General features: G+C 75.2%; 42 protein-coding genes, 1 other RNA gene and 1 riboswitch. Of the genes, 25 read left to right on the plus strand and 18 right to left on the minus strand.

All coding sequences use genetic code 11. The annotated features are described in order from the left end of the window. Both ACIQTO_RS07440 and ACIQTO_RS07445 read right to left on the minus strand, forming a co-directional pair. The coding region (locus tag ACIQTO_RS07440) for a trypsin-like peptidase domain-containing protein (protein WP_402384106.1) at nt 1–2,598 on the minus strand (2,598 nt) is incomplete at its 3' end. Further along, nucleotides 2,595–2,927 (minus strand): CU044_2847 family protein, encoded by a 333-nt coding sequence (locus ACIQTO_RS07445; RefSeq protein ID WP_402384108.1) that lies wholly within the window; start codon nt 2,925–2,927, stop codon nt 2,595–2,597. The genes ACIQTO_RS07445 and ACIQTO_RS07440, both read right to left, overlap by 4 nt. A gap of 470 nt (nt 2,928–3,397) precedes the next feature. Here ACIQTO_RS07445 and ACIQTO_RS07450 point away from each other — a divergent pair, with 470 nt between their 5' ends. Further along, a complete protein-coding gene (locus ACIQTO_RS07450; protein ID WP_402384111.1) occupies nt 3,398–4,177 on the plus strand; it encodes a very short patch repair endonuclease in 780 nt (259 codons plus the stop codon). Between the two features lie 5 nt (nt 4,178–4,182). Here the strand turns inward: ACIQTO_RS07450 and ACIQTO_RS07455 are convergent, their stop codons facing one another. The 6 genes from ACIQTO_RS07455 to ACIQTO_RS07480 all read right to left on the minus strand — a co-directional run bounded on the left by ACIQTO_RS07455 (nt 4,183) and on the right by ACIQTO_RS07480 (nt 9,091). Continuing rightward, nucleotides 4,183–4,371, minus strand: coding sequence for an AbrB/MazE/SpoVT family DNA-binding domain-containing protein (locus tag ACIQTO_RS07455; RefSeq protein WP_402384114.1), 189 nt, complete (start codon nt 4,369–4,371; stop codon nt 4,183–4,185). Nucleotides 4,372–4,659: 288 nt separating this feature from the next. Then, nucleotides 4,660–5,059, minus strand: an RNA gene (rnpB, locus tag ACIQTO_RS07460) — RNase P RNA component class A. A gap of 13 nt (nt 5,060–5,072) precedes the next feature. Next, the gene (locus ACIQTO_RS07465) at nt 5,073–6,515 is read right to left on the minus strand and encodes a DHA2 family efflux MFS transporter permease subunit (RefSeq protein WP_402384273.1); all 1,443 of its coding nucleotides are present in this window, start codon (nt 6,513–6,515) and stop codon (nt 5,073–5,075) included. Between the two features lie 234 nt (nt 6,516–6,749). Continuing rightward, a complete protein-coding gene (locus tag ACIQTO_RS07470) occupies nt 6,750–8,204 on the minus strand; it encodes an RNB domain-containing ribonuclease (RefSeq protein ID WP_402384116.1) in 1,455 nt (484 codons plus the stop codon). 159 nt (nt 8,205–8,363) lie between these two features. Next, a complete protein-coding gene (locus tag ACIQTO_RS07475; RefSeq protein WP_402384119.1) occupies nt 8,364–8,759 on the minus strand; it encodes a type II toxin-antitoxin system death-on-curing family toxin in 396 nt (131 codons plus the stop codon). Next, nucleotides 8,756–9,091 (minus strand): hypothetical protein, encoded by a 336-nt coding sequence (locus ACIQTO_RS07480; protein ID WP_402384122.1) that lies wholly within the window; start codon nt 9,089–9,091, stop codon nt 8,756–8,758. The genes ACIQTO_RS07475 and ACIQTO_RS07480 overlap by 4 nt, the downstream gene beginning before the upstream one ends. A gap of 158 nt (nt 9,092–9,249) precedes the next feature. On the opposite strand from ACIQTO_RS07480, the gene ACIQTO_RS07485 reads away from it, so the two are divergent. Both ACIQTO_RS07485 and yaaA read left to right on the plus strand, forming a co-directional pair. After that, complete coding sequence (locus ACIQTO_RS07485; RefSeq protein ID WP_402384123.1) at nt 9,250–9,726, plus strand: DUF3995 domain-containing protein; 477 nt, start codon at nt 9,250–9,252, stop codon at nt 9,724–9,726. Nucleotides 9,727–9,851: 125 nt separating this feature from the next. Continuing rightward, a complete protein-coding gene (gene yaaA / locus ACIQTO_RS07490; protein WP_402384126.1) occupies nt 9,852–10,637 on the plus strand; it encodes a peroxide stress protein YaaA in 786 nt (261 codons plus the stop codon). A 52-nt stretch (nt 10,638–10,689) separates the two neighbouring features. On the opposite strand, the gene ACIQTO_RS07495 is transcribed toward yaaA, so the two are convergent. Genes ACIQTO_RS07495 through ACIQTO_RS07505 form a run of 3 tightly spaced genes read right to left on the minus strand, consistent with a single transcriptional unit; the run spans nt 10,690 to nt 13,446 of the window. Next, entirely contained in the window at nt 10,690–11,838 is a 1,149-nt protein-coding gene (locus tag ACIQTO_RS07495; protein WP_402384129.1) for a bifunctional RNase H/acid phosphatase, read from the minus strand. 4 nt (nt 11,839–11,842) lie between these two features. Next, nucleotides 11,843–12,586, minus strand: a complete 744-nt coding sequence (locus ACIQTO_RS07500) for a zinc ribbon domain-containing protein (RefSeq protein ID WP_402384132.1) — start codon at nt 12,584–12,586, stop codon at nt 11,843–11,845. Between the two features lie 23 nt (nt 12,587–12,609). Next, the gene (locus ACIQTO_RS07505; RefSeq protein ID WP_402384133.1) at nt 12,610–13,446 is read right to left on the minus strand and encodes a Nif3-like dinuclear metal center hexameric protein; all 837 of its coding nucleotides are present in this window, start codon (nt 13,444–13,446) and stop codon (nt 12,610–12,612) included. 532 nt (nt 13,447–13,978) lie between these two features. Here ACIQTO_RS07505 and ACIQTO_RS07510 point away from each other — a divergent pair. The 6 genes from ACIQTO_RS07510 (at nt 13,979) to ACIQTO_RS07535 (ending at nt 23,692) form a co-directional block, all read left to right on the plus strand. Continuing rightward, a complete protein-coding gene (locus tag ACIQTO_RS07510) occupies nt 13,979–17,257 on the plus strand; it encodes a lanthionine synthetase LanC family protein (protein ID WP_402384135.1) in 3,279 nt (1,092 codons plus the stop codon). After that, nucleotides 17,254–19,257 (plus strand): alpha/beta hydrolase family protein, encoded by a 2,004-nt coding sequence (locus ACIQTO_RS07515; protein WP_402384137.1) that lies wholly within the window; start codon nt 17,254–17,256, stop codon nt 19,255–19,257. Before ACIQTO_RS07510 ends, ACIQTO_RS07515 begins: the two co-directional genes overlap by 4 nt. Nucleotides 19,258–19,394: 137 nt before the next feature. Continuing rightward, nucleotides 19,395–19,538 (plus strand): VenA family class IV lanthipeptide, encoded by a 144-nt coding sequence (locus ACIQTO_RS07520; RefSeq protein WP_153882823.1) that lies wholly within the window; start codon nt 19,395–19,397, stop codon nt 19,536–19,538. A gap of 209 nt (nt 19,539–19,747) precedes the next feature. After that, nucleotides 19,748–21,406: an ATP-binding cassette domain-containing protein gene (locus ACIQTO_RS07525; RefSeq protein WP_402384140.1), complete on the plus strand. Its 1,659-nt coding sequence runs from the start codon at nt 19,748–19,750 to the stop codon at nt 21,404–21,406. Beyond that, entirely contained in the window at nt 21,406–23,352 is a 1,947-nt protein-coding gene (locus tag ACIQTO_RS07530) for an ATP-binding cassette domain-containing protein (protein ID WP_402384142.1), read from the plus strand. The genes ACIQTO_RS07525 and ACIQTO_RS07530 overlap by 1 nt, the downstream gene beginning before the upstream one ends. Before the next feature lie 160 nt (nt 23,353–23,512). Continuing rightward, nucleotides 23,513–23,692 carry a hypothetical protein gene (locus tag ACIQTO_RS07535; RefSeq protein ID WP_402384145.1) on the plus strand — a complete coding sequence of 60 codons (180 nt, stop codon included), beginning with the start codon at nt 23,513–23,515 and terminating at the stop codon, nt 23,690–23,692. Nucleotides 23,693–23,803: 111 nt separating this feature from the next. On the opposite strand, the gene ACIQTO_RS07540 is transcribed toward ACIQTO_RS07535, so the two are convergent. After that, a complete protein-coding gene (locus ACIQTO_RS07540; protein ID WP_402384148.1) occupies nt 23,804–24,904 on the minus strand; it encodes an alcohol dehydrogenase catalytic domain-containing protein in 1,101 nt (366 codons plus the stop codon). A gap of 151 nt (nt 24,905–25,055) precedes the next feature. Between ACIQTO_RS07540 and ACIQTO_RS07545 the strand changes: the two genes are divergently transcribed. The 5 genes from ACIQTO_RS07545 to ACIQTO_RS07565 all read left to right on the plus strand — a co-directional run bounded on the left by ACIQTO_RS07545 (nt 25,056) and on the right by ACIQTO_RS07565 (nt 30,957). Then, a complete protein-coding gene (locus ACIQTO_RS07545) occupies nt 25,056–26,435 on the plus strand; it encodes a M48 family metallopeptidase (protein WP_402384151.1) in 1,380 nt (459 codons plus the stop codon). Nucleotides 26,436–26,537: 102 nt separating this feature from the next. Continuing rightward, nucleotides 26,538–27,191, plus strand: a complete 654-nt coding sequence (locus tag ACIQTO_RS07550; RefSeq protein ID WP_402384154.1) for a class I SAM-dependent methyltransferase — start codon at nt 26,538–26,540, stop codon at nt 27,189–27,191. Nucleotides 27,192–27,473: 282 nt separating this feature from the next. Then, nucleotides 27,474–28,790 (plus strand): hypothetical protein, encoded by a 1,317-nt coding sequence (locus tag ACIQTO_RS07555; RefSeq protein WP_402384157.1) that lies wholly within the window; start codon nt 27,474–27,476, stop codon nt 28,788–28,790. 7 nt (nt 28,791–28,797) lie between these two features. After that, nucleotides 28,798–29,817, plus strand: coding sequence for an N-acetylmuramoyl-L-alanine amidase (locus ACIQTO_RS07560; RefSeq protein ID WP_402384159.1), 1,020 nt, complete (start codon nt 28,798–28,800; stop codon nt 29,815–29,817). A 210-nt stretch (nt 29,818–30,027) separates the two neighbouring features. Continuing rightward, nucleotides 30,028–30,957, plus strand: a complete 930-nt coding sequence (locus tag ACIQTO_RS07565) for a hypothetical protein (RefSeq protein ID WP_402384162.1) — start codon at nt 30,028–30,030, stop codon at nt 30,955–30,957. Between the two features lie 98 nt (nt 30,958–31,055). Here ACIQTO_RS07565 and ACIQTO_RS07570 read toward each other — a convergent pair whose 3' ends face one another. The 3 genes from ACIQTO_RS07570 to ACIQTO_RS07580 all read right to left on the minus strand — a co-directional run bounded on the left by ACIQTO_RS07570 (nt 31,056) and on the right by ACIQTO_RS07580 (nt 34,427). After that, a complete protein-coding gene (locus tag ACIQTO_RS07570; RefSeq protein WP_402384165.1) occupies nt 31,056–32,135 on the minus strand; it encodes a prenyltransferase in 1,080 nt (359 codons plus the stop codon). After that, a complete protein-coding gene (locus tag ACIQTO_RS07575; RefSeq protein WP_402384168.1) occupies nt 32,132–33,022 on the minus strand; it encodes a class I SAM-dependent methyltransferase in 891 nt (296 codons plus the stop codon). The genes ACIQTO_RS07570 and ACIQTO_RS07575 overlap by 4 nt, the downstream gene beginning before the upstream one ends. A gap of 94 nt (nt 33,023–33,116) precedes the next feature. After that, nucleotides 33,117–34,427 carry a glycosyltransferase family 4 protein gene (locus ACIQTO_RS07580; RefSeq protein ID WP_402384171.1) on the minus strand — a complete coding sequence of 437 codons (1,311 nt, stop codon included), beginning with the start codon at nt 34,425–34,427 and terminating at the stop codon, nt 33,117–33,119. 236 nt (nt 34,428–34,663) lie between these two features. Between ACIQTO_RS07580 and ACIQTO_RS07585 the strand changes: the two genes are divergently transcribed. The 7 genes from ACIQTO_RS07585 to ACIQTO_RS07615 all read left to right on the plus strand — a co-directional run bounded on the left by ACIQTO_RS07585 (nt 34,664) and on the right by ACIQTO_RS07615 (nt 43,198). Next, nucleotides 34,664–35,305 (plus strand): TetR family transcriptional regulator, encoded by a 642-nt coding sequence (locus ACIQTO_RS07585; protein WP_402384174.1) that lies wholly within the window; start codon nt 34,664–34,666, stop codon nt 35,303–35,305. A gap of 320 nt (nt 35,306–35,625) precedes the next feature. Continuing rightward, nucleotides 35,626–35,702: riboswitch (cobalamin riboswitch) on the plus strand. Nucleotides 35,703–35,811: 109 nt separating this feature from the next. After that, complete coding sequence (locus ACIQTO_RS07590; RefSeq protein ID WP_402384176.1) at nt 35,812–37,074, plus strand: prenyltransferase/squalene oxidase repeat-containing protein; 1,263 nt, start codon at nt 35,812–35,814, stop codon at nt 37,072–37,074. 269 nt (nt 37,075–37,343) lie between these two features. Next, nucleotides 37,344–37,955 (plus strand): SCO2322 family protein, encoded by a 612-nt coding sequence (locus tag ACIQTO_RS07595; RefSeq protein WP_402384179.1) that lies wholly within the window; start codon nt 37,344–37,346, stop codon nt 37,953–37,955. A 354-nt stretch (nt 37,956–38,309) separates the two neighbouring features. Beyond that, nucleotides 38,310–39,458: a CbiQ family ECF transporter T component gene (locus ACIQTO_RS07600; protein WP_402384181.1), complete on the plus strand. Its 1,149-nt coding sequence runs from the start codon at nt 38,310–38,312 to the stop codon at nt 39,456–39,458. Then, nucleotides 39,455–41,104: an ABC transporter ATP-binding protein gene (locus ACIQTO_RS07605; RefSeq protein ID WP_402384183.1), complete on the plus strand. Its 1,650-nt coding sequence runs from the start codon at nt 39,455–39,457 to the stop codon at nt 41,102–41,104. Before ACIQTO_RS07600 ends, ACIQTO_RS07605 begins: the two co-directional genes overlap by 4 nt. After that, entirely contained in the window at nt 41,101–42,018 is a 918-nt protein-coding gene (locus tag ACIQTO_RS07610; protein ID WP_402384186.1) for an ECF transporter S component, read from the plus strand. The genes ACIQTO_RS07605 and ACIQTO_RS07610 overlap by 4 nt, the downstream gene beginning before the upstream one ends. A gap of 184 nt (nt 42,019–42,202) precedes the next feature. Beyond that, a complete protein-coding gene (locus tag ACIQTO_RS07615; protein WP_402384189.1) occupies nt 42,203–43,198 on the plus strand; it encodes an RICIN domain-containing protein in 996 nt (331 codons plus the stop codon). A gap of 130 nt (nt 43,199–43,328) precedes the next feature. On the opposite strand, the gene ACIQTO_RS07620 is transcribed toward ACIQTO_RS07615, so the two are convergent. Then, a complete protein-coding gene (locus ACIQTO_RS07620; protein ID WP_402384192.1) occupies nt 43,329–43,661 on the minus strand; it encodes an antibiotic biosynthesis monooxygenase family protein in 333 nt (110 codons plus the stop codon). 128 nt (nt 43,662–43,789) lie between these two features. On the opposite strand from ACIQTO_RS07620, the gene ACIQTO_RS07625 reads away from it, so the two are divergent. Beyond that, nucleotides 43,790–44,083 carry a hypothetical protein gene (locus tag ACIQTO_RS07625; protein WP_402384195.1) on the plus strand — a complete coding sequence of 98 codons (294 nt, stop codon included), beginning with the start codon at nt 43,790–43,792 and terminating at the stop codon, nt 44,081–44,083. 61 nt (nt 44,084–44,144) lie between these two features. Here ACIQTO_RS07625 and ACIQTO_RS07630 read toward each other — a convergent pair whose 3' ends face one another. Beyond that, on the minus strand, nt 44,145–44,465 hold the full coding sequence (locus tag ACIQTO_RS07630; protein WP_402384198.1) for a cupin domain-containing protein: 321 nt from the start codon (nt 44,463–44,465) through the stop codon (nt 44,145–44,147). 114 nt (nt 44,466–44,579) lie between these two features. Here ACIQTO_RS07630 and ACIQTO_RS07635 point away from each other — a divergent pair, with 114 nt between their 5' ends. Next, a complete protein-coding gene (locus ACIQTO_RS07635; protein ID WP_402384201.1) occupies nt 44,580–45,056 on the plus strand; it encodes a MarR family winged helix-turn-helix transcriptional regulator in 477 nt (158 codons plus the stop codon). A 110-nt stretch (nt 45,057–45,166) separates the two neighbouring features. Then, on the plus strand, nt 45,167–45,409 hold the full coding sequence (locus ACIQTO_RS07640; RefSeq protein ID WP_402384204.1) for a hypothetical protein: 243 nt from the start codon (nt 45,167–45,169) through the stop codon (nt 45,407–45,409). 51 nt (nt 45,410–45,460) lie between these two features. Here ACIQTO_RS07640 and ACIQTO_RS07645 read toward each other — a convergent pair whose 3' ends face one another. After that, nucleotides 45,461–47,554, minus strand: coding sequence for an MFS transporter (locus tag ACIQTO_RS07645; protein WP_402384207.1), 2,094 nt, complete (start codon nt 47,552–47,554; stop codon nt 45,461–45,463). A gap of 321 nt (nt 47,555–47,875) precedes the next feature. On the opposite strand from ACIQTO_RS07645, the gene ACIQTO_RS07650 reads away from it, so the two are divergent. Further along, nucleotides 47,876–48,988: a hypothetical protein gene (locus ACIQTO_RS07650; protein ID WP_402384210.1), complete on the plus strand. Its 1,113-nt coding sequence runs from the start codon at nt 47,876–47,878 to the stop codon at nt 48,986–48,988. The last annotated feature ends 135 nt before the right edge of the window (nt 48,989–49,123 follow it).

Here is a 49,123-nt window from a genome sequence, read left to right on the forward strand (position 1 = left end):
CGAGTCGTTCCCGGCGGTCACGAGAAGCGACCTGCCGGACGTCTCGACCGCGAGCACGGCCCTGACTGCTCCGGTGTGCCCTTCAAGGGCGTGCGACAGCACTCCGGACTCGGGATCCCGGAGGCGAACCACAGAATCGTTCCCGGCGGTCGCGAGAAGTGGCCGGCCCCCCGCCGAGACGGAACACAAGGCCTGAACCGAGTTGTTGTAGCCTTCGAGAACCCGCAGTTGGTCTCCTGTATCGAGGTTCCAGAGACGGACGGTACCGTCGTTCGCGGCGCTGGCGAGAGTGGCGCGGCCCTCCATCGGAAGCACGCACACGGCATTGACCCAGTCACCGTGGCCTTCGAGAACGATCTCTTCCCGGTGAGGTGCCCCTGCGGCCCAGACCCCGCGATACGGCGCGCGAAGCCCGGCGTCGCGATACGTGTGGCCCAGGTGTTCGCGTGTCTCCGTCACACTGAAGAGGGCTACCCGGTCCTCCGGCGCCGCGTCGAGTGCCTGCGGGGTCATTCGCAGCAATCGGCTACGGGTACGTCCCGCAGCCGAGGTCGAAGCCTTGGCGGCCGGCACCAGCCGACGAAGGTCGGCGTGGAGGGGATAGGAGTCGTCCTCGAGCAGGTCGTCGATGACACCGCCCCGGGCGGCATGGTCGGGCAACGCGCGAAGCAGGTAATGGGGAGCGCCTTCCCAGCCCGTGTCGCTACCGAGGCGCTGGAAGGCGAGGGCGATGGCACGTTCGTCGGCGATCGCTATCTCGGCTGCCCGGCTGGCGACGAGCGCTTCGTTCAGCGCTTGGTGGAACAGTCTGAAGGCACTCGCTTGAGCGGCGGTATCACTCGACTCGATCAGGAAGTTCGCCGCAGAGGCTCGGGCGAACGCCCGCAAGTCGTTCAGGGCCGGGGTATGACCGGCTAGGGCACCCACTGCAGTGGCCCAGAGACCGAGCGTCATCCCGGGAGACTCCGCGTAGGCCAGCGCCGTAAGGACGTCACCTGCCGGAATGCCATCCAGCGACGGCAGGAAGGTGAGGTAGTCCCGGAGTACTGCGTCGACGGTCGGCGTGAAGGAGATCGAGGCCGGCTCGATCGCAGTGCGGTCGTGCATGCCGTGGAAACGTGCGACCAGTCCGGCGATCAGGAAGTTGCCCTGCGCGATGACGGCGATCCGTTCGGCCACCGCGTCGGCTGCGAGTCGTACGTTGTACGGGTTGTCCGATCGCTCGTCACCGAACAGTTGAAGTGTCGTCAGCGTGTAGGCGACCAAGTCCTCTTGCGCAAAGAACCTCGGACTGTCGAGGTCCAGGATTTCGACGGCGCCGCCGAACGGCGCGATGAGGTCACCCTCGCCGTCTACACGTCGGCAGCCGACCACCACCGTCACGCCGAGGTCCGCACACGTCTCCGTAAGAGGAATCGCGATCGACCTCATGATCGCCCGCGCGTCGTTGGGCGTCGCGGCTTCGTCGAGGGCGTCGACCACGACGGCGAACGCTCCCGGCGGCCGTCCGCCCAGTGCGGTCCTCATCAAAAGAGGCAAGTCGTCGACGTCCCCCGGAAGTGCGGCGGAGGCGGCGGAGGCGATCTCACAGGCCACATCCAGAGCGGTCTTGCCCTTTGCGTGAACCGCACAGGACACAGATCCCTCTGGCGCTCGAACGGCGTCGTCCTCGGGCGGTAGGGTCACCGCGATCCGCTGATCGGCGGTGGTGACGATGCGGCCCAGCACCGCGGATTTCCCGACTCCGGGGGATCCGGTTACGACCAGGACCTGCCTGCGATCGCCGGCCGATCGGGTGATCCAGTCGACGACCGTGGTCAACGCTGCCGCACGGCCACGGAATCGCATGCCTCGCTCGGCATCCGTACTCACACCGCGGGCCCGGGGACGCCAGTGTCGGCCCGCTTCGACATCTCCCGTGAGCGTCCAGCCCCATTCGGACAGCCCGGCTTCGCCCGCGTCCTCGACCGCCCAGTCGGTAAGCAGCTGCAGCTTCTCATCCGGCAGGTAGTCGGCGATGGCCCACATGGTCAGGGCGCGGGCCTCGCCTCCGTTCGTCCGCGCCTGTCCCACCATTCCGACGACGGCCTGATAGTCGGCAGCCCAAAGCGCAGCGCCACTGTCGCCGGGACGGATCGAACGGCGCTCGGTATCCAGGCGGACCCAGCCGTAGGAGATCGACTCGCCGACCAGGCCGTCCGACGAGTCCCCCAGGTCGTCGGCGAAGCCGAAGGACCACCACGAACTGCCGAGCAGATCATCCGGCCTCGGTCGACGCAACGGCGCGGCGAACTCCTCGGACACCGGCTCCTCGAGGATCAGAACCGCCACATCCCTCACCTTACGGGTGGCTTCGGGCGCCACCACGCGGCGGACCTTGATCCGGCGATGCATCAGCTCATCGGCCTTCGGGAACGCCACCCATAGTTGGCTGCGCAGCTCATCCTGAGAGAAGACGACGTGAGCGCAGGTCAGCACTCGATAGGCATCGACGAGGAATCCCGAGCCGAGCGGTCTGTCGTCGAGTTCGGACTGATGGACGGCTGCCACCCAGCCGTCCACCCGCGGCCGGCGACCGTCCGAGGTTGCGGCGCTCATCCCTGAGGGTCGACCTCGGCTCCGGCCTGGTCGCCGTCGGGCCGCCATATGAGCTTCACGCCGAAGTTGGCCTCCGTCGCAGCCTTGGCGACCACCCAGTTGGCCGAGCCGTTCACCTTGATACCGAACGAGACCTCGACCTCTGCGGGGCGAAGCCTCGCCACCTGGTCCATCACGGTTCGTGCGGCCTCAACGGCCGGACGCACGGCCTCCTGTACCCGGCCGAGAATCTGATCAGCGCCGACTTGCTGGTATTCATCCGTCGGCTCGATCTCGAACTGCACCACCGTGCCCGGATCCAGTTCGTATGACACCACCTGAGACGCCACAGGCCCCCCTTCGCTAGCTCCCTGTCGCGAAGACGGTACCGGCTACTCCGGGCCTACGCAGAACCGATGGTGTGTTGCTCCCGACTCGGCGGGTGATTCGTTCATGAACGTAGTGGTTGGTGACGGTTTCCGACTTGGGTGGTGTAGTGCCGCCCGTCGTCCATGTCTTTCAGAGCCGGGTCGACTCGCGTCTCCCGAGGCGGTCTGGCCGTCGTCCCGGAGCCGGGGTCGGCCCAAACGACATCCGCCGGGATTTCGCGCTACAGTCACCCGCTGGCCTTCGAAAGCCGGCTCGGACTCCCTGAGTGCGCCGAGGCCGTCGGCGGCATCCCAGAGGCCGCAAAGGGGGCGCGACCGCTCCCTGCCGTAGCCGGGCGGGTTCGGATATCGGGCCTGAAGCGTGCAACGGCAGCGCCCAGCCGCCCGTATCGTCGGAATCTAAGCGCATTCTCGAAAGCCGGGGGACGGCAGTGGCAGAGAAGAACACGAGCAGGTCGCTGGAGAAGGCCGCACCCGACCAATCATGGCGTCCAAGGCGGGGGCTCAGCAGAGCGCAGCTATCTCGGGAGCAGGACCGTGCGGCCGGAGGCGCCGGCCGCCGGCTGGTGGACGCCGGTGCGGGGCGTCTCCGGTCGGCAACGGTCGTGCTGAGCCGATCCGGCCGCACCGGACGGGTCAGAGTCGCGCTCCGATGGTCTGTCGACGGCCGTTCGAAGTACGTTCCCCTGGGGGAGGCCGATCGTCCCACTCGCGCGGAGAACCTGCGTCAGGGCTGGCGGTTGGCCGCAGCGTCCGGGCTGCTCTCGTCCGCGCTGGTTGCCGAAGGCTCGTGGGCATCGTCTCCCGGGACGCGGAAGTCGATGCAGGGAAACAAGGGGAAGAACACGAAGCCCGAGCTACGGCTCCGATCACTACTGCACCGGGAGGGTCTCCGGTATCGGGTCTCGATCCGGCCGGTACCGACACTCCGACGTACGGCGGACATCGTGTTCACGAAGGTGAAGGTGGCGGTCTTCGTGGACGGCTGCTATTGGCACGGCTGTGCCGAGCATCGGAGCGTTCCCGAGACGAACAGGGACTTCTGGACCGAGAAGATCGAGGGAAACAAGGCACGGGACGCGGAAACGGACCACCTACTCGAGCAGGCCGGTTGGAAGGTGCTTCGGATCTGGGAGCACGTCCCGGCGGAGGAGGCGGCTCGACTCGTGATCGAGACGGTCGCCGCTGAGCGCCTGCGGTCAATGCGGTGACGCAGTCAGAGCGGACGCCCGTTGAGCAGGTCGTCAGCGGCATCGGCCTCTCGCCGTAGGACGATCCTGCCGTCACCGTCACTGAATGCGATGACCCTCGAACCAACCGCGAGGCCGGCCTCGGCAATGATTCCCATGGGAAGCTCGACGGTCCCGTCCTCACGGATGACGGTCTCGAAAGCTTCTCTGATCACGTCAACAGCATGCCATGGGCGTGCAAGTCACTCCCAATCGTCCCTTCAGTGGCCGGAGGAGTGCTCGGCATCCTCAGGAAGTGGGCAGGCCCGAGGCACGCGGCTTGCGACCACCGGCACCAAATCAAGATCATCTCGTGGGACTTTTTTCTCTTCAGGGACTTTCAGCTCTGTCCGAGGGACTTTCGAAGGACGTTTTGCCGCCTAACACGGTAAGCCCCTGAAAGATCGGAAAGGGCCTCCGACGCAGGTCAGAGGCCCTTCCGGGGGCAAAGCCCCTGGTACGGCGGATGGAGCCGGCCTGTACGCCGGGTTCTGTCTCCCGGGCTGCTCGCGCGGCCCGGGGAGGCGGTCATCCATCTAGGGCTGCCGTTGCCGACAGCCTCGTGCGGTCTACCCGCGGACTCGGGCGAGCAGCCCTCGGTCATCCGCGCACGGTGCCCGGAGGCACCGATCTTGACCTTGCTCCAGGTGGGGTTTACCGAGCCGGCCGAGTCACCCCGGTCGCTGGTGGTCTCTTACACCACCGTTTCACCCTTACCCACCGCCGAAGCGGTGGGCGGTCTGTTTTCTGTGGCACTGTCCCGCGGGTCACCCCGGGTGGGCGTTACCCACCACCCTGCTCTGTGGAGCCCGGACGTTCCTCGGCGGGCCCCGAAGGACCCGTCGCGACCGCCCGGCCGGCTCTTCCGCCGTAGTGGTCATGGTAGCCGCTCGGGCGGGGCCTCCCGTACGACGGGGCGGGCCGGGAGCGGGTCGCCGCCCAGGCGGGCGGCCACCCGGGTGGCGGTGCCGGTGGCCCAGGCGGTGGTGGTGACCAGCCCGAGGACGAGGATCGCGACGCCCAGCCCGGTCACGATCCACCAGCCGGCGTGGCTGGCCGGAGCGAAGCCGGTGGCGACCGGGCCGACCACGGCCGAGGTGACCACGGTGCCGATCACCGCGACACCGAGCGACTGGCCGACCTGCCGGCTGGTCGAGGCGACCGCCGCCGCGACACCCGCCTGGGCGCGTGGCATCCCGGAGACGGCGGCGTTGGTGATCGGCGCGTTGACCATGCCGAAGCCGAAGCCGAACAGCGCGTACGCGGCCAGCAGCAGGCCCGGCGGGGAGTCGGCGGTGAGCGTGGTGAGCAGCACACCGCTGGCGGCCAGGCCGAGGCCGGCCGCGACCAGCGGGCCGCGCGGCCCCCGGCCGCCGACGATCCGGCCGGAGAGCGGCGCGCAGACCAGCATCATCCCGGCCATCGGCAGCGTCCACAGGCCCGCCTCGACCGGGCTGTAGTGCCGGACGTCCTGCAGGTAGAGGGTGTTGAGGAAGAGGAAGCCGCCGAGCGCGGCGAAGGCGCAGACGGCGGTGACGGTGGCACCGGTGAACGGCGCGCTGCGGAAGAAGCGCGGGTCGACCAGGGGCTCGGCGACCCGCAGCTCCCAGAACGGGAAGGCCGCCAGCGCGGCCAGCGCGGCCACGCCGAGCCCGAGGATCAGCGGGGAGGTCCAGCCGTGCTCGGGGCCCTCGATGATCGCGGCGGTGCCGCAGCCGAGCAGCACCACCATCAGCAGCTGGCCGACCGGGTCCAGCCGGCGCGGCCGGGGGGAGCGCGACTCGGGGACGTAACGGGCGGTCAGCAGGCAGGCGGCCAGTCCGACCGGGACGTTGATCAGGAAGATCGCCTGCCAGCCGGCGCCGTCCACCAGGAATCCGCCGAGCAGGGGGCCGAGCGCCATCGAGATCCCGACCACGCCGCCCCAGACACCGATCGCCCGGGCCCGTTCGCGCGGTTCGGTGAAGGTGTTGGTGATGATCGACATCGCCACCGGGTTCAGCATCGAACCGCCGACGGCCTGCACCGCCCGGAACACCACCAGCCACTGCAGGCTGGGCGCCAGGCTGCAGAGCAGCGAACCCAGCACGAAGAGCACCAGACCGGTCTGGAACACCCGGCGACGGCCGAAGCGGTCGGCCACCGAGCCGAACAGCATCAGCAGCGAGGCCAGCACCAGGGTGTAGGCGTCGATGATCCACTGCAGGCCGGAGGCCGGGGCGTCGAAGTCCTTCTGGATCGCCGGGAGGGCGATGTTCACCACCGTGTTGTCGAGTCCGACGATGAACAGGCTCAGACAGCAGATCGCCAGGATCAGCATCCTGCGGCGCCGGTCGGGGTCCGCGGACGGCGTACGGGGGGAGGTCGGTTCGGCCACGGGTCGATCCTCCCACCCGGGCGCCACCGGGCGGCGGCGGAACGGACCGTACGGGTGGCGCCGCGGGGCGGGGGTGGACCGGACGGGCTCCGGCCGGCCGGTGCGGACGCGGGGCCGGGACCCGCGGCAAGGCGACCCCGGACGGACTCGGACGACCCCGGGCGGACTCGGACGGACTCAGACGGCGCTGAAGCGGACCGTACCGGTGGCGGGGTCGGCCCGGGTCAGCCGGGCGGCGATCCGACCGCCGAGCGGGAGCGCCCCGCCGGCCGCCGCCTCGCAGCGGGCCCGGACCGCGGGTTCGCGCAGCTGGACGGTGCCGCGGGCGGGCCGCTGCTCGTCCACGTCGATGACCACCGCGGGGAAGTCCTCGCCCTCCCGGCCGGCCAGCAGCTCCGCCTCCACCAGGTCGACGCAGGCCCGTTCGACCTCGGCCGAGCGGCGGTCCCCGGCCGCCATCAGGGCGGGGACCTCGGGCAGCGCCTCCCGGGCCCAGTCCGGCACGGACTCGCCGGCGGCCACGGCCGCGCAGACCTCCTGGGCGAAGCGGTCCCCGAGCCGGCGCAGCGGCGCGGTGCAGTGCGCGTACGGCGCGGCCAGCGCGGCGTGCGCCGGATCGGCCGGGGCGGGCAGGCCCTGGGTCTCGTCGAAGGCCTGGTAGCCGGCCCCGCGCAGCAGGCCGGTGCACTCGTTCAGGAAGGCCGCGTGCAACGGGGTGTCCGGGTCGAGGGAGCGGATGAGGTCCGGGTACGGGAGGTCCCGCGGCCAGTCGACGTCGAGCGCCCGGGCGGTGCGGCGCAGTCGCTCGAACGCGGCGGCGGGCGCGGCGGGCAGGGTGCGCAGCAGGCCGACCCCGGCGTCCAGCATCAGCTCCGCCGCGGCCATCCCGGTGAGCAGGGAGATCTGGGCGTTCCAGCCGTCGGCGGGGGTGAGCGCGCGGTAGCCGAGGACGTACCCGTGCAGGGTCTCCTCGATCTCCTGTTCGGGGACGGGCAGGCTGACCCCGCCGCGGGCCCGCTCCCGCTCCTCGCGGAGCCGGCCGACGGCCGCGAGCAGGGCGAGCTGCTCGTCGGCGCCGCCGGCGTCCACGGCGCGCTGGACGTCGGTGTAGTCGAGCCGGCGGTGCGAGCGGACCAGCGCGCGGCGCAGGTCGGCGAGGACGACCCCGCCGTCGGCGTCCAGGTCGAGCTGCCAGAGCAGGGCCGGACGGGTCTCGCCGGGCAGCAGGCTGGCGGCGTCCTCGGAGAGCCGGGCCGGGTGCAGCGGGACGCGGTGGTCGGGGAAGTAGAGGGTCTGGACGCGGCGGCGGGCCTCGGCGTCGATCGCGCCGCCGGGACGGACGAAGGCGGCGACGTCGGCGATCGCGTAGTGCACCCGGTAGCCGCCGCCGGGGCGGTGGGCCAGGTGCATGGCCTGGTCGAGGTCGTGGGAGCCGGGCGGGTCGACCGTGAAGAGCGGGAGGTCGGTCGCGTCGTACTCCGGCAGTCGCGGCGACTCGGCGGCCTGCTCGGCCTCCGCGAGGACGGCCTCCGGCCACTCGGTGCGGATCTCCAGGCGGGCGCGCAGCTCGGCCAGTTCGGCGTTGATCCGGGCGGAGTCGGCGGCCTTGACGCGCAGTTTTCGGCGTGGCATGCAGGCAGCGTAGGGCGAATCGGGTGATTCCGGGCGGACGTCGGCGGCGGGCGCGCCGGTGCCCGCCCGGGCCGACCGGGCACCGGCCGAACGGCTCGGCGGGCCGGCGGCTCGGCGACTCGGCGGGCCGGCGGCTCAGCGACTCGGCGGGCCGGCGGCTCAGCGGCCGAGCAGGGACCTGAGGTCCTTGGCGGCGGCGGCGACCGCGTCGTCGTAGCCGCCGGTGGCCAGCCGGAGCATGAAGGCGACGGCGCCGTCCGGGTGCGGGTCGGTGTAGGGCTCGGCGTTGTAGTCGAGGAAGAGCAGCATCGCCTCGAAGGCGGTGCGCTTGTTCCGGTCGATCAGCGGGTGGTTGCGGGCGAGGCTCTGGCCGAGCGCGACGGCCTTGGTCCAGAGGTCGGGGTAGGCGTCCCGGCCGAAGAGGCCCGCCCGCGGGCGGCCGAGGGCGGAGAGCAGGGCGCCGAGGTCACGGATGTTCTCCGGGCCGCCGGCGAGATAGGTGACGTCCGCCAGGTCGAGGTACTCGACGTCGCGGCCGTCCGGCTGCCCGGTCACAGGTCCTTGAGCCTCTCCAGCGTCTCCGCGTTGGCCGCGCGGATCCGGGCGACCAGGGCGACCCGGCGGTCCTCCCGGCTGGGTGCCGGCTTCTCGGCCAGGGCCTCGGGCAGCTCCGACTGCCGCACGTCGAAGGCCAGCTCCGCGCGGTCCGGGCCGGCCGCCTCGGTCACCCGCACCCGGCCGGCCAGCACCGCCCGGGCCGCCGCCGCCACCGCGAACTCCAGGGCCAGCCTGGTCTCCGGCGGGAGGTCGGCGGGCAGCCGGACGGGCAGGGACTCCTCCACGGCGTCGTCGTCGCCGGGCACCAGGTCCAGGGGGCGCAGGGTCATCTCGTCACTCTCCTTCGGTGCCACGGTAGGCCGGGGACGGGCCGGCGGCCCAGCGATTTCCCCGTAAGGGCTCGTAGGGTGGCCCGGAGAGCGGATTCGGAAGGGGGCCACGGCCGATGGGAACGGGAACGGGAACAGTGGGGGACGCGGTGTCGGACGTGGCACGGGCGACGGGGGCGGTACCGGGCGCGGTACGGGTGACGGGCGCGGCGGTGGCCGGCGTCCTGGCGGCGACGGGGGCGCTGCACGCGCTCTGGACGGCGACGCCGTGGCCGGCCCGGTCGCCGCGGGAGTTCGCGGACACGGTGGTCGGCACGGGCGACGGTGTGCCCCCGGCGGCGGCCTGCCTCGCCGTGGCGGGCCTGCTGGGAACGGCGGCGTACCTGGTGGGCGCGGAGGCCGGGGTGCTGCCGGCGGTGGGGCCGCGGCGGGTGCGCCGGGCCGGCGTCCGGGCGGTCGCGGGGGTGCTGCTGGCCCGCGGGGCGGCCGGGCCGGTGGCCTTCGGCGTGCGGAGCGGGCGGACACCGCGGTTCCGGCGGCTGAACACGCGGTACTACTCGCCGCTCTGCCTGGCGCTCGGCGCCGGGGCGGCCGTCGTCGCGGCGGCGGCCCCCGACGCGGACCGGGCCCCGTAGCCACGGCCCGGACCCCGTGGCCGCCGCTGCGGCCCGGCCTCCGCACGCAGCGGGGTTACCCGCGGTCGGGCCCGTTTGCGTAGGGTGGCGGGGTTCGCCCGCCACAAAATGTCGAGGAGTCCGCTGTGCTGGTGCTGTTGCCGCCCTCGGAGGGCAAGGCCGCGTCCGGGGACGGAGTGCCGGTGGCACTCGACGCGCTGTCGCTGCCCGGGCTGACGGCGGCGCGCGCGCGGGTGCTGGAGACCCTGGTCGCCCTCTGCCGCGGCGACGAGGAGGCCGCCGCCGGGGTGCTCGGCCTGAGCCCCGGCCTGCGCGGCGAGGTCGCCCGGAACGCGGGCCTGCCGACGGCCGGCGCGCGGCCCGCCGGCGAGGTGTACACCGGTGTCCTGTTCGACAACCTCGGCCTGGCCACCCTGGACGCGGCCGCGTACGACCGGGCCGGGCGCGCGCTGCTGGTCTTCTCCGGCCTCTGGGGCGCGGTCCGGATCGGCGACCGGATCCCGCCCTACCGCTGCTCGATGGGCGTGAAGCTGCCCGGTCTGGGGGCGCTCGGCCCGTACTGGCGCGCCGCGACGGCGTCCGTGCTGCCGGAGGTGGCGGACGGCCTGGTGCTGGACCTGCGCAGCTCCGCCTACGCGGCGGCGTGGAAGCCGGCCGGTGAGGTGGTGACCCGGACGGCCACCGTGCGGGTGCTGCAGGAGCGCGACGGCAAGCGGTCCGTGGTGAGCCACTTCAACAAGGCCACCAAGGGCCGGCTGGTCCGCGACCTGCTGGTGGCGGGCGCCGAGCCGAAGACGCCCGGCGAGCTGGTGGACGCGCTGCTCGGGCTGGGGCACCGGGTGGAGGTCGCGGCCGAGGGCACCGCCCGCAAGCCGTGGCAGCTGGACGTCGTGGTCACCGAGATCCACTGAACCGGGACCCACCGGCGGTGGCGGCGGGCCCCGGTGGGCCCGCCGCCGGCCGTCAGCGCAGGTGTCCGGTGTCGTTGAGCAACCGCACCGAGGCGTTGCCGTCCGCGTAGTACTGGACGGCGCAGAGCGAGGCGGCGGACAGCTCCATCCGGTAGAGCGAGTCCGGCGGGGCCCCGAGCGCGAGCCGCACCAGGGTCTTGATCGGGCTGACGTGCGACACCACCAGGACGGTCCGGCCGTGGTGGCGGGCCAGGATCTTGTCCCGCGCGACGCCGACCCGGTGGGTGAGCGTGGTGAAGCTCTCGCCGCCGCCGGTCGGCCTGGCCTTGGCGGAGCCGAGCCAGGCGTTGAGGTCCTCCGGGTGGCGCTCCCGCACCTCGGCGAAGGTCAGCCCCTCCCACGCGCCGAAGTCCACCTCGCGCAGCCCGTCCTCGTAGCGGACCTCCAGGCCGAGCCGGGCGGCGACGGTCTCGGCGGTCTGCCGGGTGCGGAGCATCGGGGAGCTGACCACGGCCTGGACGGAGCCGCGCGCGACCAGCGCCTCGGCGGCCCGCTCGGCCTGCCAGCGGCCCTTCTCGGAGAGTTCCGGGTCGCTGCCGCCGCTGCCGGAGAAGCGCTTCTCCGGGGTGAGGTGGGTCTCGCCGTGGCGGAGCAGGACGAAGGTGGTCGGCGTGCCGAGGTCGGCGGCGGCCGCCCAGCCGGCCTTGGGGGCGGTGGTCTCCGGCGGGGGCTCGTCGACGGCCGCGGGCCGCTCGGCCTTCGGCGCCTTCGGCTCCCACTGGCGGCCGGCCTTGCCCGCGTCCATCGCCTCGTTGGCCAGCCGGTCGGCGTCCTTGTTCCGCTCGCGCGGGATCCAGGTGTACTTGACCTGACCGCGCGGCAGCACCGACCGGGCCTCGGCGGCGAGCGGCTGCATGTCGGGGTGCTTGATCTTCCAGCGCCCGGACATCTGCTCGACCACCAGCTTGGAGTCCATCCGGACGTCCACCGAGGCGTCCGGGTCGATCTCCCGGGCCGCCTTCAGGCCGGCGATCAGGCCCTTGTACTCGGCCACGTTGTTGGTGGCGTGGCCGATGAACTCGGCGGCCTCGGCGATGATCAGGCCGGTGTCGCCGTCCCGGACCACCGCGCCGTAGCCGGCCGGCCCCGGGTTGCCCCGGGAGCCGCCGTCGGCCTCGACGACGAACCTGCGCCCCGCCACCGGGTCAGATGCCCGAATCGGCGGTGCGCACCAGGATCCGGCCGCAGTTGTCGCAGCGGACGACGGCGTCCTTGGGCTCGGCCTTGATGGCGTTCAGGTCGGAGACCGCGAACTCGACCCGGCAGCCCTCGCAGCGGCGCTGGTAGAGGCGGGCCGCGCCGACGCCGCCCTGCTGCTCGCGCAGCCGGGTGTAGAGCTTCAGCAGGTCGGCCGGGACGACGGCGACGACGGCCTCGCGGTCGCGCTTGACCTTCTCGGCCTCGGCGTCGATCTCGGCGAAGGCGGCGTCCCGGCGGGACTCGGCCTCCGTCAGCACGACCGTGGAGTGCTCCAGGCGCGCGGTCAGCTCGGTGACCCGGGTCTGGGCGGACTCCAGGCGCTCCATGATCTCCAGGACGACGTCCTCCAGGTCCCCCTGGCGCTTGGCCAGCGAGCCGATCTCGTGCTGGAGGTTCTCCAGGTCCCGCGGCGAGGTGATCGCGCCGGAGTCCAGGCGCTGCTGGTTGCGGGCGGAGCGGGCGCGGACCTGCTCGACGTCCTGCTCGGCCTTGGTCAGCTCACGGGTGGTGTCGCCGTGCTGGGCCTGGGCGGCCACCACGAGGTCCTTGAGCGCGGTGTGGTCGGCGGTGGCCTGGTCGATCTCGGCGTGCTCGGGCAGGCTGCGCCGCCGGTGGGCCAGCTGGTCGAGCTTCGAGTCGATGGCCTGGAGGTCGAGCAGGCGGATCTGGTCGGCGGGCGCGGCGTTCAAGCGGAGGGCTCCTGTGAATCGGGTCAGGCGGTGAAGGACATGGGGGCGTGCGCGGTCCACGGGTCGGTGACCCGGTGGGAGACCTTCGTCTCCACGGCCCAGCCCCGCTGCTCGGCGGCGCCGTGCAGCGCCCGCTCGGCCAGGGTGAGCCAGGGCCACTCGGTGGCCCAGTGCGCGGCGTCGACCAGCGCGACCGGCGCCGCCTCGGCGGCCTCGGACGCCGGGTGGTGGCGCAGGTCGGCGGTGACATAGGCATCGACACCGGCCGCCCGTGCCTCGGCGAGGAAGCTGTCACCGGAGCCGCCGCACACCGCGGCCCGGCTGATCAGCCGGGCCGGGTCACCGGCGACCCGGACGCCGGCCGCGGTGGCCGGCAGGCCCTCGGCGACCCGGGCGGCGAAGGCGGCGAGGGTCAGCGGGGGCTCCAGCAGACCGATCCGCCCGCTGCCGCGCCGGCCCAGCGGGTCCGTCGGGTCCGGCACCAGCGGGCCGGTGACCCGCAGCCCGACGGCCTCGGCCAGCGCGTCCGAGACGCCCGGGTCGGCGTGGTCGGCGTTGGTGTGCGCCACGTGCAGGGCGATGTCGTGGCGGATCAGCGTGTGCACGACCCGGCCCTTGAACGTGGTCGCCGCGACGCTGGTGGTGCCGCGCAGGTAGAGGGGGTGGTGGGTGACCACCAGGTCGGCGCCCCACTCGACGGCCTCGTCGACGACCGCCTGCACGGGGTCGACGGCGAACAGCACGCGGCGGACCTCGGCCTGAGGGTCTCCGCAGACCAGGCCGACGGCGTCCCAGGACTCCGCCCACTGCGGCGGGTAGACCTCTTCGAGCGCGGTGATGACGTCGGACAGTTTCGGCACCTGTCGAGACTACCGTGCGCGCGGGGGCACCCGGGCCCCCCGGGCCGGGCGCGGGGGCGCGCGGCCGGGCGTCAACCTGTGGTTCCCGGCGTTCGAGCGGCCGCCGGGGCACCGTCCCGGCGGCTCACCCGGGGCGGCCGGGGCGCCCGTCGGGGCCGGCGCGGGCCGGGACGCGGGCCGTGCGGGAGCCGCGGCCTCCCGCGTACGCGGGGGCGCCGCTCACAGCGGGCCGCTCGCACATATTCGAAACCGCGCCCAGATCACCCTTACGAGTGAAGTGACCCGCTACGCGTTGAGCTCGCCCGGAAACCGAAAGTAACTTCACTTCTGCGAACGGGAGTTGCCTGGACCGGGGGGTCGGGATGGCACTCCGCCGACATGCGGGCCCAGGCGGGACGGGCCCGCGGCGGACGCGGCCGGGGCCGCGCTCCCGTACTTCCGGGAAGACCGATCAGGCCGTCGGCGTGCGCCGCGGGTGCCCGAGCAGTGGGCACCCGCGGGCGCCGGCCGAGACGAAGGGATGTGAGGGCGGATGGGGGCGGACACATCGCTGCGTACGGCCGGGGGGAACGGATCGGCGGGCCACCGGCCGGACGCGGCCGGCGGGTGGCCGGAGGTGGCGCGGGCGGCACTGGCCGGCGCCGGGGGCCGGGGAGGCGACGACGACTGGCAGGTCTCCGTCGAGGGCTTCTGGTGCACGGCCAGGCCGGCCGCGGCGGAGCTGGCCGGGGAGGGCTGGAAGATCCACGTGAGCGCGGCGTCGGCGGTCGGCGGCGCCGTCCTGACCGCCGTCACCGAGGTCCTGGCCGACGACCCGTGCACCTTCAAGTTCGCCGCCGGACGGGAGCGGCTGCACGAGATCAACTCACGCAACAGCGACCGGGGTTCGGCGGGCAAGTTCATCACCGTCTACCCGCGGGGCGAGGACCAGTTCCGGCGGCTGGCCGCCGCGTTGCACCGGGCGACGGACGGCATGCCCGGACCGGTGGTGCTCTCCGACCGCCCCTACCGGCCCGGCAGCCGGGTGCACTACCGCTACGGCGCCTTCGCGGCGCGCGCCGAGCTGGGCAACGACGGCGGGTACCGGTCGATGCTGCGCGGGCCGGACGGCGAGCGGGTCGAGGACGTGCGCGGCGCCTCGTACCGCTGCCCGCCGTGGGCGCGCGACCCGCTGGCCGAAGGAGCCGGACCGCCGCGGGAGCGGGGCGGCCCGGTGGGCGGGCGCCCGGCGCAGGAGGGTCCCGTGCCGGGGCGCGGCCCCGGTGCGGCCAGGCCGGCGGCGCCCAGGCGCGGCTCCGGCGGGGTGCTGCTCGCCGGGCGGTACGCCGTCACCGGGGCGATCCGGCACAGCGCCAAGGGCGGCGTCTTCCTCGGACGGGACACCGACGGCGGCGCCGAGGTCGTGGTCAAGCAGGCCCGCGCGCACATCGAGGTGGACCGGTCCGGCACCGACGCCCGGGCGGCGCTGCGGCACGAGGCCGCGCTGCTGGCGCGGCTGGAGGGGCAGGACCTCGCGCCGCGACCGGTCGAGCTGATCGAGCAGGACGACTCGCTGTTCCTGGTGCAGGAACGAATCGCCGGGCAGCCGCTCGGCAGCTGGGTGGCGGCCCGGCTGCGCCGCGACGGCAGCCCCGACGTGGACTGGGCCGAGGCCGGGCCGCTGGTGCACGCGCTGCTCGACCTGGTCGAGCGGGTGCACGGGCTGGGGCTGGTCCTGCGGGACCTCTCCCCCGGCAATGTGCTGGTGCGGCCGGACGGGTCGCTGCGGCTGGTCGACCTGGAGCTGGCCACCGAGGCCGGCCGGGCGGCGGGCTCGGCCGGCACCCCCGGCTACCGGGCCCCCGAGCAGGGCCCGGGGCGGCTCGCCCTGGTCACGGACGGCGCGGACGGCTCCGGTGCCGCTGGCTCCGGTACCGGTCGCACCGGCGCGGGCCGGTCGGCGCGGGACGGGGCGGCCTGCGCCGGTCCGGGGCGGGACGCGCTCGGCCGGGACGTCCTGACCGGCAGCCGCCCGATCCCGGAGGGCACCTGTGTGGCCGAGCCGGCGGCCGATCTGTACGCGCTCGGCGGACTGTTCTTCCTGCTCGCGACCGGCCACGACCCGCTCCTGCCCGAGGATCTGCCGTCGGCCCGGCCGGTCGCCGACCGGCTCGGCCGCTGGCTGGCCCTCGCCGCCCGCTCGGGCGACACCGCGCGGCGGCTCGCGCCGGTGGTGCTGGGGCTGCGGGCCGAGGGGCCGGACCAGCGGTGGAGCCTCTCCCGCGTCCGGTACGCCCTGACCGGCGCCCCGGAGGAGCCGGCCGGCCCGCAGGACACGGACACCCCGTACGGCACGGACACCCCGCGGGGCACGGGCCCGACGCGGGCGGACGGCCCGGCCGGGGCCACCGCCCTCGTCGACCGGGTGCTGCACGACGGGCTGCGCCACCTCGCCCTGACCGCGACACCGCTGCGACGGGACCGGCTCTGGCCCGCCGTACCGGCCGGACAGTGGTCCGACCCGTGCAATGTGCAGCACGGTGCCGCCGGCGTACTCGCCGTGCTCGCCAGGGCGGCCCTGACGGACGGACTGCCCGACGAGGTCCGGGAGGAGTCCCGCCGGACGGCGCGGACCGCCGTCGAGTGGATCGAGCGCCGGTGCGCCGCCGAACCGGTCGTGCTGCCGGGGCTGCACTTCGGCCGCTCGGGCGCCGCCTGGGCGCTGGTGGACGCCGCCGGGGCACTGGAGGACCGCGCGCTCGCCGAGCGCGCCGCCGCCCTCGCCCGCCGGATAGCCGTCGAGTGGCCCAACCCGGACGTCTGCCACGGCGCGGCCGGCGCGGGCTTCCTGCACCTGCGCCTCGCCGCCGGCACCCCGGCGGCCGCGTCGCCGGGCGGCGGGGAGTTCCTGGACCGGGCCGCCCGCTGCGGGCACGGGCTGCTGGCCGCCGCCCGGTCCGCACCGGAGGGCGTGGTCTGGCCGGTGCCGAAGGAGTTCGACTCGGCGCTCGCCGGGATCACCCATCTCGGGTTCGCCCACGGGGTCGCCGGCGTCGGCGCCTTCCTGCTCGCCGCCGCCGGGGCCACCGGCGACCGGGCGCTGCTCGACGGCGCGGCCGAGGCCGGGCGCACGCTCGCCGCCACCGTCCGCCGGGAGCCCGGCGGACGCTACGGCGGACAGCACCGCGGGCCGTTCGACGGGCCGAACGACGGGTGGTCCGGCGAGGGGACCGCGGCCGGCGGCGCCGCCGACACCCGCTGGACGGCCTGGTGGCCGCAGGGCGCGGGCGACCCGGAACACGTCCGGCTGGCGCACTGGTGCAGCGGGTCGTCCGGCGCGGGCACCTTCCTGCTCCGGCTCTGGCAGGCCACCGGTGACGACACCGCGCGCGAGCTCGCCCTCGCCGCCGGCCGGGCCGTGCTGGCCGGACGCTGGCACTGCGGCGTCAGCGCCTGCCACGGCCTGGCCGGCAACGGGGAGTACCTGCTGGATCTGGCCGGGGCCACCGGCGAGCGGGAATTCCGCACCGGCGCCGAGGAGTTGGCCCAGCTGCTCGCCGCCAGGTCGGCGCTGCGCGACGGGCTGCTGGTGCTGCCCGACGAGACCGGCACCGGCTGCGCGGCCGCGTACGGGACGGGCACCGCGGGCGCGCTGGCCTTCCTGCTGCGCCTGCGCCACGGCGGCCCCCGGCTCTGGGTGGACCCGGTACCGCCCGCCGGCGCACCACGGACCGGTACCGAACCACGGACCGAACACCGACCGGCCCCGGCGGCCGGACCGCGCCCCGGCCCCGAACTGCCGCCCGAACCCGACGGGGTGAGTACCCCGTGAACGTGGCCGTCCGCTCCGCGACGCAGGCCCTGCGCCGCCTCAGCTTCACCTTCGCCACCGACGGCAGCCACGCCGCCTGCCTCGCCTCGGCCGCCGACGGCGGTTGGTACGCGGAGAGTTGGGCGCTGCCGGCCTCCGGCCCGGCCACGCCGACCGCGCTGACCCTGCCCGGCCACCGCTCCGAGAGCCTGCGCTGCCAACTGATCGCCCTGCCGGACGGCTCGGTGCTGGTCTGCCGGCACGACGGCGAGCGGCACGACCTGGTGGTCCTCCGCGCTGGCGCGCCGGGCAGCGAACCGGCCACCGTGGAAACGCCGCTGGCCACCCTGCGGCGGCCCGGGCTGCGTCTGCTGCCGGTTCCGGCGGCGGCGGTCCCCGAGGGCGCCCGCGTCCCGGTCGCGCTGGCGCTGGGCACCGACACCCGGCCGGGCACCACCGCCTGGCTGGTGTTCGCCGACGGCGGTGAACCCCGCCAGGTCGCCGAGATCCCCGGCCTGCACGGCGGCGGCGTCTGGCTGGACCGCACCGGAGCCCTGCTGGCGCTCGACCGGGTCGACGCGGGCATCGTCCGCACCGTCGTCCTCGACCTGCGGACCGGCGCGGTCACCCCGTTGCTGGAGATCGGCGAGCGCAGCAACGACCGGCTGGTCCTGTTCGACCCGGAGAGCCGCTTCGCGATGGTGCGCAGCGACGCCCCCGGGGCCGACCGGCTCGGCTGGGGGGTGCTGGGCGGCGGCGAGCCGTTGCGGTTCCCCGAGTGCCTGCACGTGGCGGGCATGTTCCTGCGACCGGTCGCGCTGCACGCCACGCCGGAGGGGGCCCGGGTGGTCGTCCAGGTCGACCACGGCGCCGGCTCCGCGCTGGCGCTGTGGCGGCCGGCCGCCGGACGGCTGGACCGCCTGCCGGTGCCGCCCGGGCGGTTCGGCGCGGTCGGGCACTGGTCGGGGGCGGGGCTGCGCATCCCGTACTCCTCGCCCGAGCACCCGGCCGCGCTGGCCACCCTGGACGTGGACACGCTGCTGGCGAACGGTCCGACCGGCGTGGCCCCCGGCCCGGTGCCGCTGCCACTGCAGTTGGCGCCGCTCGGCTCCGGACTGCCCGGCCCCTGGCGGGACACCGTCCTGCCGTGGCAGCCCGGCAGCCCGCGGGTCTCCCGCACCGCACCCCCCGGCTGGCAGCTGGACGGCAGCACCCCGCCCGGGGACGGCGGGCGCTGGCACTCCGCGCAGAGCATCGAACTCGCCGGACCGGCCGGGCCGTTGGAGGCCGTGGTGTACGGCGGGGACGCCTGGCTGAGCAGCCCGCACCTGGTCCTCGCCCTGCACGGCGGGCCGGCCGACGCCTGGCGGCTGGAGTTCGACCCCGCCCTGCAGCGGATGGCGGCCGGCGGCCTGGCCGTGATCGCGCCGAACCAACGCGGCTCCACCGGCTACGGGGTGGCGCACGCGATGGCCATCCGGGGCGCCTGGGGCGGGCCGGACCTCGACGACGTCCTGTACCTGCTGGACGGCATCGCGGGCCAGCGCGCCGCGCTCGGCCTGGAGCCCCCCGCCCTGTTCGGCGTCAGCTACGGCGCGTTCCTCGCGCTGCTGGCGGCCGCGCACGCGCCCGCCGAGCAGGTCGCGCGCTGCGCGGTGGTCGCGCCCTTCCTGTCCGGCGCCCGGCTGCTGGCCGAAGCCGCCTCCCCGGTCCGGGCGTTGACCACCCGACTCGGCGGCGGCGAGTCGATCGCCGACACCCGCGGCCCGCGCGACGTCCTCCAGCTCGCGCACCGCCTCCGCGCACCCCTGCTGATGGTGCACGGGGACCGGGACGAGGTCGTCCCGGTCAGCCAGTCCCGTTCGCTGCGCCACGAGTTGCTGCGGATCGGGCGGACCGAGGGCGCCGACTTCCGGTACGTGGAGGCGGCCGGGGCCGGACACGAGGTGCTGGCCGAGGACGGCGCCGCCGTGCTGCACGAGCTGCTGGCCGGCTTCCTGCGCACCGGCCGGCCGGGCTAGCGGCCCGGCCCACAGACTCCCGGGCCCGACGGCCCGGGGCGTTACCCGCGACGGTGGATGGAGGCCGTCGCGGGGAGCACACCCGACGCCCGTACCGCAGATCGCGGCGGGCGGAACAACCAGGGGAGGACCCGATCATGGAGAACATGGTGGACTTCGAGACCGACCTCGCGGCGCTGCAGGAGCTGCCCGAGACCGAGTCCGTCGAGCTGACCGGCCACGGCGGCGGCTGCCAGTACACCTGCCTCATCCTGACCTGTCTGATCTTCACGATCAGCTAGTCGCGGAGCCGGTCGACCGGTGAACCGCGGGCGCCGCTGCCGCCTGTCCGGACAGGCGGGAGCGGCGCCGCCCTGTGCTCGTGCGGTGCCCGCTCCCGCTCGCCGCCCGTCCTCTTCTCTTCTTCTCCTTCTCTTCTTCTGCCGGGCCATGGCCTTCCGCTGCCGCGTCCGTGCCTCTCTCCCACCCACCACCCGACGGGAGCCCGCCCATGCCCCGCCGCCCCACCGGCTGGACCCTCGCCCTGGCCGTCGCCCTGCCCGTCGAGGCCGCCACCGCGCTCGCCCTGCCCGCGGCGCTCGCCGGGGCCGTCGACGCCGCGCTCGACCGGACCGCCGGGCACTCGGCGCCGCTCCTGCTCGCGCTCGTCCTCGGCGCCGCCGCGGGTGCCGCCGCGCTCGCCGCCGCGGCCGGACCGGCCTGCGCGGCGGAGGCCACCGCCGCACTGCGCGGGCGGCTGGTCCGCCACCTGCTCGCCCTCGGGCCCGGCGGCCGCCTGCGGCCCGGCGGCCCCCCACCCGGTGACCTGACCGCACGGCTGGCGGGCTCCGCGGCCGATGCCGGCGGCCGGCTGCCGGCCCTGCTCGGCGCGGCCACCGCGCTGCTCACCTCGGCCGGCGCGATCGTCGGGCTCGGGATCCTGTCGCCGTGGCTGGCCCTCGCCTTCTTCGGCGGCGTGGTGCCCGGGGTGGCGCTGATCCGGCTGTTCCTGCGGGAGGCCGGGCAGGTCTTCGTCCGCTACCAGGAGACGCAGGCGGACATCGCCGCCCGGCTGACCGGCGCGCTGGCCGGACTGCCCAGCGTCCGGGCGGCCGGTGCGCAGCGGTCCGAGGCGGCCCGGGTCCTGGAGCCGCTGCCCGCGCTGTCGGCGGCCGGGCACGCGCTCTGGTCCGCGCAACGGCGCACGGCCTGGCAGGCGACCCTGCTGATCGCCGTGGTCGAGGTGGCGGTGCTGGCCACCGCGGGCGCCCTGGTGGCGGCGGACGCGCTGGCGCCCGGGGCGCTCGCGGCGGCGGCCGGCTGGGCCGCGCTGGGAGCGGGGCTCTTCGAACAGGTCGAGGCGCTGGTCGGGGTCGCGCACGCGCGCGCCGGGCAGTCCCGGGTGGACGAGCTGTTCGCCCTCGCCCCCGCGCCGGCCGGAGTGTCCGCCCTCCCGGCGGACGGCACGGGCGAACTGGCCTTCCGGGGCGTGGTGGTGCGGGAGGACGGGCGCGTCCTGCTCGGACCGCTCGACCTCACCGTGCCGGGTGGCAGCACGGTCGCCCTGGTCGGCCGCACCGGCTGCGGCAAGTCACTGCTGGCCGCGCTGCCCGGCCGGCTGCGCGACCCCGACGAGGGCCGGGTGCTGGTCGACGGTGTCCCGGTGGCCGAGCTGACGGCCGCCGAGCTGCGGCACGCCGTCGGCTACGCCTTCGAGCGGCCGGCCCTGGTCGGGCGGACGGTCCGCGAGGCGCTCGACGGCGCCGGCCCCGAACAGGCCGCGTCCGCCCGGGCGGACGCCTTCCTCCGGGGGCTGCCCGCCGGGTGGGACACCCCCCTCGACGAGCTTCGGCTCTCCGGCGGCGAGCTCCAACGGCTGGGCCTGACCAGACTGTTGGCCCGACCGGCCCGCGTACTGGTGCTGGACGACGCCATGTCGGGGCTCGACCTCGCCACCGAGTACCACGTCACCGAGGCGCTGGACCGGGCCACCCGGGGACGGACCCGGCTGGTGGTCGCCCACCGCGAGACCGCCGCCGCCCGCGCCGACCTGGTCGCCTGGCTGGACGCCGGCCGCCTGCGGGCCCTCGCCCCGCACACCGACCTGCTCGCCGACCCGGACTACCGCGCCACCCTGGCCGGCGCCGCACTCGAAGCGGCCGGTGCCTGATGGGCCGCCACAGCGCCCGGCCCGGCGCACCGCGGACCGGCCTGCCGCACGCCTCCCCGCCGGGCACCGGCCCGGCACACACCGGCCTGCCGCACGCCGCCCCGCCGGACACCGGCCGCGCCGGGGCGGGTGCTCCCCCGGCCCGCGCGGGACGCCGGCCCCGTCGACCTCCCGCGCCGCGCTGGTCGCCCGGATGGGTCCTGCTCGGCCGCCGGCTCGCCACCACCCGGGGCGCGCTGTGGCGCCTGCTGGCCTGGTCCGCGGTGGAGGCGCTGCCGGCACTGCTGTCCGGACTGCTGGTGTCGGCCGCCGTCGACCAGGGCTTCCTGGCCGGCCGGCCGGCGGTCGGCCTGGCCTGGCTGACCGGCTTCGGGGCGGTGACCGCCGTACGCGCGTACGCGGCCCGGGCCGGGTTCCCGTACCTGGCGGCCGTGGTGGAACCGCTGCGGGACGCCCTGGTGGAACGGGTCGTCCGGGGTGCGCTCGCCCGCCCGCACGCGGATCCGGCCGAGGTCGCGCGGTTGACCGAACAGGTCGAGTCCGCCCGGCAGTTGACCGCCACCCTGCTGCGCACCCTGCGCGGGGTCGGGGTCACCCTGGCGGCCTCGCTGGCCGGCCTCGCCCTCCTCGCGCCCGCCGTCCTGCCCCTGGTCCTGCTCCCCCTGCTCGCCGCGGGCGGGCTCTTCGCCCGACTGCTGCGCCCGCTGGTCGACCGGCGGCGCGCCGTCGTGCTCGCCGAGGAGCGGCTGACCGCCGAGGCCGGGCGGGCCCTGCACGGGTTGCGCGACATCCAGGCCACCGGTGCGCAGCGGCGGACGGCCGAGGCACTCGCCGGCGCCGCGGGCGACAGCGCCGCGGCCTCCCGCGCCCTCGGCCGCGCCGCCGCGCTCCGCTCCCTGGTCGTCGCGCTCGGCGGGCGGCTCCCGGTGGTGGCGGTGGTCGCGGCAGCGCCCTGGCTACTGGGCGACGGCGGCCTCAGCGCGGGCGAACTGCTCGGCGTGGCCACCTATCTGCTGCAACAACTCGATCCGGCGGTGCGGACCTTGGCCGGCACCGTCGGCGGCTGGCTGCTCGACCTGACCGTGGTGCTCGACCGGCTCGCCACCAGCTACCCGGACCCCCTCCCGCGCCCGGACGCCACCCCGACGCCCGACCCGGAACGCGAAGGCCCCGCCTCCCCCACCATCCGCCTCACCGCCCTGCGCCACGCCCACGGCCCGCACGCCGCCCCCGTCCTCGCCGGTCTCGACCTGACGACGGCCCCCGGCGAGCACCTGGCCGTGGTCGGCCCGAGCGGCACCGGCAAGTCCACCCTCGCCGCGCTGCTCGCCGGCCTGCTCACCCCGGTCGGCGGCGAGATCACCGTCGACGGCCGCCACCCGCACCTCCTCCCGGACGCCGAACGCGCCCGCCTGGTGGCCCTGCTCCCCCAGGAGGCGTACGTCTTCCCGGGCTCGGTGCGCGCCAACCTCCGCTGGCCCGGCCCGCCCGCCACGACCGTCCCCACCGACAGCCGGCTCCTCGACGCGGCGGCCCTGCTGGGCGCGGGCGCGCTGGTCACCCGGCTCGGCGGGCTCGACGGCGTGATCGCCGATCCGGGCGCGCTGTCGGCCGGCGAACGCCAACTGCTGGCGCTGGTGCGTACGTACCTCGGCGCCGCGCCCGTCGTGGTGCTGGACGAGGCCACCAGCCGACTGGACGCCGCCGCCGAGGAGCGGGTCGAGCGGGCCTTCGCCGCCCGCCCGGGGGTCCTCGTGGTGGTGGCGCACCGGATCAGTTCGGCGCTGCGGGCCGACCGGGTCCTGCTGCTGGACGGCGGCCGGGGCACGCTCGCGCGCCACGGCGACCTCCAGGTCCTGTCCCCCCTCTACCGCGAACTGGTCGGCCACTGGCTCGGCTCGGCGGGCCCCCGGGCGGCCGGGCCGCTCGCCGGGCACCCGTCATGATCTCGATAGGATCTCGCCCGTTCCGGCCGTTATGGTGGCCGGGGCACGGGCCGCGATCACCTGCTCTGGCGCCGTTCAGACGCCCGATCACGCGCCCGACCGCACCCGCGGTGCCAGCCGGCGCCGAAGCACCCGCACCCTCGCACGGAAGACGATTTTGATGTCCGACACCCTCACCCACACCACCGGACCCGCGATCACCGGGGCCGCCGCCGACGGGTCCACGGCCGAGGACACCGCGTCGCACGGCCGCCACCGGGGCTCCTCCGCCCCCGACGACAGGCCCGAGGCCGACCCGCACGGCCGGCACCGCCTGGGCCTGGGCGCCGAGCAGAGCTGAAGCGGCCTTCGCTGTCCTTCACTGTCCTTCGCGGTCCGTCACGGCAGGACCCGCCGGGTGCGCCGGCGGGCCCTGCCGCGTCACAGCGGGCCCGGCCCCACTGCCCGACGCTCAGCCCAGCGTCACGACCGTCCGCAGCGCCTCGCCGCCCCGCATCTGCGCGATGGCCTCGTTGACGTCCGCCAGCCCGACCCGGTGCGTGACCATGCCCGCGAGGTCGATCCGCCCGGCCCGCCACAGCTCCACCACCAGCGCGATGGTGCGCGGCACCGGCGCGCCGCCGTACAGCGAGGGCAGCAGCCGCTTCTCGTTGAAGAAGAGCTCGCCCATGGTGAACTGCGCGAGGTCGTCCTGCGCCCCGGCGCCGATCACCACGACCGCGCCCCCGCGCCGCGCCGCGTCGTACCCGGCCCGGACGGTGGACGAGCGGCCGACCGCCTCGAAGACGTAGTCGAAGCCGCCGCCCGGCAGGCCCTTCGCGGCGGCCTTGAGCTCCTCGGGCGCGAGCGCCTCGGTGGCGCCGAAGGCCAGCGCCCGCTCCCGGCGCGAGACGACCGGGTCCACCACGGTGATCCGGCCGGCGCCGCAGACCCGGGCGCCCTGCACGGCCGCGACGCCCACCCCGCCCGCGCCGATCACCGCGACCGAGGCCCCCGGTTCGACCCGGGCGGTGTGCACGGCGGCACCGATGCCGGTGGTCACCCCGCAGCCGATCAGCGCGGCCAGCTCGTACGGCAGGTCGGCGGGGACGGCGATGACGGCGTCGCGGTCGACCACCACCTCCTCGGCGAACGAGCCGGTGCCGTAGAAGCCGGAGGCCTCCACCGGCTCCCCGTCCGGCGCCGGCCCGCCGCCGAACCGGAAGCCCGGCGCGCCGAGCCGGCGCAGGCTGGCGACGCAGAGGTGCCCCCGCCCGCGCTCGCAGTGGGCGCAGCTGCCGCAGGGCGCCATCCAGCAGAGCACCACGCGGTCGCCGACCGAGACGCCGGTCACGCCCTCGCCGACCTCCACCACGTCACCGGCGCCCTCGTGGCCGGGGACGAACGGCGCGGGCTGCGGCAGGACGCCGCTCATCGCCGACAGGTCGGAGTGGCAGAGGCTGGCCGCCCGCAGGCGGACCCGCACCTTGCCGGGGCCGAAGCCGACCGCCACCACGTCGTCGCGGACATCGAGCGTGTCCTGGCCGGTCTTGTGCAGGATGGCTGCGCGCATGGAGCTGCTCCAGGTTCGCCTCGGTTCGGGGGTCGGGCCGATTCTGGCACGCCGCGCCCGAGCGGAGTAGAACACGTTCCATTCGGCCGCTCCGCTCCCGTTCGTGGACGGGGTGGCCGCCGGGACGCGCCCACTGGCATGATCACCGGCCGTGTCCATACCCGCAGCCCCTACGGCCGCCGCAACCGAAGCCGCCGCCACCGCACCCACCGCGTCCGCACCGCAGGCCTGCCCGTGCTGCGCCGCCACGATCGACGCCGACCCCCGGTTCGCCGTCTGGTGCCCGCGGTGCGAATGGAACCTGACCCCCGGGGCGACCGACGCCCCCGCCCCGAAGACCCGGCGGAGCGCCGCCCACGCGCGGCGTGAGGCCGCCGCGACCGCCCGCACCGATCAGCTCTTCGAGGACATCGCGGCCGGCCGCACCGCCACCGGCGGGCAGCGGGCCCGGCTGGCCGCGGCGGCCATCGCCACCGCCGTCCACCTGGCCACCGCGGCCCTGTGCGCCTGGGGGCTCTGGCTGCTCGTCACCGGCAACACCCCGCTGCGCTGCCTCGGCGCGGTCGTCCTCGCGCTAGTGGTCCTGATCCGGCCCCGGCTCGGCCGGGCCCCACGCGGCGAGGGCGTGCTGACCCGCGCCGAGGCGCCCGCCCTCTACGGCCTCGCGGACCGCGTCGCCGCCGAGCTGGGGACCCGGCCGGCCGGGGTGATCCAGGTCGACGCCGACTTCAACGCGAGCGTGTGGGTGGCCGGACTGCGCCGGCAGACGGTGCTCACCCTCGGCCTGCCGTTCTGGGAGGTGCTCGGCGAGCAGGACCGGGTCGCCCTGCTCGGACACGAGTTCGGCCACCGGGTCAACGGCGACAACCGGCGCGGCTTCTGGCTCGGCGCGGCGATCCAGGCGCTCGCGCACTGGCACGACCTCGCCCGGCCGCGCGGCCACTACCGGAACGCGGTGGGGCTGCAGATGCTGTTCCAGCTCACCGACCTCCTCCTCGGTGTGCTGCTCGGCGGCGTCGCCTGGCTGCTGCGCCGGGTGCTGCTGCTGCTCGACCGGCTCACCTCGCGCGCCGGCCAGCAGGCCGAGTACCACGCGGACACGCTCGCCACCCGCGTCGGGTCCACCGAGGCGACCAGGCGCCTGCTGCGGACGCTGCTGCTCCAGCAGACCGCCGAGACCGCGGCGACCCGGGTACGCGCGGAGCTGCGCAGCCGGCCCGGCACCGCCCGCCGCGGCCGGACGCCCGACCCGGCGGAGCGGACGAGCGCCCCCGAGGCGTTCTGGGAGCGGCTGCGCGTCCACCTCGCCACCGTCCCGCCGCTGGAGCACGAGCGCCTGCTGCGCCGCTCCGCCCTGGAGCGGGGCGCCGTGGACGCCACCCACCCGCCGACGCACCTGCGGCTCGCCCTCCTCGACCGGGCACCGGCCGTACCGGCCGCCGTCACCATGACCCCCGCCGAGGCCACCGCCATCGCCGCCGAGCTGGCCCCGCACCGCGTCCGCGTCGCGCGCACCCTGCTGGCGGGCTGAGCACCCGCGCCGGACCGCACCGGACGGGACGCCACCGCCTACCGTCCAGTAGGGTCCGACGACGAACACCAGCACCGATCCACCCGCCGAGGGAGCCGCACCATGTCCGACCTCCTGGAGAACACGCGCCCCGCACCCGAGGTACTGGCGGCCTTCGAGGGCGCGACCGGGTTCATGCCGGTCGACGAGGGGCTCGCGCTGTACGCGGCGGCCCTGACGGCGGCCCGGCGGACGGGGCTGCCGGTACTGGAGATCGGCACCTACTGCGGGCGGTCGGCGATCCTGCTGGCGGCGGCCGCCCGGGAGGCGGGGACGGTGGCCCTGACCGTCGACCACCACCGGGGTTCCGAGGAGCAGCAGCCCGGCTGGGAGTACCACGACCCGACGCTGGTGGACGAGGAGGTGGGCCGGATGGACACCCTCCCCCGGTTCCGCCGCACCCTGCACGCGGCCGGGCTGGAGGACCACGTGGTCGCCCTGGTCGGCCGCTCCCCGCAGATCGCGGCGCTCTGGGGCGGGCGGCTCGGCCTGGTCTTCATCGACGGCGGCCACACCGACGAACACGCCAGCGGTGACTACGAGGGCTGGGCACCCCAGCTGGCCCCCGAGGGCCTGCTGGTGGTGCACGACGTCTTCCCGGACCCGGCGGACGGCGGCCAGGCGCCCTACCGGGTGTACCTGCGGGCGCTGGACGAGGGCTTCGAGGAGGTCTCGGTCACCGGTTCGCTGCGCGTCCTGCGTAGGGCCCGCGGCTGAGCACCGGGCACCCGCGCACCCCCCGGACCACCCTTTGACCGTCGGCCGGACCCGGACCCGAAAGCCCTGCTCGAACGCCCCGCCCGAACACGCCGCCCGAACACCGCTGTGCCCCGGCGAGATCCCCGGACCCGCCCCACGGCCGATCACGGATGCTCTAACGTCGTGCCGGGGCTGTCGGGCGGGGGTTCGAACGGTACGGTGTCCGCGCGGCGCACCGGCGCCGCCGACAGCGGCACGGCACCAGGCAGAGCGACCGGGCAGACGGTGGGGGCCAGCAGAATGACGGACCAGCAGAACACCGCTCCGGCGGTCTGGGACCCGACCGCGCGCGGCGGCGCCGGCGGCTGGGTGCGCGGCCCGCAGCAGCCCGCCCCCGGAGCGGCCCAGGCCCCGGCCCCGGCCGGCTATCCTCCCGCCGCCCAGCCGGTGCCGCCCGCACCCGGCCGGCCCGGTGAGGCGCCGCAGCCACCCGGCCAGGCGCCCGTTCCGCAGCAGCCCCCCGCGGCGGGCGGTGTCGGCGACCAGGGCCCGCCGCTGGCCGCACGCCCGTACCTGGCCACCGGCGGCCAGGGCTACGACGCCCCGACCGCGCCCGCCTTCCCGGCCGCCACGCAGCCGCCCACCGGCCCGCGGCCGGCGGCGCCGTCCGCGCCGGGGTTCCCGAGCCACGCGACCCCCCAGGGGCCGGCCGGCGGCTACGGCTACCCGCCGGCGCCCCACGCCCAGCCTCCCGCCCAACCACCGGCCCAGCCCCCGTACGCCGCCGCCCCGTCCCCCCAGCAGTACCCCGCGTACCCGGCCCAGCAGTACCAGCAGCAGTACCAGCAGCCGGACTACGCCGCCGGCTACGAGGACCTGGACACCGACGACCGCCCGACCAACCGGCGCGCGCCCCTGCTGATCGCCTTCGCACTGCTGTTCGTCCTGGCCCTCGGCGGCGGCATCCTCTGGGCGGTCAAGGACAAGGACGACTCGGCCGACCGGGCCGCCGCCCCCACGCCCACGACGACCGCCACCGACCCCGGCGCCACCGGGAACCCGCCGCCCGCGCCCGACGGAGCGACCGGCGCGCCGAGCCCCACCGACACCGCGTCCGCGTCCGCGTCCCCGAGCCCGACCGCCGGCGCGGGCGGGCCCAACGCCCAGGCCCAGGCCAAGGCCCTGGACGAGCTGCTGACCCAGGGCGAGAGCGCGAAGGCGCCGATCGGCAGCGCGGTCGCCAAGGTGAGCAGCTGCCCCGCGAAGGCCGACATCGACAGCGCCGCACAGGTCTTCGACACCGGCGCCAAGCAGCGCGACCAGCTGCTCGCCAAGCTCGCCACGCTGACCGTCACCGACCTGCCCGGCGGTGCGGACGCGGTACGGTCGTTGAACTCCGCCTGGCAGCTGTCCGCCGACATCGACCGGGCGTACGCGAGCTGGGCCCGCGCCGTCTCCGCCCAGGGCTGCTCGGGCTCCGCCCCGAACACCGCCGACAAGAAGCACGCGGACGAGCTCAACCCGCAGGCCACCCAGGCGAAGAAGGACTTCGTGGCGAAGTGGAAGGCGATCGCCGACCCGTACGGCCTGACCGCGCGCACCCAGGACAGGATCTGAACCACCCGTGACCCGCACCACCAACGGTCCGCAGGACGAAACGCCCCGCCGCTCCCGCCTGCTGCGCACCACCACCGTGGCCGGCGCCGTGGTGCCACTCTGCCTGGCCGGCTGGCTGGGGTGGCAGGCCGTCGCCGACCGCGGCCGGGACGGCACCGCGGCGGCCCGCGGCGCCGAGGCCGCCGCCCCGCCGTCCCCGGGGCCGTCCTCGGGATCACCCTCGGCCTCCGCGTCCCCCTCGGTGTCGGCCGACACCCCGAACAGCACCCCGAACGGCACTCCGGGGACCACCGCCCCGGGGACCGCCACCCCCGGTTCGACGCCCGGCACCGCGCCGGGCACGGCGTCCGCCACCGTGCTGGCCGGCCGCACCGTCCTGCTCGATCCCGGCCACAACCCCGGCAACGCGGCCCACACCACCGAGATCAACCGCCAGGTCGACATCGGCAACGCCCGCAAGGAGTGCGACACCACCGGCACCTCCACCAACGCCGGCTACAGCGAGGCGGAGTACTCCCTGGACGTCTCCCGCCGGGCCCGAGCGATCCTCACCGCCCGGGGCGCGACGGTGGTCCTGGTCCAGGACGGCGACCGGCCCTGGGGCCCGTGCATCGACGAGCGCGCGAAAGCGGGCACCACCGCGCACGCCGACGCGGCGGTCTCCGTGCACGGCGACGGCGGCCCGCCCGGCGGCAGCGGCTTCCACGTGATCATGCCCGCCAAGGTGGTCGCGGGCAGGGCCGACAACACCGCGATCGTCGCGCCATCGAACCGGCTCGGCCTGCTGCTGCGCGACAGCTTCCACGCGGCGACCGGCGAGCCGTACGCCGACTACATCGCGAGCCAGGGTCTGGACACCCGCTCCGACCTCGGCGGGCTGAACCTCTCGACCGTGCCCAAGGTGTTCATCGAGTGCGGTAACATGCGCAATTCGGCCGACGCCAAGCGGATGACGGATCCTCAGTGGCGCCAGCAGGCCGCCCAGGGGATCGCCGACGCGCTGACGGCGTTTCTGACCACGCGGTAGGCGAGCGGGGCCCACCCGGCCCGCCCCGCCGGAAGGTGGACAGCCCGCGACCGGGGCCGCGCAGTTTGCAACGACTTCGCCCCATTCCCGAGCCCGCTGTGCACCCGCGAGGCGGTTGGCCCTAGGCTTCTGGTCCGTTCGGAGTTTTCCGGGCCGGTCAACCGACCGCGAAGAACCGCCGACCACGACACACCAACGAGGGGAACGTTAGTGAATCTGCGCGCTCTCACCAGGGGAGACGCCGCCGTCGCAGGTGCGGCCGTCCTGCTCTTCATCGCCTCCTTCCTGCCGTACTGGACCGTGGACTGCAGCGGCAGGTACTGCGGCGACACGTCGCAGAACGCCTGGGACAGCGTCCTGTTCCCCGTCCTGCCGTCGGTCTTCCTGCTCGGCATCCTCGCCGCCGTGCTGATCCTGGTGCAGCGCTTCCAGGGCGCCGCGGCCGCCACCCGCCAGGTGCTCGGCCTGCGGCTGGACCAGTGGGGCATCGCGTTCGCCGTGGCCGCGCTGTGGACCTCGATCTGGTCCCTGGGCGGTGGCCCGAAGGGCCTGGACCACGGGTTCGGCGCCTGGCTGGCCGTCATCTCGCTGCTGGTGCTCGCCGGTGCCGCCGCGGCCGGCCCGCTGGTTCCCGCGCTGAAGGCGCCGCTGGTCACCGACAAGCCGGCCGCCCCGCAGGGCTACCCCGGCGGCTACCCGAACCCGCAGGTCGGCCAGCCCCAGCCCGGCCAGTACGGCTACCCGGGCCCGGGCCAGGGCCAGGACTCGCAGCAGATGCAGCCGCCCGCGTTCGGCGGCCAGCCCGGCAGCTACGGCTACCCGGCTCCGCAGGCCGGCCAGCCGCAGGACGCCGCCCAGCAGGCCGCTCAGCACGCCGCCACGCAGCAGGCCGCCCACCAGGTGCCGACTCCCGCCCAGGCGCAGCCGGCTCCGGCGCCCGACTTCGCGCCGTTCTGGTTCGCCGTCCCGGCGCCGCGCCAGCTGGCCCCGAAGGACAACCCGGCCGGTGCCCCGGTCGGTGAACTCGCCCCGGGCACCTGGTACCTGGCGGTCGAGCAGCGCGGCGCCGCGCTGGTCGCCCAGCTCCAGGACGGTACCCAGGGCGTGCTGGCCGACACCACCGGCATCCAGCGCGGCTGACACACCGGCGGCGACACGAAGGGGCGGGACCGGATCACTCCGGTCCCGCCCCTTCGTTCTCGTTCCCGTCGGCGTCGGCGTCGGCGTCCGCGTCGGCCTCAGCAGCAGTCCTGGACCACCAGCCCGGTGGGCAGGTGGTCGCCGCCGAAGACCGTCACCGTGGCCGGATCGCCACCGAGCGCGGCGACGGCCAGCAGCAGCGCGCCCGCCGTCCAGGTGGTGCGCTCCTCGGGCCAGACGGCGTCGTCCTCGAAGACGTAGCCGGTCCAGTACGAGCCGTCGCTGTGCCGCAGGTGCTTCTGGATCCAGCGCAGGATCTCGACCGCGCGGTCGGACTCGCCGACCGCCCAGAGCGCCATGGCCAGTTCGGCGCTCTCCCCGCCGGTCACCCACGGGCGGTCGCTGACGCAGCGCACACCGAGGCCGGGGACGACGAACCGGTCCCAGTCCCGTTCGATCCGCTCCAGCGCGGCCGGGCCGCGCAGCGCGGTGCCGAGGACGGGGTAGTACCAGTCCATCGAGAAGCGGTCCTTGTCCAGGAACCGCTCGGGGTGGTGCGCGATGGCGTGCCGCAGCCGGCCGGCCGCCAGCTCCCAGTCGGGCTGCGGCTCCTCCAGGTAGTCGGCGACGGCCAGACCGCAGCGGAGCGCGTGCAGGATGCTGGACGAGCCGGTCAGCAGCGCCTCGTCGGGCGCCTCGCCGTGCTCGTCGACCCGCCAGGAGATCGGACCGCCCGGCAGTCGCAGGCCGACGATGAAGTCGAGGGCGCGCCGCACGACCGGCCAGATCCACTCCAGGAAGGCGTCGTCACCGGTGCTCAGGTGGTGGTGCCAGACACCGACGGCCACGTAGGCGCAGAAGTTGGTCTCCTTGGCCGCGTCCGCGACCGCGCCGTCGGTGCCGCCCTGACCGTAGGCGTAGGCGGCGTACCAGGAGCCGTCGGGGTTCTGACGGGCCGCCAGCCAGCGGTAGGCGGCCTCGGCGGCGGCGTGCTCGCCGGCCGTGTCCAGGGCCATCGCGGCCTCGGTGTGGTCCCACGGGTCCAGGTGGTGGCCGGTGAACCACGGTATCGCGCCGTCGCTCTGCTGCTCGGCGAGGATGCTGCGGACGGTCCGGGCGGCCTGCTCGGCGTCGAGCACCCCTTCCAGCAGCAGCGCCTCGGGGACGGCGGCGGTCACTCGCCGGCCCGCCCGGCCCCGGTCAGCCCGGCCTCGGCGCGGTCCGACGCGGCCTCGGTACGGTCCGACGCGGCCTCGGTACGGTCCGACGCGGCCTCGGTACGGTCCGACGCGGCCTCGGTACGGTCCGGCTCGGCCTGGGCGCGGTCCGCGGCGGGTTCGACGCGGTTCGGCTTGGACGCGTAGGCGACGAAGCTCTTGCCGATCACCGGGTTGAGGGCCTTCTCCGCCGCCTTGGTGAGCTTGCTGATCACCGGGGTGCCGACGATGTCCCAGACCAGCAGCTGGTGGTACGCCTTGACCGGCAGCGCCTTGTCGTTGTCCACGCCGACCGCGCACTTGATCCACCAGTACGGCGAGTGCAGCGCGTGCGCGTGGTGGGTGCCGTACGGCTCCAGACCGGCGTCCTTGAGCTTGTCGAGCAGCTCGTCGCCCCGGTAGATCCGGATGTGGCCGCCCTCGACCTCGTGGTACTCGTCGGAGAGGGCCCAACAGATCTTCTCCGGCAGCCAGCGCGGCACCGTCACGGCCAGCAGCCCGCCGGGCTTGAGCACCCGGAACATCTCGTTGAGCACGCCCTTGTCGTCGGGGATGTGCTCCATCACCTCGGAGATGATGATCTTGTCGAAGTACTCGTCCTCGAACGGCAGCGCCAGCGCGTTGCCCTCCATCGCGACCGCCGACGCGCCCTCGGGAGCCTCGCCGGCCTCCGCCATGGCGGCGAACCACTTCTTGACCTCGGCGATCTCGTCGGCGCTCTGGTCAAGGGCGGTCACCCGGGCCCCGCGCCGGTAGCACTCGAACGCGTGCCGCCCCCCGCCGCACCCCAGGTCGAGCACCCGGTCGCCGGGGGCGAGCGGGAAGCGCGAGAAATCAACGGTCAGCACTGCGGGCTCCCATTCCTCTGGTACCAAACGTTTGTGACGCCGGGCCGGCCCGACCGGGCCGGCCGGATCCGACGAGAACGGGTCCGGCGACCCGTCAGGCCACGTACCGCCAGCCCGGACCGGACCGGGCCCGACGCCCGGCCCCGGTGGCGATCGCCGCCCGGTAGCTGTCGGCGGTCAGGGCGGCGGCCCGCTCCCAGGTGAACCGTGCGAGCACCCGCTCGCGCCCGGCCCCACCGAGCGTGCGGCGCAGCTCCGGATCGTCCAGCAGCCGGCCGAGCGCCGCGGCCAGCGCGCCCGCGTCGCCCGGCGGCACCGCGAGACAGGTCTCGCCGTCCGGCCCGGCCACCTCGGGGATCGCCCCGCCGGTGGTGGCGACCAGCGGGGTGCCGGTGGCCATCGCCTCGGCGGCGGGCAGCGAGAACCCCTCGTACAGCGACGGCACGCAGGCCACCTCCGCCGAGCGGTACAGGTCGACCAGTTCCCCGTCGGTCAGACCGTGGCGGAACTCGATGCACTGCTCCAGGCCGAAGCGGCGCACGGCCTCGGCGACCGGCCCCCGCTCCTTCTGCGGCTTGCCGACCACGACCAGGTGCGCGTCCCGCTCGGTGCGCACCTTGGCCAGCGCCTCGACCAGGTGGACCAGCCCCTTGAGCGGGACGTCGGCACTGGAGGTGGTGACGATCCGGCCGGGCACCCGGGCCACCAGGTCGGACGGCGACCAGAGCCGGGTGTCGGCACCGATCGGCACCACCGAGATCGCGGCCGGGGCGGCGCCCAGGTGCTCGGCGATCTCGCGCTTCGAGGTGCCGGAGACGGTGATGACGCGGTCCAGCCGGGCGGCCACCCGGCGCTGCATCCGGGTGAAGGCGTACCAGCGGCGCAGCGAGAGCCGGCGGCCCAGGGTCGGGGCGGCGTCCAGTTCCAGCTGCCGGTCCACGGTGATCGGGTGGTGGATCGTGGTGACCAGCGGGAAGCCGTGCCGCGCGAGGCCCAGCAGGCCGTACCCGAGGGTCTGGTTGTCGTGCACCACGTCGTAGCGGCCCTTGTGCAGGGCGAGGTACTGACGGGCACGCAGCGAGAAGGTCAGCGGCTCGGGGAAGCCGCCGGTGCGCATGGTGGCGACCTCCAGCACGTCCACCGGGCCCCGGTACTCGGCGAGCCCCGGGGTGCGGAACGGGTCGTCGGCGCGGTAGAGGTCCAGGCTGGGCAGCTCGACCAGGCGAACCGAACCGGGGCCCTCGACCTCGTCCAGCACGGGGTACGGCTGGGAGCCGATGACGTCCACGTGGTGGCCGAGGCGGGCCAGCTCGCGGGAGAGGTGCCGTACGTAGACGCCCTGGCCGCCGCAGAACGGGTCGCCGCGGTACGACAGCAGGGCAATCCGCAGCGGCTGCGCGGTCATCGTCGGCTCCCGTCCTTGCTGAAGTCTGTGCTGCCGGTGGCTAAAGTAGATCAGGTTTCAGTGTGGTGTGGAGTTCGCCAGTGACCATGTGAACAATGAGAGACCTCGAAGATACCGGCCCGTAGCTTCTCCTCAGGTGCCAGGGCTGGTGATTCACGCCACGCCGGAGCACCTGCCGGAGCACGCGCCGGACCAGCCGGAGCACCCCCCGTCACTCTCGCGCCCCGGGAGCACCCTTGCCACCGCCCGCCTCCTCCGTGCCCACCGCCGCCACCGGCCCCACCGGGCCCGCCGGGCAACCCGCCGACCCGCCGCTGACCGCCCGCCAGGCCGAACGGCGGCGGCGAATCCTGCGGGCCGCGACCCTGCTGGCCGCCCGCGGCGGGTACGAGGCCGTACAGATGCGGGAGGTCGCGGAGGGCGCGCAGGTCGCGCTCGGCACCCTGTACCGGTACTTCCCGTCCAAGGTCCACCTGCTGGTCGCGGTCATGCTGGAGCAGTTGCAGGGCCTCCAGGAGCAGGTCCGCCGGCACCCGCCGACCGAGCCGGACACGGCTTCGAGGGTCGCCGAGACGCTCACCCGGGCGTTCCACGCGCTCCAGCGCGAACCGCTGCTCGCCGAGGCGATGGTCCGTGCGCTCTCGTTCGCGGACCGCTCGGTGAGCGCCGAGGTGGACCAGGTGAGCACGGCCACCGGACAGCTGATCCTGGACGCGCTGGGCCAGTCCGGTCCACCGACCGAGAGCCAGCGCGCGGCCGTCCGGGTGATCGAGCACACCTGGCACTCGGCCCTGGTCTCCTGGCTCTCCGGACGCGCCTCGATCGCCGAGGTCCGCGCCGACCTGCACACCGCCGCGCGGCTGCTCACCCTGCCCTGAAGGCGCGGCGGGCCGGCGCCGGGGGGAAGTGGAACCTGTTCTCGGGTGTGGCTTCGCGGGTGTGGCTTCGCGGGCGTCCGGCTCGGGTGTCCTCGGGTGTCCTCCGGCGCCCTTCGCGCCCTTCGCGCCCTTCCGGCGCGGGCTGCCGCGCGACCGCCGGCTCCCGGGCGGGGCGGCCGGTCGCGCCGCCGCCGGTCACCTCGCTCGCCGGTCGCGGCGGTCGCCGTCCCGGGACACCGGCACCGCGACCGACGGCACGGCGGCTACAGTCGCGGCGGTTACAGTCGACGGGCAGGACAACTCCATCCCGCTTCTCCTCGGGGAAAGCCGGTGCGAATCCGGCACTGACCCGCAACCGTGAGCCCGGCGCTGAACGGCCGGGGCAGTCGGAGTGCCCGGGGAGAGGCGAGCGGCCACACCGGGCACACCCGTACCCGGCACCGTCGAGGTCTACGGAACGGCTCACCCGGGCCACCACACCGCTCATCGAAAGGCTCCTCTCCACCATGCTCACCGCCGCCCGTCTGGGCGCCGCCGCCCTGTCCGCCGCCCTGCTGGCCGGCGCCGCCGCCGCACCGGCCCTCGCCGACAGCCCCTCGACCGGCGCCACCGCGCCCGTCCCCGAGGGCCTCTACGGCAAGGGGGACCCGACGTACGACGGCGTGTGGCGCCAGTCCCTCGCCCTCACCGCGCTGACGGGCGCCAAGGTGACCCCGGCCGACTCCGCCGTCTCCTGGCTCACCGGTCAGCAGTGCGCGGACGGCGGCTGGCCGTCCTACCGCGCGGACACCGCGGCGGCGTGCGACCCCAAGACCGAGGACAGCAACGCGACCGCCGTCGCCGTCCAGGCCCTGGTCGCGCTCGGCGGCCACCAGGACGGCGTCGACAAGGGCGTCCAGTGGCTCAAGGCCAACCAGAACGCGGACGGCAGCTGGGCCTACAACCCCGGCAGCCCCGGTGACGCCAACTCCACCGGCCTGGCCGTGAACGCCCTGCTCGCCGCCAAGCTGGACCCGGCGGGCGTCGCCAAGGCCGACCGGAGCGCCTTCGACGGGCTCGCGCTCTTCCAGCTCGGCTGCGCCGCCCCCGCCGACCAGCGCGGAGCCTTCGCCTACCAGCCCGACCCGGCCGGCGCGCTCGCCCCGAACGCCCTGGCCACCGCCCAGGCCTCGCTCGCCGCGGCGGGCGGCAAGCTGCCGGTCACCAACACCAACCGGACGGACGCCGCGCCCAAGGCGCTGCCCTGCGCGAACGGCTCCACCGAGCCGCTCGTGCCGCGCGCCGACTCCGCCGAGGCGGCCGGTGCCTACCTCACCGCCCAGCTCGCGGCCGGGGGCCAGCACCTGACCCTGACCCTGCCCGGGGCCGCCCCCACCCCCGACTACACCGCCACCGCCTGGGCCGCGCTCGGCCTGGTCCAGGGCGCCCACCCGCAGCAGGCCACCGGCGCGGTGGACTGGCTGGCCAAGGAGGGCGGCACGTGGACGAAGGGCGGCACCGACGCCTCCGCGACCGCCACCCTGCTGCTGGTCGCCCAGGCCGCCCAGCGCGACCCCGCGGCGTTCGGCGGCGACCTGGTCGCGCAGCTGACCGCGCTGGGCCCGGCGCCCAAGGCGACCGCCCCGGCTTCCGCCGCCGCCTCGGCGCCCGTCGAGAAGAAGAAGGACGACGGCGTCAGCCAGTGGTGGACGATCGGCATCGGCCTGCTGATCGGCGTCGGCGGCGGCCTGGTGCTGAGCCTGCAGCGCAAGCGGGGCCTGAAGCGGTGACCGGCCCAGGCAGCCCAGGCACCCCCCGGGCGGCCGCATCCCGGCGGCTGCCCGAGTCCCGGGGCCGGGGCGACTCCCGGGGCCGGGGCGACTCCCCGCAGCCGGTCGGCTTCCGGGGCCGGCCGGAGGATGCCGCCGGGTCCGGCGGGGGGCCGGCGGCCGGGAGCGTCCGTCGTCCCGGCGCGGTCGGCCGGCTCTGCTCCGATCCCCAGCGACGGCAGCGGGCGGCGGCCGCGGCTGTCCGGTTCGTCGCCGGACTGATCGCCGGGGTGCTGATCCTGTTGGTACTGGGAGCCGCGCCCGCCCAGGCCGCCGGGTACCGGTACTGGTCGTTCTGGAAGTGGTCCGACGGCGCCTGGGCGTACCAGCAGCAGGGCCCGGCCGTGTACGTGCCGCAGGACGGCGGTGTGGACGGGTGGCGTTTCGCGGTCAGCCCCGACGGCGGGCAGGACGCCGCCCGGCCCGGCGCCGCCGGGGACTTCGCCGCCGTCTGCGGTAGTACCGCCGAGCAGTCGGGGCGCAAGCGCGTCGCCGTGGTCCTGGACTTCGGCGGCACCGCCGACGCGCCCGGGTCCGGCGAGACCCCGCCCGAACGCCGTACCGCCTGCGCGGTCGTGCCCACCAGTGCCAGTTCGGCCGAGGTGCTGGCGACTGTCGCCCCGCCGCTGCGCTACGACACCAACGGGCTGCTCTGCGCCATCGCCGGCTACCCGAAGGCCGGCTGCGGCGACCAGCTCGGCGCGGCGAACCGGCCGGTCACGACCGGGGCCGCCGACACCGCCGACCACAGCAGCGGGCCCGACATCGGCCTGATCGCGGGGGCCGCCCTGGTCGCCGTCCTGGCCGCCGGTGCGGTCTGGCAGGCGCGTCGTCGCCGCTGAGCCGGCCGGAATATGTAAACCGGTCCACTTATGTAGACCGGTCTACAGAGAACGGCCCCGGACCCGCCGCGCCGCCTCCGGACCGACCGGGCAGCCGCCCGCTATACCGACCGGTCTACATACGAGCGGCCCGCTATACCGACCGGTCTACATATACCGACCGGTCTACAGAGAACGCGCCCACCTGAAGAGGAAACCCGACGGGAAGCGGGGGTCGGGAGCAGGACGAGGAGTGGGAAGTCGGACCGGCCGACTTCCCACTCCCAGCCACCACCCACACCACTAGACCCCGCCCGGCCCCACCCCGCCGGCACCCGCCAGCACCCCACCCGCCCCGACCTGGACCCCACCCCCGTGACCACTCCCCGCGCCCCCGGCCCGCTCCGCACCCCGCGCTCCCGCCGAAACCCGCGCTCCCGCCGCCCCCCGCTCGGCCCCCGCCAGCTGCACCCCGGGGCCTGGTGGCTGTGGGCCCTGGGCCTCGGCGCGGCCGCCACCCGGACCACCAACCCGCTGCTGCTGCTCCTGCTCGTCGCCGTCGCCGGCTACGTCGTGGCCGCCCGCCGCGGGGACGCACCGTGGTCCCGCTCCTACGGCGCGTTCCTGCGGCTCGGCCTGCTGGTGCTCGGCATCCGGCTGGTCTTCGCGGTGCTGCTCGGCTCCCCGGTCCCCGGCACCCATGTCCTCTTCACCCTCCCCGAAGTCCCGCTGCCCGCCTGGGCGCAGGGTGTCCGGATCGGCGGCCGGGTCACCGTCGAGGGCCTGCTCGCCGCGCTCTACGACGGGCTGCGGCTGGCCACGCTGCTGGTCTGCGTCGGCGCCGCGAACGCCCTCGCCAGCCCGAGCCGCCTGCTGCGCACGCTGCCCGGCGCCCTCTACGAGGCGGGCGTGGCCGTGGTGGTGGCGATGACCTTCGCGCCCAACCTGGTCGCCGACGTGCAGCGGCTGCGGGCCGCCCGCCGTCTGCGCGGGCGCAGCGACCGGGGCGTGGCCGCCGTGCTGAGCGTCGGACTTCCCGTCCTGGAGGGCGCGCTGGAGCGTTCGGTGGCGCTGGCCGCCGCGATGGACACCCGCGGCTTCGGCCGCACCACCGACGTCCCGCCACGCCTCGCCCGCACCACCGCCGTGCTCACCCTCGCCGGCCTGCTCGGGATCTGCCTCGCCGCGTACGGGTTGCTCACCGCGGGCGGCGCCGGGTGGGCCCTGCCGGTCCTGCTGCTCGGTCTGGCCGCGGCCTTCACCGGTCTGCTGCTCGGCGGCCGGCGCTCCCCCCGGACGCGCTACCGCCCCGACCCCTGGGCCCTGCCCGAGTGGCTGACCGCCGGATCGGGCGCCGCCGTGGCCGCGCTGACGATCTGGCTCTCCGCCCGTGATCCCGCCGCCTTCGCCCCGACCGTCGTCCCGCCGACCGTCCCCGCCCTGCCGCTGACCGCCGTCCTCGCCGTCCTGGTCGGCCTGGTCCCGGCGTTCGCCACCCCGCACCCGCCCCGGAGGGCCTCGTGATCACCTTCGAGCAGGTCTCCGTCCAGTACGCCGACACCGACCGCACCACCGACCGCGCCACCGACCGCACCGGGACCGGGACCCCGGCGCTCAGCGGCGTCGACCTGACGATCCCGGAGGGGGAACTCTGCCTGCTGGTCGGCCCGTCCGGCTCCGGCAAGTCCACCCTGCTGGGCACCGTCAGCGGCCTCGTCCCGCACTTCACCGGCGGCGTGCTGCACGGCCGGGTCACGGTCGGCGGACGCGACACCCGGGAGCACCGACCGCGCGAACTCGCCGACCTGGTGGGCACCGTGGGCCAGGACCCGCTCGCGCACTTCGTCACCGACACGGTCGAGGACGAGCTCGCCTACGGCATGGAGTCACTGGGCTTGGCGCCGGACGTGATGCGGCGCCGGGTCGAGGAGACGCTCGACCTGCTCGGGCTCGCCGACCTGCGCGACCGCGCGCTCGGCTCGCTCTCCGGCGGCCAGCAGCAACGGGTCGCCATCGGCTCCGTGCTGACCGTCCACCCGCGGGTGCTCGTGCTGGACGAGCCCACCTCGGCACTCGACCCGGGCGCCGCCGAGGAGGTGCTGGCCGTCCTGCAGCGCCTGGTCCACGACCTGGGCACCACCGTACTGATGGCGGAGCACCGGCTGGAGCGGGTCGTCCAGTACGCCGACCAGGTCCTGCTGCTGACCCCCGGCGCGCCGCCGGTGCTGGGTGAGCCGGCCGAGGTGATGGCGCACTCGCCGGTCCACCCGCCCGTGGTCGGGCTCGGTCGGCTCGCCGGCTGGCAGCCGTTGCCGCTCTCGGTCCGCGACGCCCGCCGCAAGGCCGCACCGCTGCGCACCCGGCTGGACGGTCTGCGGCCCGCCGCCGCGCCCACGTCCACCGGCACCCCCATCGCCACCGTCGACCGCCTCGCCGTCAGACGCGGCCCCGTCCCGGCCCTGCGCGGTGTGGACCTCGCCCTCCACCCCGGTGAGATCACGGCGCTGATGGGCCGCAACGGCGCCGGCAAGTCCACCCTGCTCGGCGCCCTGGTCGGCCTGCACGCGCCCGCCGCCGGCGGCGTCCGGGTCGGCGGCCACACCCCGCACCGCACCCGGCCCGCCGAGCTGATCCGCCAGGTCGGCCTCGTCCCGCAGGACCCGCGCGACCTGCTGTACGGGGAGAGCGTCACCGCCGAGTGCGCAGGCGCCGACGGCGACGCCGGTGCCGAACCCGGCACCTGCCGCGCCCTGGTGGAGCGGCTCCTGCCGGGCATCGCCGGGGCCACCCACCCCCGCGACCTCTCCGAGGGCCAGCGGCTCACCCTGGCGCTGGCCGTGGTGCTCACCGCCCGGCCGCCGCTGGTGCTGCTGGACGAGCCCACCCGCGGCCTGGACTACGCGGCCAAGGCCCGCCTGGTGGAGATCCTGCGCGCGCTCGCCACCGACGGACACGCCGTCCTGCTCGCCACCCACGACGTCGAGCTCGCCGCCGAACTCGCGCACCGCACGGTGATCCTGGCCGACGGCGAGATCGTCGCGGACGGCCCGACCCCGGAGGTGGTGGTCTCCTCCCCCGCCTTCGCCCCGCAGGTCTCCAAGATCCTGGCGCCCGGTCCCTGGCTCACCGTCCACCAGGTCGAGCGGGCTCTGGACGGGGGCGTCGGATGACCCGCGCCCCACGACCGCGTAGCCTCCCCCTCCGCCGGGCCCTCGCCGGCGGCCGAAGCCGCCGCAGCCGCCCGGTCCGCCACAACCGCCCCGTCCCCCTCGGCCGCCGCTCGATCGCGACCCTGCTGCTCACCTCGCTGGTCGGCGTGGCCGCGTTCGGCTGGCCACTGCTCGCCTCGACCAGGTCGGCCCTGGTCGGCCACTCCACCGACGCCCCCTGGCTGTTCGCCCTGCTCCTGCCGCTGCTGCTCGCCGTGGTGATCGCCCAGATCTCCGAGGGCCGCACGGCCGGCGGCGGCGCACCCGGCCTGGACGCCAAGTCGGTCGCCCTGCTCGGCGTGCTGGCCGCGGCGGGCGCGGCGCTGCGCCCGCTCGGCGCGGGCACGGCCGGGCTGGAGCCGATGTTCTTCCTGATGGTGCTCGCCGGGCGGGTCCTCGGTCCGGGTTTCGGCTTCGTGCTCGGCTCGCTCTCGATGTTCGCCTCCGCGCTGCTGACCGGCGGGGTCGGCCCCTGGCTGCCGTTCCAGATGCTCGCCATGGGCTGGGTCTGCCTGGGGGCCGGCCTGCTCCCGGGCGCGGCCACCCTGCGCGGCCGCCGCGAACTCGTCCTGCTCGCCGGCTACGGCGCCGGCGCCTCGCTGCTCTACGGCACGATCATGAACCTCCAGGGCTGGCCCTACATCGCCGGCCTGTCCGGCTCGATCTCCTTCGTCCCGGGGGACGAGGTGGCGGCCAACCTGGTCCGCTTCGCCGCCTACTGCCTCGCCACCTCCCTCGGCTGGGACCTCCCCCGCGCGGCCCTCACCGTCGTCCTCTGCCTGACCCTCGGCACCACCGTCCTGCGCGCCCTGCGCCGCGCCACCCGCCGTGCCGCCTTCGCCGCCCCGGTGGCGTTCGACCCGCCGGAGGACTGACCGGGCGCCGCGGCGCCGGCGAGGGTTCCGGGGGCACGCCCGGCATCGACCGTGCGGCGGCGAACGCCCTCCTTCCGGGTGAACCGCGCGGCTCCGGGCGTGACCTCCGCCCCCCGGGCTCCGTCCGTACACAAAGATCTCGACCGCACACCCACCATGCCTTCCAGGAAGTGGAGTCGAGTTCGTGAGTGCCCTCAAGCGAGGCGTTGCCCGGACCGCCACCGTGGCCGTCACAGCCCTGACCCTCACCGGCGCGTTCGCCGCACCGGCCGCCGCCGTGACCTTCATCGGACGGGACGCGCCGACCACCGTGACGCTCGCCCCCGGGCGGAGCGCGCCGGTGCCGTGGACGTACCAGAACACCGGCGGCCCCGGCCTCCTTCCCCCCTCCGGGATGACCGCCGTCTTCACCGCGCCGGGCGACACCACCTTCGCCCCGCAGACCACCGTCCCCACCGAGTACAGCGGCAACGGCTCGGCCTGGACCGGCAACAACCTGGGCCTGCGCAACTGCGTGCTCGGCAATGCCAACCGGACGTTGACCTGCGAGGGCTACGGGCTCAACGGCGGCCGGAGCAGCTGGCCGTCCAACGGCTACTTCCGGTTCTCCCCGCGGGTCACCGTGGACGCCGACGCACCGGCCGACGCCACGCTCCCCCGCGGCAACGGCGGTTTCCGGTACCGCGACCCCAACAACGGCACCGAGTACACGATCGCCGACGGCACCCTGAACGTCGCCACCCCGCCCCGGGTGCCGACCGGGATGTGCCTGGACATCGGCAACACCCGCTTCAACGGCGACAACGCCAGGATCCGGCGGTGCCAGCACGGCACCAACCAGCGCTTCGTCCTCGACGACGGCCGGGTCAAGGTCGCCGACACCCTCGGCACCGCCCCGGAGATGTGCCTGGACGCCGACAACACCGGCTTCGACGGCGACAACGTCCGCATCTGGGCGTGCGAGTACTCCGAGACGGCCGTCGCCAACCAGACCTGGCAGCTGCGCCGAGGGGCGTTCGTGCTGGGGTCGACGATCGGCAGCGCCCACGAGATGTGCCTGGACGTCGGCAACACCCGCGACGACAACGACAACGTGTTCATCTACCGCTGCCGGGCGGGCAATCCCAACCAGCAGTTCCTGGTCGAGGCCGGCTCCGTCAAGGTCCGCGACACCGTCTGACCCGAACCCGCGCGGCCCGGTCGACCACGGGTGCGCCCAGGGGCGGGGCGTGCGAGCGCACGGCCGAGCGCGGAACGGAACGGCGCGCCCCGGACGGATCCGGGGCGCGCCGTGGCGACGACGTGGGACCTCAGGCCTTCGGCCCCGTCGACTGCACGACCTCGAAGGACCACAGGGTCGAACCGGAGGCCGCCGGGCGCTGCGGCGCCTCGCCCTCGGCGGCCGGCGGGCCCTGACGGTGGGCGGCCTGCATGGGGCCCTCCATCCAGGCCTTGAAGGAGTCCTCGTCGGCCCAACGGGTGTAGACGAGGTACTGGTCGGTGCCCTCGACCGGGCGGAGGAGTTCGAACCACTCGAAGCCGTCGGAGTTCTCCACGGATCCGGCACGGGAGGCGAAGCGCTTCTCCAGCACCTCGCGCTGCTCGGCGGGGACGGTCAGTACGTTGATCTTGACTACGCTCATGGCTCCATCCTGCCCCACGGGGTGGGCCGCGGAGTGTGGGACGTCTCCAGAACGGAGCGGTGGCGCGTCCCACATCGCCGCTCCCGCGCACGAGACGGAGTGCGGCGGGTTCCGGCGGCGTCCGGGGCGTGAGCGGGTTCCCGCGCTGGGCCCACCGCCCGGCGCCGAGCCGAGTCGACGGCCGCCTCCCACGAGGTGCGCGGCGCACGGGCGGTGCCGACACCGCCCCGGGACCCGAGGACTCCGTCGAGAACGCCTCCACCTCGACCATCGGCGTCTGGGTGTACCCGTGGTTCTACGGCGACGCGAACGACGTCCTGGCGGGCCGCGGTGGCAGCCCGACCTCGAACCTGCGCAACAACGAGGCCTCCTGGGGCACGGTCGACCAGCTGAACCGCGGCGGCCGGCTCCACCTGGACTGACCTGCCGAGGCACCCGCACCGCACCGCGCCGGAAGAAGCGGTGCGGGGCGCCGTCCGTGGATCAGGCGATCCAGCCGGGGACGAAGGCCTCCTCCGGCCGGCCGACGACGGACACCCGGGCCCCGCCCGGCGCGGCGACGAGCGCGGTGACGGCGGCCCCGGCGGAGATCCGGCGCGTCAGACCGGCCGGCAGGACGGCCGTGTCGCCGGCCGCCAACGCGAAGGTCTCCCCGCCCAGTTCGACGGTCAGGGCGCCGGTCAGGACGGTCCAGACCTGCTCGACGTCGAAGACGTGCAGCGGGCCCTGGCCGCCGGACGCCATGTCCACCCGCCACATCGCGAGCGCGCTGCCACCCTGACCGGGTGAGGCGAGGGTGGTCATGACGGCATTGGGCGTCTCGGTACGGCGGACTTCGGTCCCGCGGATGACGGACATGTGTGTGGCCCCCTAGAATGGTCAACGACGTTACCTATATGGTCAATGAGGTTGTCTATTATGTCAAGCGACCCCGCTCCCCCCGGCTTCGAGCTGCCCCTGCGACTCCTGCTCGCCTTCCGCTTGATCATCGACGAGCTGCACGAGCGAATCGCCCGCGAGGGCCACCCCGACCTGCGACCGATGCACGGCTTCGTCTTCCAGGCGATCGGGCCGGACGGCACCACCGCCGTCGAGCTCGGCCGCCGCCTCGGCGTCTCCAAGCAGGCCGCCGGCAAGACCGTCGAACAGCTCGAACAGCTCGGTTACGTCGAACGCGGCAGCGACCCCGCCGACGCCCGCCGCAAGGTGGTCCGACTCACCGCGCGCGGCGTGGACTGCCTGGTCCGGTCCGCCCGGATCTTCGACGAGCTGCGCGCCCAGTGGTCCGACACGCTCGGCGAGGAGCGCCTCCGCGCCCTGGAGACGGACCTGCGCGCCCTCGCCCCCGGCGACCCGTTCCGCCTCGACACCCCACGCTGGTTCGGCGGCGCCTGAACGCTCCGCCGCCCGGCGCCGCGGCTCGCCCGTCGGCCCCGCGCGCACCGGCGGCCAGCCGGCGCGAGCCGCCCGACGCGGCTGACGCCCCACTCTCGCGCCCCAGGGATATGACGAAGCGTCACGCCTGGTGTCAGCAGGTCGAATTCACCAAGGTGACGGGCTTCGACCGCAACTCCGGACGGCTGCTCCAGCTCACCGGCTACTCGATCGGCAGCTACGTCAACGCGTGCGCCACCGTCCTGCCGCCCTCCGGCTGGGTGACGCGGGGCGAGTACGACGACAGCGGCTGCCGGACCGGCCCCAACCCGAGCACCGGCAAGAACGCCTGGCAGCTGCAGCGCGTCTCCTGAACCGGGCACCGCGCGCGCCCCGGACACCGGCCCCGAGGCCGGCGGGGCGCGCTAGACCGACCGGTCCTCCCCGTCCCGGGCGTACTCGGGGCCGCCGCGGTCCGGCTGGTCCGGCCGGTCCGGCCGGTCCCGCAGGTCGGCGCCGAGGGAGGAGGACAGCCGGGTGAGCAGGTCGGCGAGGTCGGCGAACTGCTTCTCGTCCCAGTCGCCCAGCAGCTCGGACAGCTGGGCCCGCCGCGCGGCGACCAGCCGGACGGCGTCGGCCTCGCCCGACTCGGTCAGCCGCAGCGGCAGCCCGCCGGTCCGCGAGGCGAGGCCCCGGGCCTCCACCTCCCGCACGGCCTCCTCGATGACGGCGATCGGGACGGTCCGGCGCTCGGCCACCTCGGCGGGCTCGACCGAGCCGTGGTGGTGCATCAGCAGCAGCAGCCAGCTGGAGGCCGGTTTGAGGTCCAGCCCGGCGCCCGCGGTGATCCGCCGGTAGAGGTCCCGCCGGGCCTCCCTGCTGCTCAGCACCGACAGCGCGCGGGCGATCTCGTCCAGCGAGGACCGTTCGACCGGGTTGAGGCCGATCGACTCGCTCAGGTCGGGCGCCGTCACCGTCGAGCGCAGCTTCTGCTCGCGCAGGAAGAGCGACAGCACGAAGGCGACCAGCGCCACCGGCACCGCGTACAGGAAGACCCGGGTGATCGACTCGGAGTACGCGTGGTAGATCGCGTCCTGGGTGGCGGCCGGCAGCCCGGCGATCACGCGCGGATCGGAGGTGATCGCCCCGGGGTCGAAGCCGGGCGGCACCGGCACCCCGGTGGCCAGCGCGTCGGACAGCCGGCTGTTGAGCCCGGAGGCGAAGACGGTGCCGAAGATGGAGACGCCGAACGACGCCCCGATGGACCGGAAGAAGGTCGCGCCGGCGGTCGCCACCCCCAGGTCCTGGTAGCCGACGGAGTTCTGCACGATCAGCACCAGCACCTGCATCACCAGGCCCAGCCCGAGGCCGAAGACCAGGAAGTAGCAGCTCATCTCGAAGGTACTGCTGTTCTCGTCCAGTCTGGAGAGCAGCAGCAGACCCACCGTGGTGACGGCCGTCCCGGCGATCGGGAAGGCCCGGTAGTGGCCGGTGCGGGCGACGATCTGGCCGGAGCCGATCGAGGTGACCAGCATCCCGAGCACCATCGGCAGCATGTGGATGCCGGACATGGTCGGCGAGACCTGCATGACCACCTGGAGGAAGGTCGGCAGATAGGTGAGCGCGCCGAACATCGCGAAGCCGACCACGAAGGAGATGACGGCGACCAGGCTGAACGTCCGGGAGCGGAACAGCCGCAGCGGCAGGACCGGTTCGGCCGCGGTCCGTTCGACCTGGACGAAGGCGACCAGCAGGACGAGGCCCAGGACACCCAGTCCGACGATCTGCCAGGAGCTCCAGTCCCAGGTCGTCCCGCCGAGCGAGGTCATCAGCACCAGACAGGTGGCCACCGAGGCGATCAGCACGGTGCCCAGGTAGTCGATCCGGTGCCGGCGCTTCACCTCCGACCCGTGCAGCACCGCGGCGATCACCACCAGGGCGACCACACCGATCGGCAGGTTGATGTAGAAGACCCAGCGCCAGCTGAGGTTGTCCACGAAGAGGCCGCCGAGCAGCGGTCCGAGCACACTGGTGACGCCGAAGACCGCGCCGAACAGGCCCTGGTACTTGCCGCGGTCCCGGGGGGAGACCAGGTCACCGACGATGGCCTGGGAGAGCACCATCAACCCGCCGCCGCCGAGGCCCTGGAGGGCCCGGAAGGCGATCAGTTGACCCATGTTCTGGGCGATGCCGCAGAGCACCGAGCCCACCAGGAAGATCACGATCGAGGCCTGGAAGAAGCGCTTCCGGCCGTACATGTCGCCGAGCTTGCCCCAGAGCGGGGTGGCCGCCGTGGAGGCCAGCATGTAGGCGGTGACCACCCAGGAGAGGTGCTCCAGACCGCCGAGGTCGCTGACGATGGTGGGCAGCGCGGTGGAGACGATGGTCTGGTCGAGCGCGGCCAGCAGCATCGCCAGCAGCAGGGCGCCGATCGGAACCCAGAGGTTGGGGGCGGTGACCTCGGGCGGACCGGGTTCGCCCGTCGGGCCGCGGTCGGCGGCGGCGATCGGATCCGTCATCGGGTCTCCGTAGCGGTCGCGGGCCCCGGCCGGCGGGGTCCGTGCGGATGATCACTCCCAGCTCACCATGCTGTCAGAAATGCCCGGGTTTGCTCCGTTCAGTTGAGCCGAACGTAACAACGGCGACCGTTCGGGGGACGCCCCCGGCCCGTCGGCCGTTCATCAGGGCGCAACCACCACCAACCGTCACAACACCCCCGCGGTGGGCCGGACGCCCCTGTCCACCCCTGGGACCGTCCTGCATAATCAGGCGCGTTCGCCCCCGGGAACACCCGTCCGGGGGCACCCGAGAAACGATCCACGACCGAGGAGGACCGGCCGATGCCGGACCAGCACTGCCCGACGTGCGGCACCGCGCGCTCCGCCGGGTGCAGGTGCCTGCCGGATCCGAGCCTGACCGAGACCGCCGTCCTCCCGCACCTCGAAGGCCCGCCGCTGGTCCGCCCGTACGTGCCGCAGGCCCTCGGAGTGATCGTGGACAGCCCGCCGGCGGGCGTTCCCGCGGACCCGTTCGCCACCACCGTGCTGCCGCCCGCCCCGGGCCCGGGCGCACCGCCGGTCGGGCCCCCACCGGTCGGGCCGGACGCGGACGCCTACGCGACCACCGTGCTACCGCCGGTGATGTCGGTACCCCCGCCGGGCCCCCGGCCGACGGTGGAACAGCCCCCGGCCGAGGACGCGGAGATCGGCTACTTCCCGTTCGACGGGGCGGCGCCCGCCCCCGCCGGCGGCCGGGCCGCCCGCCGTTCGGCGGAGCAGGCCGAGCAGGGCATGCCGGCCCGGCGCAAGGGCCTGCTGGTGGCGGCCGGCGCCGGACTGCTGGCACTCACCGTCGGCCTGGCCTACGCGGTGACGCCCTCCGCCGAGCCGAGCGACCGGGCCCAGCCCGCGCCCTCCACCACCCTGGCGCCGGCACCGGTCGACCCGACCACCCCGGCGGCGCCGAGCCCCAGCGCGCCGCCGTCGACCGGGGCGCCGAGCCCGTCCCCGAGCAGGACGACCAGACCGAGCCCGAGCAGGACGGCGCCGCCGAGCGCCACGGCCGCGACCACCGCCCCGGTGGTGGCCGCTCCCCCGGCACCGGCCGGCACGCCGTCCGCGCCGGCGCCGACGCCGGTCACCACGACCCCGACCCCGACCCCGACCCCGACGGCGACCACCCCGTCCCCGACACCGACGCCGCCCCCGACCGTGCGGGTGCTGGAGCGCGGGATGACGGGGGCCGACGTCAAGGACATGCAGCTGCGGCTGGCCGCCACCTCGTGCGGCTTCGTCGACAAGTCGATCGCCACCAGCACCTTCGACTGGTGGACCCAGACCGTGCTCGGCGACTACCAGCGCAGCTTCAAGATCAAGGGCGAGACCGGGTCGAACGGCGTCTTCTACGGGCCCAAGACCCGGGCCGCCCTGGAGAGCGACCCGGGGACCTGCTGACCGCGCGGACGGGCGGGGGGGGGGGGGCCCCCCCCCGCCCCCCCGGGCGGCCCCCGCCCCCCCCGCCCCGGGTGGTCGGGGGCACTGAAAATCAGCCGCCCAAACCCACAAGAAACCGCCCCCCCCCCCCAAGAG

This window comes from Kitasatospora sp. NPDC091207 (assembly GCF_044768625.1).
In the GTDB taxonomy this organism is placed as follows: Bacteria; Actinomycetota; Actinomycetes; order Streptomycetales; family Streptomycetaceae; genus Kitasatospora.

Bases quoted from the DNA above. Each gene is read 5' to 3' on its own strand.
- ACIQTO_RS07465 (WP_402384273.1), bottom strand. From the start codon at position 6,515: ATGCTGATCCTGGCGATCTGCTGTCTGAGCCTGTTCATCGTCGGACTC.
- ACIQTO_RS07470 (WP_402384116.1), bottom strand. From the start codon at position 8,204: ATGCCACGCCGAAAACTGCGCGTCAAGGCCGCCGACTCCGCCCGGATC.
- ACIQTO_RS07480 (WP_402384122.1), bottom strand. From the start codon at position 9,091: ATGACCCTGCGCCCCCTGGACCTGGTGCCCGGCGACGACGACGCCGTG.
- ACIQTO_RS07510 (WP_402384135.1), top strand. From the start codon at position 13,979: ATGGGGGCGGACACATCGCTGCGTACGGCCGGGGGGAACGGATCGGCG.
- ACIQTO_RS07520 (WP_153882823.1), top strand. From the start codon at position 19,395: ATGGAGAACATGGTGGACTTCGAGACCGACCTCGCGGCGCTGCAGGAG.
- ACIQTO_RS07525 (WP_402384140.1), top strand. From the start codon at position 19,748: ATGCCCCGCCGCCCCACCGGCTGGACCCTCGCCCTGGCCGTCGCCCTG.
- ACIQTO_RS07530 (WP_402384142.1), top strand. From the start codon at position 21,406: ATGGGCCGCCACAGCGCCCGGCCCGGCGCACCGCGGACCGGCCTGCCG.
- ACIQTO_RS07535 (WP_402384145.1), top strand. From the start codon at position 23,513: ATGTCCGACACCCTCACCCACACCACCGGACCCGCGATCACCGGGGCC.
- ACIQTO_RS07540 (WP_402384148.1), bottom strand. From the start codon at position 24,904: ATGCGCGCAGCCATCCTGCACAAGACCGGCCAGGACACGCTCGATGTC.
- ACIQTO_RS07550 (WP_402384154.1), top strand. From the start codon at position 26,538: ATGTCCGACCTCCTGGAGAACACGCGCCCCGCACCCGAGGTACTGGCG.
- ACIQTO_RS07555 (WP_402384157.1), top strand. From the start codon at position 27,474: ATGACGGACCAGCAGAACACCGCTCCGGCGGTCTGGGACCCGACCGCG.
- ACIQTO_RS07580 (WP_402384171.1), bottom strand. From the start codon at position 34,427: ATGACCGCGCAGCCGCTGCGGATTGCCCTGCTGTCGTACCGCGGCGAC.
- ACIQTO_RS07590 (WP_402384176.1), top strand. From the start codon at position 35,812: ATGCTCACCGCCGCCCGTCTGGGCGCCGCCGCCCTGTCCGCCGCCCTG.
- ACIQTO_RS07610 (WP_402384186.1), top strand. From the start codon at position 41,101: ATGACCCGCGCCCCACGACCGCGTAGCCTCCCCCTCCGCCGGGCCCTC.
- ACIQTO_RS07620 (WP_402384192.1), bottom strand. From the start codon at position 43,661: ATGAGCGTAGTCAAGATCAACGTACTGACCGTCCCCGCCGAGCAGCGC.
- ACIQTO_RS07630 (WP_402384198.1), bottom strand. From the start codon at position 44,465: ATGACCACCCTCGCCTCACCCGGTCAGGGTGGCAGCGCGCTCGCGATG.
- ACIQTO_RS07635 (WP_402384201.1), top strand. From the start codon at position 44,580: ATGTCAAGCGACCCCGCTCCCCCCGGCTTCGAGCTGCCCCTGCGACTC.
- ACIQTO_RS07640 (WP_402384204.1), top strand. From the start codon at position 45,167: ATGACGAAGCGTCACGCCTGGTGTCAGCAGGTCGAATTCACCAAGGTG.
- ACIQTO_RS07645 (WP_402384207.1), bottom strand. From the start codon at position 47,554: ATGACGGATCCGATCGCCGCCGCCGACCGCGGCCCGACGGGCGAACCC.
- ACIQTO_RS07650 (WP_402384210.1), top strand. From the start codon at position 47,876: ATGCCGGACCAGCACTGCCCGACGTGCGGCACCGCGCGCTCCGCCGGG.